The sequence below is a fragment of the Roseateles sp. P1_C1_2 genome (assembly GCF_056406535.1).
Window position 1 is genome coordinate 57,104 of record NZ_JBFUAB010000015.1, and the last position, 56,357, is coordinate 113,460.

Below are 56,357 nucleotides of genomic sequence, written 5' to 3' on the forward strand. Positions count from 1 at the left end.
CCGAGCTCGGCACGATCAGCGCCGCCACGCCGCCGCTGGTCATCCTCACGAGCAACCGCAGCCGCGAGATCCACGACGCCGTCAAACGCCGCTGCCTCTACCACTGGGTGGACTTCCCCGACGCCGCGCGCGAGCTGGCCATCGTCAACGCGCGCCTGCCGCAGATCGAGCGGCGGCTCGCGGCGCAGGTCGTCGCCTTCGTGCAGGGTCTGCGCCAGCTCGACCTCTACAAGCTGCCCGGCCTGGCCGAGACGCTGGACTGGTCGCGCGCCCTCATCGAGTTGAATGCCGTCAGCCTCGACCCTGCCACCGTGCAGTCGACGCTGGGCGTGCTGCTCAAATACCAGGACGACATCGCCCGCGTGCAGGGCAGCGAGGCGGCGCGGTTGTTGGCGGAAATGCGAGCCACCGCACAGGCCTGAGCCGTGGACCACCTGGCGGAGAACCTGCTGCACTTCGGCCGTGTGCTGCGCACCGCCGGCCTGCCCGTCGGCACGGACCGGCTGCTGCTGGCAGCCCAGGCCCTCGAGGCCGGCGGCCTGGCCTCGCGCGCCGACTTCAAGGCCACGCTGGCCACCTGTCTCGTCGACCGGCCCGAGCACCGCCCGCTGTTCGACCAGGCTTTTCATGTCTTCTGGCGTGACCCCGACCTGCTCGGCCGCATCATGAGCCTGCTGCTGCCGCAGGCCGAGGGCCGCATGTCCACGCCACCGCCGCCGGAGAACCGGCGCCTGGCCGACGCGCTGTTCCCTGCCCCGCTCACCACGGCGCCGCGCACCGAGCAGGTCGACATCGAGGCGCGCCTGGACGCCGGCAACCGCGAGCTGCTGCAGCGGCGCGATTTCGACACCATGACGGCCACCGAATGGGACGCCGCGCGCCGGGCCCTCGCCGCGCTGCAGCCGCGCCTCGCGCAGCAGCTGACGCGGCGCCACACCGCCTCGCGACAGGGCCGCGTCGCCTGGCGCGTGACGCTGCGTGCCGAAGCGCGTCGCGACATCGCGCTGCCATCGCGTGAACAGGCCCGCCGCCGCTCGACGCCCCTGGTGCTGCTGGCCGACATCTCGGGCTCGATGGGGCGCTACTCGCGCGTGCTGCTGCACCTGGCCCAGGGCCTGCTCAACCCCGGCCCCGGCCTGCATCAGCGCCCCGTCGTCGAGGCCTTTGTCTTCGGCACCCGGCTGACGCGCATCACCCGCCAGCTCCAGGCCCGCGACCCCGATGCCGCGCTGGCCGCCGTGTCCGCCGCCGTGCCGGACTGGGCCGGCGGCACGCACATCAGCCAGAGCCTGCATGCCTTCAATCGCGACTGGGCGCGGCGCGTGCTGGCCGGTGGTGCGGCCACGGTGCTGCTCGTCACGGACGGGCTGGAGCGCGACGCGCAGGACGGCTCCCGGCTGAGTACCGAGGCCGAGCGGCTGCGCCTGTGCTGCCGCGAGCTGATCTGGCTGAACCCGCTGCTGCGCTTCGATGGCTTCGAGCCGCGTGCGGCCGGCGTGCGAGCGCTGTTGCCACAGGTCAGCCGGCATCTGCCGATCCACAACCTCGACAGCATCAACCAGCTGCTGGATGCCTTGCTGCGCTAGCCACCGTCCTACAGGAAGGCAGCGCGCCGTCTGCCCCGCCGTGACCGGCCCGGTGCTTAGATTTCGGTTTCAGCGGTGCGCATCGGGTGTTGCCGCTTCCGATGAAAGGAACCCCAGCCATGAAGATTTCCAAACTCGCTTCCCTCGTTGTCGTTGGCGCCCTCGTGGTGCCGCTGGCCAGCTTTGCGGACGACAAGCCCGCCGGCACGGCCAAGACCTGGGTCAAGGACTCGGTCGTGACCACCAAGATCAAGGCCCAGCTCGCCACCAGCAAGATCTCGTCGCTCGCCAAGGTGCACGTCGAGACCGATGCCAACGGCTGGGTCGAACTGACCGGCAAGGTCTCCACGCAGGCCGAGAAGGACCGCGCCGAGAGCATTGCCAAGGCGGTGGACGGCGTGAAGTCGGTTGACAACCAGCTGACCGTCACCGGCAAGTAAGCAGCCGCCCCCCCCCGGCCTCCCACGCACGGCCCGCCGACACCCCTCGGCGGGCCGTGTCTTTTTGCGCTCCGGGCGCCAGAATCGGCGCATGAACCTCGCCGGCCAGCAGCACCTGCCCGTCTCCCAGGCCCAGGCCTGGGCCGCGCTGAACGACACCACCCTGCTGCAGGCGGCCCTGCCCGGTTGCGAAGCCCTCACGCCAATGGGCGACAACGCCTTCGACTTGGCTGTGGCCGTGTCCGTCGGGCCGCTCAAGGCCAGGTTCAAGGGCAAGCTGCAGATGTCCGAGCTGGCCCCGCCGCAGAGCTACCGCCTCAGCTTCGAGGGCTCGGGCGGCGTGGCCGGCCACGGCAAGGGGCAGGCTCTCGTGCAGTTGCAGGCCCTCGCACCGCAAGAGACGCTGCTGAGCTATGACGTGACGGCCAGCGTGGGCGGCAAGCTCGCCCAGATCGGCTCGCGTCTTGTCGACGCCGCGTCCCAGAAACTGGCCGAGGATTTCTTCGCCCGCTTCCAGGCGGCGCTGGTCGAGCGGCACCCGCCCGCCGCGGCGGCAGCGGCACCCGCCGCCCCGCCATCGGGCCGCCTGCGACGGCTGCGCGCCTGGCTGCGCCGTGTCTTCGGCTGACGTGCAGTTGCAAATAACAAGGGCCGACTCGTGACGACCTGAAACGCCACCGGGATTTCCCCAGGAAGCTCCCGGTACAATTTCACATGTCCGAAACAACGGGCCTGCCACCGCGCAGGCCCGTTCTTTTTGCGCTCCATGTCCACGACTTCCCGCCGCCTGCCGCATATCGACGTCCTGAAGGCCCTCGCCGCTCAGGTCATCGTGCTGCATCACCTCGTCAGCTACGGTCCCATCGCCCGTGCCGCTCACGAGGCTTTGCCGTGGCTGGCCGGCGCCATGCACCAGTACGGCCGCATGGCGGTGCAGATCTTCCTCGTCGTCGGCGGCTACCTCAGCGCGCGCGGCCTGTCGCCGCAGGGCAAGGCCCTGCAGGCCGCCGTGCCCGAACTGCTGTGGCGGCGCTATCTGCGCCTGGTGCTGCCCTTTCTCGCGGCGCTGGCGCTGACGCTGGGCGCCTGCGGCCTGATCGCCTCGTCCTGGCCCGAACTGGTGCCGACCGACATCAGCCTGGGCCAGCTCTTCGCCCACGCGCTGCTGCTGCATGACGTGCTCGGCTACGAGGCCCTGACGGTGGGCGCCTGGTATGTGGCCATCGACCTGCAGCTGTTCGCGCTGCTCGTCGGCCTGCTGTGGCTGGCGCGGCGCGGCTGGCGGCACCCGAGCCGCCTCGTCGTCGGCCCGCTGCTGGTCGCCGGCGTCGCGCTGGCCTCGGCCTTTGTCTTCAACCGCCAACCCGTGCTGGACGCCTGGGCGCCGTATTTCTTCGCGGCCTATGGCCTGGGCGCGCTGGTGCACTGGCTGGGCCTGTGGCGCCACCGCCGCGCCGGCCTGATGCTGCTGGCCGTGGCCATGGCCGCCGCGCTGATGCTGGACTGGCGCGACCGCCTGGCGCTGGCCCTGCTGACGGCGCTGTGGCTGGCCTGGGCCGAGGCGCGCCACGCCGCAGGCCGGTCACTGCTGCCCGCCGCCTGCACCGCCGCGCTGGCGCGCGGCTCGACACAGTCCTATGCCCTGTTCCTGCTGCACTTCCCGGTGCTGCTGCTGACCAACGCGCTGATGGCCCATCTCAGCGATGCAACGCCGGCCATGGGCCTGCTGCTGTTGGCGGCCACCTGGCTGCTGGCCAACAGCCTGGCCGTGCCCTTCCACCGCTGGGTGGAAGCACCGGCCGCGCGCTTCGACCCGCTGGCCTGGCTTCAAACAGCCCCTCGCCCAGCCATGCCACGCTGAACGCGGGCAGGCCTGGTCGGTCCCCCGAGGGGACGACGATGCTTGCGGCATCGAGCCGCAAGCACATCGCCGACGCGGGCCGGCTAGGGAGCGGCCCGGCGCTCGGCCCGCACGCCGCGTGCTAATGTCGCGCGCGGCCAGCCCGAGCCAGCTCTTAGGACGCGCTTTTCATGACGACTCCCACCCAGGCCGCGGCGCCGAGTCGCGAGCAACTGCTGCATTGCCTCTACGAGGCCGCCGAGTTGGAGCACAACCTGATGTGCACCTATCTCTATGCGGCCTTCAGCCTCAAGCAGGGCGAGGCCGAGGGGCTGGGCGCCGCCGAAGCCGAGGCGGTCGAGCGCTGGCGGCGCGAGATCACCGCCGTCGCCGTCGAGGAGATGGGCCATCTCGTCGCGGTCTGGAACATCACGGCGGCCCTGGGCGGTGCGCCGCGCATCGGCCGCGGCAACTTCCCGCTGGACCCGGGCAATCTGCCGGCCCGCGTCGTCGTCAAGCTGGCGCCCTTCAACGACGCGACGTTGCAGCATTTCATCTTTCTGGAGCGCCCCGAGGGCAGTGCCGAGGAAGACGGCGAGGGCTTTGCCGCCGAGCGCCTGTTCGTCCGCGGCTCGACAGTGCCGCGCGTCACGCCCATGGCCTGCGACTACGAGACCGTAGGCCACTTCTACCTGCAGCTCAGCCAGGACCTGGCGGCTTTCGTCGCCCTGCACGGCGAGGGCAAGGCCTTCTGCGGCGACCGCTGGCTGCAGCTCGGCCCCAACGAGCTCAACCTCGGCGGCGCCCGCCATGTGCTGTGCAGCAAGACGGCGCTGGCGGCGTTTGACGCCATCGTGCGCCAGGGCGAGGGCGCGCCCAGCGACAGCGACACCTCCCACTACCACCGCTTCGCCGCCATCCGCGAGGAGTTGGCCGCACTGCGCAAGGCCAACCCGGGCTTCGAACCCGCCTGGCCGGCCGCCACCAACCCGGTGCTGCGCCGCCCGCCGCGGCCCGAGGGCCGGGTGTGGCTGGAGAACCCGGCCGCCGCCACCACGGTGGACATCGCCAACGCCAGCTACGGCCTGATGCTGCGCCTGCTGGCCCAGGCCTATCTGCTGCCCGGCCCCTCGGCCGAGAAGAGCCTGTGCATCGACCTCGGCCTGGGCCTGATGCGTGCCTTCACGCCGCTGGCCGAGCATGCCGCCCGCCTGCCTGCCGGCCCCAGCAACCCGGGCTGCCATGCCGGCGCCAGCTTCACGGCCCTGCGCGACGCCGCCGCACTGCCGCCGGGGCCCTCGGCGCGGCGTTTCTTCATCGAGCGCCTGGCCCAGTTGGCCGACGCCGGCGCCGCCCTGCACGCCGAGCTCGGCGCCGAGCGCACCGGCCGCGCCGCGCGACAGTTGCAAACCCTGCGCGAGCGCGCCGAGCGCGGCATGGACTTGAACGCCCCGGCACCAGCGCCGACCGCGCAAGCCGTGGCCGCACCGCCGCCACCGACGCCACCGGCGCCGCCCACCGAGGTCGTCGACGGCATCGAGGTCGTGCAGGGCGAGAAGCTGGAGCTGCGCTTCGAGGCCGGGCGCTGCATCCACGCGCGCTTCTGCGTGACCGGCGCGCCCAAGGTCTTTCTCGCCAATGTGCAGGGGCCCTGGCTGCACCCCGACGCGATGCCGGTCGAGCGCCTCGTCGACATCGCCCATGCCTGCCCGTCGGGCGCCATCCAGTACCGCCGCAAGGACGGCGAGAGCGACGAGGCCGCGCCGCCGGTCAACCTGCTGTCGGTGCGCGAGTCCGGGCCCTATGCCATCCGCGGCGCGCTGTCGCTGCGCGGCCAGTCCATCGGCACGCGCGCCACGCTGTGCCGCTGCGGCGCGAGCAAGAACAAGCCCTTCTGCGACGGCAGCCATCACGACATCCACTTCGCCGCCACCGGCGAGCCGGAGACCGGCATGCTGGGCCTGTCCACCGACATGCCGGCCGTGCGCGACGGCGCCATCACCATCGAGCCCGAGCCCAACGGCCCGCTGCAGCTGCGCGGCAACCTCGAGGTGCTGGCCGGCACCGGCCGCATGGTCTGCCGCGTGACGCAGGCGCGGCTGTGCCGCTGCGGCGGCAGCCAGACCAAGCCTTTCTGCGACGGCACGCACGCACGCAATGGTTTCAGTGCCGACTGACTCCCACGACACCCGCACCGCGCTGCAGCAGATGGCGGCGCGCACGCTGATCTGGATCGTCGGCGTCGTCGGCGGCGTGGCTGCGCTGATCGGCATCAGCGAGACCGCCCTCGGCCTGCGGGCGCTGTGGGGCAGCCAGCGCCTCGTCGTCGGCCTCGCCCTGCTGAGCGTCAGCGCCATCGGCTGGCTGCTGTGCCGCGCCGGCCGCGCCAAGCTGGCAACAACCATCGTCCTCGGCGGCACGCTGCTCGCGCTGGTGGCCCACGCGGCCCATATCGGCCTGGGCGTGCACACCGTCATCCTGGCCGCCGGCGCCCTCGTCATCGCGCTGGGCGGTGGCGTGGCCGGCAATGCGGCCGCGGCGGTGCTGGCCGTGCTCTACCTCGCCGCCATCGGCGTGCTCGCCACGATGGAAGCCCAGGGCCTGCTGATGGGCATGAGCTCACCCAGGCAGCCGCAGCTGGTGGACCGCCTCGTTGCGCACTTCCTCATTGCCATCAGCGGCCTGGCCTCGGCCCTGCTGCTCAACCGCATCCTCGGCGCCGCGCTGGCGCGCGCCATCAGCGAGGAGGCCCGCCTGGCCCGCCTCGTGCAGGCCGCGCACAACTGGGCCTGGGAAGCCGATGCCAATTTCCGCGTGACCATGCTCTCCGACGAGTTCGAAACGCTGTCAGGCCACCAGCGCGAGGCCTTCCTGCGCATGGGCGAACCCGGCGGCGTCGTGCTGGTGCGCGACGCCGACTACCCCGGCCTGCTCGAGGACATTCGCGCCAAGCGCGCCTACCGCGACCGCATCAACGCCTTTCGCACGCCCGACGGCCGCATCCTGTGGGCGCTGACCTCGGGCGAACCGGTCTTCGACGCCGACGGCGAGCACATCGGCTGGCGCGGCGTCAGCCACAACATCACCGGCGAGCGCCTGGCGCTGCAGCAGCACCAGCGCACGGCCAATATGCTGGATCGCGTGCTGCGCGCCAGCCCCGACGCCATCTGCGTGGCCCATATGGAGGACGGCCGCATCCGCTTCGCCAACTCGGGCTTCTGCGCGCTGGTGGGCCTCAGCCGCGACCAGCTGATGGGCCACTCGGGCCGCGAGCTCGGCCTGTGGCCCGACAGCAGCGAACCCAAGCGCCTCGCCGCCGAGCTGGCCGCCTCGGGCATGGTGCGGGACTTCCGCTCGGCCCTGCTCGTGCACGGCGAATGGCGCGACGTGCTCGTGTCGGCCGCGACGCTGGACTGGGAGGGCGAGCCGGCGACCATGCTGATCGCCCGCGACATCACCGAGCGCGAGCGCGCCCGCATCGAGGCCGACGCCATCCTCGACCATGCCAGCGTCGGCATCGCGCTGACCCGCGGCGAAAGCTTCGCGCGCGTCAATCGCCACTGGCAGGAAATCTTCGGCGGCGCGCAGCCGCAGCTGGCGGCCGGGACGCCCAGCCTGCCCGCGGCCCACGAGATCGCCAGCTCGGCGCTGGCCTTCGAGCGCGACTGCCTGCGCCCCGATGGCCGCCGCATCACCGTGCAGTTCAACGCCCGCGGCCTGCCGGCGACGCTGGCCGGGCGCGCCGACAACCGCGCCGGGCAGGCGACCCTGTGGGTGGCCGAGGACGTGACGACCCGCCGCCAGCAGGAGGGTGAGCTGCGCGCCGCCAAGCAGCAGGCCGAAGCCGCCAGCCATGCCAAGAGCGCCTTCCTCGCGACGATGAGCCACGAGATCCGCACGCCGCTGAACGGCGTGCTGGGCCTGGCGCGCCTGCTGCAGCAGGGCACGCCCGACGACGCCCACCGCGACAAATACCTGGCCCACCTCGTCGGCGCCGCCGAGGCACTCAACGAGATCGTCTCCAACGTGCTGGACCTGTCCAAGATCGAGGCGGGTCATCTCGAGCTGGAGAAGATCGAGTTCGACCTGCACGCCCTGGCCCAGGCCAGCTTCGAGGGCTGCGCATCCCTGGGCCGGGAGCGCGGCCTGGACATGCAGATCGAGCTCGCGCCCGGCCTGCCCCGCCTGGTCATGGGCGACCCGCTGCGGGTGCGCCAGATCATGGCCAACTTCCTCGTCAACGCGCTGAAGTTCACCGAACGCGGCCACATCCGCCTGAAGCTGTCGGCCGCCGGGCAGGACCGCGTGCGCATCGTCGTCGCGGACAGCGGCATCGGCGTGCCGGCCGACCTGCAGGGCCGCCTCTTCCGCCCCTTCGCCCAGGCCGACGATTCGACGACGCGGCGCTTTGGCGGCACCGGCCTGGGCCTGTCCATCTGCCGCGAGCTGGCCACGCGCATGGAAGGCCGCGTCGGCGTGCAGAGCGACGGCGCCACCGGCTCCAACTTCTGGGCCGAGCTGGCGCTGCCCACGGCCCTGACCATCGACGACACGGCGGCCCGCAAGCGCATCCCGCTGCCGCCACGCTACCCGCTGGCCGGCCAGCGCCTGCTCGTCGCCGAGGACAACCCGRTCAACCGCCTCATCATCGCGGCCCTGCTGCAGCGCCTGGGTGCCGAGGTCGTCGAGGCCGAGGACGGCGAAGAGGCGGTGCGCATCGCGCGCGAGCAGGCCGAGCGCCTGGACGGCGTGCTGATGGACCTGCACATGCCCAAGGTCGACGGCCTGAAGGCGACCGAACTGCTGCGCGCCGACCCCGCCACGGCCCACCTGCCCATCCACGCCTTCACGGCCGCCGTGCTGGACCAGGAGCGCGAGAAGGCCCTGGCCGCCGGCATGAACGGCTTCATCACCAAGCCGGTCGCCGAAGACGAGGTCATCCGCGTTCTGGGCAGAAAATGAGGCCCCTCGTCCAAGGCGTACCTTGGCCGGCCTTGCAGGCCGCGCAGCCGACAGAGCGGCTGCTCTTCGGCAGGCACGGCAAGTCCACAGGACTTGCCGTGTCCGGCCTCAGCCCCCGCGGGGACGGCGACGCTCGCCGGATCGACCGGCGAGCACATCGCCCAAGGCGGGCCGGCTAGGGAGCGGCCCGGCGCTCGGCCCGCAAAACCCCGACTGAGGAGATTGCCATGCCCATCCGCATCGTCAGGCTCGGCAGCCCGCGCGCTGAAGGCGAGGGCACGCGCATCGGCACCGTGCGCCGCCCGCCGCGCGGCGTGCCCAAGGCCGAGTTCGCCTCGCGCGACTTCTACGACGTCTGGTTTCCCAATCTCGCGCCCAGCGTCGAGACGATGAAACTGGGCCAGGCCGTGGAGAGCGCGGCCGACTGGACCGCCTTCACGAAGAAGTACCGCGCCGAGATGGCCGAGCCCGAGGCCCAGCATGCGCTGAGCCTGCTGGCCACGCTGTCGGCGCAGACGAACTTCTCGGTCGGTTGCTATTGCGAGGATGAGGCGCGCTGCCATCGCTCTGTTCTGCGTCAGTTGCTGGCCGACAAGGGGGCGACGGTGAAAGATTGAAGAAGGGGTGGGCTGGAGCGCTGACACAGAATGCGCCCCGTTCGGATCTCAGAGGGAGGACAACAACATGGCAAACACCATTTGCCCCAAGTGCCAGCATGTGCGGCCTGCGGATGCCGCCGTACCCGCCTGGCAATGCCCGGCCTGCGGCGTCGCGTACGCCAAGGCCAATGCCGCAGCCATGCCGAGCGCCACGCCAGCCCTGCGCGGCGCCGGCCGCCCAAGCCAGGACCGCCAAGGCCTGCCCTGGCGCGTCATCCTTACGGTGCTGGCCATCGTCGTCGGCATCTATGCCGGCCATCAGGCCCACCTGGACAAATCGTGGGGCTCATCGAACGCCGAATCCGGCATGGACGAGACCGCCGTGCGCCGTCTGGCCGCGTCGGTGCGTGCCGAACAAGTCGTCATGTACTCGACGACTGAATGCGGCTATTGCACACAGGCCAGGTCCTGGCTCAACGGCTACGGCTTCGCGTTCACCGAGTGCAATATGAGCTTGGACAGCCGCTGCGTCGACGAATTCCACGCCTTGAAGGGTGAAGGCACGCCCTACCTCGTCGTGCGCGGTCCGCGCGGCGAGCACCACATGAAGGAAGGCTTCGACAGCGACGAGTTCCTGTCGGCCTTGCGCAGTTGACCGGCTGACCGGCCCTCACGCCCCACCGCTCTCCTGCGCCTCGCGCTTGCGGTTCATGTCGGCCAGCGTCTTGCCGGGCTCGTCGCGGAAGGTGTCGAGCGCCTCCAGCGTCTCGACACGGTCGACGCGGAAGCTGCGGAAGTCGTTGCGCAGTTCGCACCAGGCGGACAGCGTCCACACCGGGCCCCAGAACAAACAGGCCAGCGGCCGCACGATGCGCTCGCTTTTGACGCCACCCAGGTCGAGGTAACCGACCTTGAGCTTGCGCCTTGACTCGGTGGCTTCGCGCATGGCCGTCAGATGAGCGCTGGTCTGCGGGTCCAGCGCAGGCAGTGGCGCGTAGAGCGCCAGGCTCTCGGCAGCGGCGCGGGCATCCAGCGGCAGCACGGCAAGGATCTTGGAGAGCGCGTTCTCGGCCTGGCGAGCTAACGCCGCATCCAGGCGTGACTCGGCCATGCGCACCGTCGCGACCAGGGCCTGGGCTTCCTGCTTGCTGAACATCAGCGGCGGCAGGTCAAAACCCGCCCGCATGCGGTAGCCGACACCGGCCTCGCCCTCGATGGGCACGCCCTGCTGGCCCAGGGCCGCGATGTCGCGGTAGACGGTGCGCATCGACACCTCGAGGCGACTCGCGAGGTAGTCGGCCGTCGTGAGACGGCGGCCGCGGATGAGCTGGACGATCTGGAAAAGGCGGTCGGCGCGGCGCATAACCGGTCATTGTGCGGGACCGGGCATGCCCCTTGCAGAAGACACGTGTCACCGACAACGACGTCGAACCTCATCATGGCCATCTTTATTGCCTCCTTCCAGGCGCGTGCCACCCACGCAGCCGAACTGGCCACGCTGGGCGCCATCAGTGCCCCGCTGGCCTCACTGGCCCAGGACCAGCTCTTCACGGCGCGCGCCGCGCCGGGGCGCAGCCGCCCCGTCAAGGGGAAGAATCAACCCATGGCCGTGCAGAGTTCGACCAGCGTGCCGTCCGGGCAGCGCACATAGGCCACCGTCTGGCCCCAGGGCTTGGTGACAGGCGCGGCCAGGGCGCGCGCGCCGGCAGCCACCGCCTTGTCGTAGGCGGCCTGCACATCGGTCACCGTGAAGCCGATCTCCATGCCCAGCGGCTGTGGGCTGGCGTCGGCAGCCACATAGTCATGCTGCACGCTGTCGCGGGCGGTCGCATGGTCGACAAAGGCCAGCTTGGCGCCGGCCGCGCCGGTCTCCACCTCGCCGTAGGCGCCGCTCTCATGCAGAAAGCGCTTTTTCAGGCCGAAGGCCTTGTCGAAGAAGGCCAGGGAGGCGGCGACGTCCGGCACGTAGACGAGGGTGTAGGCGAAGTTCATGAAGGTCTCCTGAAGTGCAATGCCCGCATGCTGCGCCGGGTTGGCTGTCAGCGCATGTCAGGAGCGCCGGAGAAAATCCCTCCCGATGCAAGCCTTCCTCATCGCCACCGGCCTGGTGGCCCTCGCCGAGATCGGCGACAAGACCCAGCTCCTCGCCTTCATGCTCGCGGCGCGCTTCCGCCGGCCGTGGCCCATCGTGCTGGGCATCTTTGTCGCGACCGTCTTCAACCACGCCGCCGCCGGTGCGCTGGGCAGCTGGCTGACCGGCCTCATCAGCCCGTTGGCATTGCGCTGGATCCTCGGCCTGTCCTTCCTCGCCATGGCGGGCTGGATGCTGATCCCCGACAAGCTCGACGAAGACGACGCCCCCAAGCCCGGCCACGGTGTCTTCGTGACGACCGTCATCGCCTTCTTTCTCGCCGAGATGGGCGACAAGACGCAGATCGCCACCGTGGCGCTGGCGGCGCGCTTTCCGGCCGACTTCATCGGCGTGGTGGCCGGCACGACGGCGGGCATGATGGTCGCGAACGTGCCCGCCGTGCTGGTCGGCGGCAAGCTGGCGCAGAAGCTGCCGGTCAAGCTGGTGCACACCGTGGCCGCCGTCATCTTTGCGCTGCTGGGCCTCGCGACGCTGGCCGGCCTGGGCGAGAGCCTGGGTTTCTGAGGGTGGGGGAAGGCCAGCCGGTGCCCTAGCATGCCGGCGACTCAACACCACCTCGGGGAGAGGCCGTCATGACCTTCCAGGATTCGATCAAAGTCTGCTTCAACAAATACGTCGACTTCTCGGGCCGCGCCAGCCGCTCGGAGTACTGGTGGTTCGTGCTGTTCGTCTTCCTCGGCAACGTGGTGCTGAGCATCGTCAGCCACTGGCTGGCCATCATCTTCGTGCTCGGCACCCTGCTGCCCCAACTGGCCGCCGCCTCGCGCCGCCTGCACGACACCGGCCGCAGCGGCTGGTGGCAGCTGATCGGCCTCATCCCCCTCATCGGCTGGATCGTGCTGATCGTCTTCCTGGCCCAGGAAAGCGGCGAAGCGAGCGAATCAACCGCCGCCTGAGCGGGCAGCATCGATGAAGGCGCGCAGCTTGGGCGCCAGCGCCGCGCGCCGCGGGAAATAGAGGAAGAGGCCGGGCTCCTCGAAGGCCGACTCGGGCAGCAGCTGCACCAACCGGCCGCCGCGCAATTCCTCGCGCACCAGCGGCTCGAAGATGTAGGCGATGCCGACACCGGCCAGGGCCAGGTCGCGCGCGAAGCTGGCATCGGTGACGACGGCACTGCCCGTCGTGCGCACGGCCACCGTGTCGCCGGCCTCGCGCAGCTCCCAGTCGTAGAGGCTGCCGGCGGCCAGCAGCCGGAAACCGATGCAGTTGTGCGCCGCCAGCTCGGCCACACGGGCCGGCGCGCCGCGGCGAGCGAGGTAGTCCGGCGAGGCCACGAGGATGGCCTTGAACGGCGGCGTCAGGCGCACGCTGACCATGTCCTGCTGCACCTGCTCGCCCAGGCGGATGCCGGCGTCAAAGCCCAGGGCGACGATGTCGACGAGGGCGTCGTTGTCATGCACCTCCACGGTCAGCCGCGGGTGCTCAACAGCCAGCCGCGCCAGCAGGGCCGGCAGCACCATCTGTGAGGCCACACGCGAGGAATTGAGCTTCAGCACGCCGCCCACTTCGCCGCGCGCCGCGCTCAACCCTTCAACGGCGGCGCCGATGTCCTCCAGCGCCGGCCCGACGCTGGCAAGAAAGCGCTGGCCCGCTTCGGTCAGAGAGACGCTGCGCGTCGTGCGCGCGAACAGCGGCTCACCCAGGCTGTCCTCCACCACCCGCACCGCGTGGCTGACGGCTGAGGCGCTCAGGCCCAGCGCCTGGGCGGCCGCCGCAAAGCCGCGCTTCTCGGCCACGGCAACGACGATGGGCAGATGGGCCAGCAGTTCGCGGTTCATTCATGAACCATATCGCATGACCCATGCGATTCGAACGCCTTTATCCGATCACATCGTTTCAAGACACTGGACTCCGTCGCAACCCACCACCCCACGGAGCCCRCCATGACCGCAGCCACCAACACCCGCCCCACCTGGTTCATCACCGGCGCCTCGTCCGGCTTCGGCCTGTCCTTCGCCAAATACGCATTGGCCCAGGGCTACAACGTCGTCGCCACGGCCCGCCAGCCGGCCCGCCTCGCCGCCCTGGCCGACAGCGCGCCGGACCGCGTCCTCGTGCTGCCGCTGGACGTGACCGCCGCCGGCGACGCCGAGCGCGCCACGGCCGCCGCCCTGGCCCATTTCGGCCGCATCGACGTGCTGATCAACAACGCCGGTTACGGCATCGTCGGCGCCTTCGAGGAGACGCCCGACGCCGAGCTGCGTGCGCAGATGGAAACCAACTTCTTCGGCGCCGTCGCCGTGACCCGCGCCGTGCTGCCGGCCATGCGCGAACAGCGCAGCGGCGCCATCGTCAACCTGTCCAGCATGGGCGGCCAGATGTCCTTCGGCGGCTTCGGCGCCTACTCGGCCTCCAAGTTCGCGCTGGAAGGCCTGTCCGAAGCTCTGGCCCAGGAAGTCGCGCCCTTCGGCATCAAGGTCCTCATCGTCGAGCCCGGCGCCTTCCGCACCGGCTTTGCCGGCGCCGACGTGCTGCGCCAGATGCCGGTGCTCGCGGCCTACGACGAGATCGTTGGCGGCACGCGCAGCTTTGCCAAGGGCATGGATGGGACGCAGGCGGGAGACCCGGACAAGGCGGCAGCAGCCATCGATGCGGCGCTGAAGGCCGAGGTCACGCCGCTGCGATTGCAGCTGGGTGCGGATGCGATTGACGCGGTGCGGGCGCACAGCGAGCAGTTGCTGAAGGATCTGAAGGCTTGGGAGGAGGTGGGGCAGGCGACGGCGGTGGATGCTTGAGCGTCATTGAGCCTCAGTGATGAGCACACGGCGGGCCAGCACGCTCACCGTCACATCGTGCCCTCGAACTAGGAAATGCCGGATATCGGAGACGGCGGGAAGCAGTTTGGTTCCAAACTGCTGAACGTAGTCATCGAGAGCCTCTTCTCTCCAGCGGCTCGGATGGATCAGGCAGACCGGCTGGCTCTGAGCAGCGCGGCCGTCATTCGGATCACCGATCCGAATGGATGCGACGCCGGTGAACTCAATCTTGAGTCGCACTGTTTTCCTGACAAAGCCTACGTCACCGTGCAAAAGCACGGTGAATCCGCCACTTTCTGAGCCCCGGTACTCAATGTTCGAGCCCGAAGCGCAGAACGCGACTTGATCGAGGCCGAATGTCTTTCTCATAACGTCGTATTCGGTTGTGGTTCGCAGCAAATCGACCAGGCAAGAATCATCCTGCCAACACCTGCCTCACCGCCCTGTCCCACTCCGCCAGCCTTGCACCCGCCTCATCACGCGACATGCGCGGCTCAAAGGCGCGGTCCAGTTGCCAGATGGCGCCGATCTGTTCCGTGGACTCGTAGACACCCGTCCCCAGCCCGGCCAACAGCGCCGCACCGAGTGCCGTCGTCTCGATGACCTTGGGGCGCAGTACCGGAATGCCGAGCAAATCAGCCTGGAACTGCATCAACAAGTCGTTGGCACTCGCGCCGCCGTCGACGCGCAACTCAGTCAGCCGATCCGCGGCATCCACGTCGGCATTCATCGCCGTCAGCACCGCCGCGCTCTGGAAGGCAATGCTCTCCAGCGCCGCGCGAGCGATATGCGCCTGCGTCGTGCCGCGAGTCAGGCCCAGCAGCGCACCACGCGCATCCGGCCGCCAGTAGGGTGCGCCCAGTCCCGCAAAGGCGGGCACGAACATGACGCCACCGGCATCCGCCACGCTGCTGGCCAGCGCCTGCACCTCGCCGCTGCCGCCGATGGCCTTCAAGCCGTCGCGCAACCACTGCACGACGGCGCCGCCGACAAAGACGCTGCCTTCGAGCGCGTACTGCGCGGCGGCGTCCACCTGGGCGGCGCGCGTCGTGATGAGGCCTTGCGTGGACGTGCGCGCCTGGGTGCCGGTGTGCATCAGCAGGAAGCAGCCGGTGCCATAGGTGTTCTTGGCCTGGCCGGGCTGCAGCGCCGCCTGGCCAAACAGGGCCGCCTGCTGATCGCCCGCAATGCCGGCGATGGGGACACCGAACTCGACGGCCTGGCCGAACACGCCGGCCGAGGGCCTCACCTCGGGCAGCAGGCTGCGCGGGATGTCGAAGGCCGCCAATAACTCGTCGCTCCAGTCGCCGCGGTGGATGTCGTAGATCAGCGTGCGCGAGGCATTGCTGGCGTCGGTGGCGTGGACCTTGCCGTCGGTCAATTTCCACAGCAGCCAGCTGTCGATGGTGCCGAAGGCCAGCTCGCCACGGACCGCGCGTTCGCGTGCGCCGGGTACGTTGTCGAGCAGCCAGCGCAGCTTGGTGGCCGAGAAATACGGGTCCAGCACCAGGCCGGTCAGCTCGCGCACGCGCGGCTCCAGGCCCTGGCCCTTCAACTGCTCGCAGAAGGCCGCCGTGCGCCGATCCTGCCAGACCAGGGCCTTGTGCAGGGGCACACCCGTCTTGCGGTCCCACAGCACGACGGTCTCGCGCTGGTTGGTGATGCCGATGGCCGCGACCTTCACAGCGGCCTTGGCCACAGCCTCGCGAGCGCATTCGACCTGGTGGGTCCAGATCTCCTCGGCGTCGTGCTCCACCCAGCCGGGCTGGGGGAAATGCTGGGGCAGTTCGCGCTGGGCCGAAGCCAGCAGGCGGCCGTCACGGCCGAAAACTAGAGCGCGCGAACTAGAGGTTCCCTGGTCCAAAGCCAGCAAGGCATACATGGCTGTCATTTAGAGTGTCCGTATGGGCGATTTTGACGTCGTGGTGGTGGGGGGCGGCATCAACGGCACGGGCCTGGCCCGCKACTTGGCCGGGCGCGGCTGGCGCGTGCTGCTGGCGGAGCGTGACGATCTGGCCTCGCACACCTCGTCGGCCTCGACCAAGCTTGTGCATGGCGGCCTGCGCTACCTGGAGACCTATGAGTTCTCGCTGGTGCGCAAGGCCCTGCAGGAACGCGAAGTGCTGCTGAAGAGCGCGCCTCATCTGATCCAGCCACTGCGCTTTGTTTTGCCGCATGCGCCGCATCTGCGTCCGGCCTGGATGATCCGCATCGGCCTCTTCCTCTACGACCACCTGGCGCGCCGCGAGCTGCTGCCGGGCTCGCACGGGCTGCGCCTGGCGGGCAGCGTCTACGGCGCAGCGCTCAAGCCCGAATTCACACGCGGCTTTGTCTACTCCGACGGCTGGGTGGACGACGCCCGCCTCGTCGTGCTGAACGCGCAGGACGCCCAAGCCCGCGGCGCCGAGGTGCTGACGCGCTGCGCCGTGACCCGGGCGGTGCGCGGCAAGGACGGCTGGCAAGTCACGCTGCAAAACGGCCGCCAGCTGCGTGCGCGGGCCCTCGTCAACGCGGCCGGCCCCTGGGCCGAGCGCTTCCTGCGCGACCACACGCAAGGCGCCAGCGGCCAGCCGCTGCCGGCGCGCGGCCTGCGCCTGGTCAAGGGCAGCCACATCGTCGTCAATCAGCGCTTCACGCACGACCACGCCTACATCTTCCAGAACGCGGATGGCCGCATCATCTTCTCCATCCCCTACCAGGACCGCTTCACGCTGATCGGCACGACCGACGTCGAGCTGCCCGAGCACGAGGACCCGCCCTCACGCGCGACCATCGCCGAGGATGAAGTGGCCTACCTCTGCGAGCAGGCCAGCCGCTACCTGGCCCAGCCGGTGCAGCCGGCCGATGTGCTGTGGACCTATGCCGGCGTGCGACCGCTGCTGGACGAAGGCGGCTCGGCGTCGGCCGTCACGCGCGACTATCTGCTGGAGGCCGACGCAGACGGCGGCGCGCCGCTGCTGAACGTGTGGGGCGGCAAGCTGACGACCTATCGCAAGCTGGCCGAGGACGGTGCGACCCAGCTCGGTGAGTTGCTCGGCGATGCACGCAAGCCCTGGACGGCGGGCACGACCCTGCCCGGTGGCGACCTCGGCGCGCATGGCGTCGACATCGAGGCCTTTGCCGCCGAGCTGCAGGCCGCGCATCCGAGCCGAGCGGGCGTGCGACGCATCGCCCGCGCCTACGGCCAGCAGGCCCGTGAGCTGCTGGCGGCCTCGACCGGCGCCGAGATCGCGCCGGGCCTGTTCGAGTCCGAACTGCGCTATCTGGTGGAACACGAATGGGCGACCAGCGCCGAGGACGTGCTGTGGCGGCGCAGCAAGCTGGGCCTGCACTACACGCCCGAGCAGCGCGAGGCCGTGGCGGACTGGTTCAGAACGCGAGCTTGAAGCCGGCTGTCTTCAGCCGCGCGCGCGGACCACTGAACTGGCGGCCATAGGACGCATCGACAAAGACACGATCGGGCAGCAGGGCCACACGCAGCGCCGCATTGGCCCAGGGCCGACCGCGGTCGTCGCCAAAAACCTCGGCCATCGGTTGCCAGCGCCCGCCCTCGCCAAAGCCGCCATGCTCGACGGCCAGGGCCCAGGTCGTGCTGCGCCGGCCCTGCATCTCGTCGCGTTGGTGGCCGAGGTTGGCGTGCAGGGTCAGGTCGCGCGTCAGCGGCAGGCTGCCGACGAGGATGACCCCGGCGCTGCTGCGCCGCCACACGGTCTCGACGTGACGGTGCGACAGGCTCCACGCCAGCGTGAGCTGGGCGTCGCCGTCGGGCCAGGCGGTGCTGGCCAGCATCGTCTTGCCATTCAGCGCCAGCTCGCGCGGGCGGATGACGTTCAGCGCGACCTCGGTGCCCCAGCCGATGCCGCAGCCGAACTGCAGGCCGGTCTGGCGCTGGCCGGCGCCGTCCAGGCGCCAGTCGCCATGGGCGCCTTCGAGTTCGCAGGCCCGCGGGTCCATGACGGCGGCGTCCTCGGCCTGCAGCGGCCGGCCGGCCTGGGCCGTGCAGGCGACGAGGGCGAGGCTGAAGACGAAGGCGGGACGCATGGGGAAAGAGCCTAGCGCCCTGCCGTGACGAAGGCATGGGTGATGATGCCGGCCATGCTGTTTGGTTTGTTGTTCGCCCTCGCTGCCGGGCTGATGTGGGGGCTGGTGTTTGTCGCGCCCGTGATGTTGCCGGGCTATGCGCCCGCCTTGCTGACGGTGGGCCGTTACCTGGCCTTCGGCCTGATCGCCCTGCCGCTGGCCCTGGCCCTGGACCGGCGCGCGCTGCGCGAACTGCTGCCGGGCGATTGGTGGGAGGCCGCCAAGCTCAGCCTGATCGGCAACTTCCTGTACTACCTCTGCCTGTCGGCCGCCATCCAACGGGCCGGCGCACCGCTGCCGACCATGATCATCGGCACGTTGCCGGTCGTCATCGCCATCTGCGCCAACCACCGCAACCGCGTGCGTGATGGCCATCTGCCATGGGCCAAGCTGGCACCTTCGCTCCTGCTGATCGCCGCGGGCCTGGCCTGCGTGAACCGCGACGAGCTGGCCGTGCTGCAGGCCGAGGCCGGCGACCCGCGCCGGTATGCCGAAGGCGCCTTGCTGGCCATCGCCGCGGTGGCCTGCTGGACCTGGTATCCGATTCGCAATGCCGACTGGCTGCGCGCGCACAGCGACCGCAGTCCTCGGGCCTGGGCGACGGCCCAGGGCCTGGTCACGCTGCCGATGGCCGCCATCGGCGTGCTGCTGCTCGCGCTCGTGCACCTGATGGCGCCGGACACGCTGATCCCGGCCGGCTATGTCTTCCCATTCGGTGACAGGCCTCTGGCCTTCATCGGCCTGATGGCAGCCATCGGCCTGTGCTCGTCATGGCTGGGCACGCTGTGCTGGAACGAAGCCAGCCAGCGGCTGCCGACCTCGTTGTCGGGCCAACTCATCGTCTTCGAGACGCTGGCGGCGCTGGCCTATGCCTTCGCGTGGAACCAGCGCATGCCGCCGCCGGCGACCTTGGCGGGCGTGCTGCTGTTGATCGCCGGCGTGGTCTGGGCCCTGCGCATCAAGCCGACCCACAGCTCTCCCAACGCCTGCTGAGCCCGCACCGTTTTTTGAGCTCCATATCCCGTTATTGGCGACTCGTCAGCACCTATCTGCCTCAAAACATTATTCGATACATTGGCGGCCCTTGCTTTAGGGGTAACAATGAAAAAGGGTTTTTCGCTGTTTTTACTTGTGCTTGCGCTGATTCCGCATATCGCACGGCTCAGACCATGCCGTGCGTAGAAATCGTTGAGGGAATACTGGCCACCCTGATGCAAACAACGTAGCCGTCTTGGCTCGAAATTTGGCGTTCGCTGCAATTAGCGGGCTGGGCGACAATCCGGATGATCCCCCAATTATTTCCGCTGGCCATCGCGCAGCAGTCACGTGCCAAACGAAACCACCCACGACTCCTCCCAAGAGTTCAAACGGAAGCGGCGGAAGTGTCAATGTCGGCCCGGTAATCAAGATCAAGTGATGAAAAGTCGCGCAGTCATAAAAAGCAAGCCATTTCTTGCCATCGGGCTTGCAACTTTTTCATGCTTACTTTTCCAATGGGCAGACCTCCACGGCGGCGTGCTGTTCACTCCAGCAGTCCATAGTTTGCTCAGGGGCGCGGTCTTGTGCGTTCTTGCGATTGTTCTTTGGACGCTTTTTAACCGACTGGACCTCTTTCCGCCCTGGTTCAAGCCGCTCAGGCTCGCCGCGGTGATTTTCTTGTTCATTGGCGTTTTCCTCTACGCCGCCCTATTGCTTTTTCAGCGTGGCCTGTCCGAGCAGACTCATTCAACCGGAAATGAAACCGCGGAGTTCGTGGCCATTGAAAGAGGAAGCTTCGGAAGCACCTGGACCGATATCGTGGAGCGGCGGCGTATTGCCCTTGTCTTCGTGAAGGAGCGCCCATTAGTTCAATACAACCAGGAAAAGGTGCTGGGATTGGACGCCACGGCACCCAAGGTCTTGCGAGTCCGCTTGGTGGCCGCCGGAGGTGGTGAGCGTGTCGAGGAATTGCGGCTGGACTGAAGGCCGTGCCTTGCCGGCGCAAGCTGGGGCATGGCGCCCGTGAAGGCGCCATGCCTGCAAAGTCGGCTGGAGCTCAGAACCCGCTGTTGCCGGTTCCGCGGTTCAGCACAAAGCCGCCCGTGTTGCTCAACCCACCCTGGGCCGCACCGCTGACCGTCACGTTCTGGAAGCTCGCATTGCCCCCCGACTTGATGTGGATGCCGTAGGTGCCCGCGCCCGAGATCGTCACGCCGTCGAACACGGCGTTCTGCAGCTGGTTGGGCCCACTGATGTAGATGCCCGAGTAGGTGCTGTCCTGGATGATGAGGTCCTTGATGACGACCGGCGACGTGATGCTCGACGTGTCGGCGAACAGGAAGAGCGCGCCGAACTGGTCGTTCCAGTTGGGCTCGAAGCCACCCGTTCGCACCAGCGTGTTGCCGGTGATGCGCGTGGTGCCGCTGAAGGGCACCGGGCTGAAGCGCGAGCTGACCGTGATGCCGGACGAGCCGACCACCGTATCGGTGATGACGTTGTACTCGGCCCGGTTGCCATTGCCGCCGTAGATGCCGATGCCATTGGCCAGCACCGGCGACTGCACCGTGTTGCGCACGAAGGCGCTGTTGGTCACCGCCGCACCTTCCGAGAACATCGCCAGCGCGTCGTCACCGGTGTTGCGCACGACGCTCTGATCCATCACCACGTTCTGCACATTGGCGTGGATGTTGACGCCGTCCGCAAACACATTGCGGATGCGCAGGCCGCTGGCATAGAGGCCGTTGGTGCCCGAGTCGATCCACATGCCGACCTTGGTGTGCTCGAACCACAGGTTCTGGAACTGCGAGCCAGTGCCGAAGTTGCCCTCCAGCGGCGCGTCCGTCATCACCTGGCCGTCGGGGTCGCGCAGCGTGACCTTGCCCAGCATCAGGAAGTCCGCCAGCTTGACGTTGCTGCCGGTGCCGTAGAGGCCGCCGTGGCCATCGTTGCCCAGCTCCACCGTCGAGTACCAGGGCCCGGCGCCGCGCATCGTGACGCCAGAAATGTTGATGCGCGAGCTGAGCTTGAAGCTACCGGCCGGAATCCACACGACGCCGCCCGAGGGCTGCGCCGCGGCGATGGCCTGCTGGAAGGCCGAGGTCGCGTCCGCGCCACCGGACACCGCGCCATAGCTGGTGATGGAGAAGGCACCGGCCGGCATGGCATAGGCGGCCGGGACGACCTCGGTCTCGATGAAGTCGATGTCGTAGTACGCCGCGGTGTTGCCGCTGTCCTTCTGCAGCTTGAACACGGTGCCGGCCGGGTAGCTGGCCAGCGGCACATGGATCTCGTCRTAGAAGTGGCGCGGCGTGCCATCCGACGGCACGCCGCGGAAGGGGTAGCCACCGTAGACCCAGGCATAGGTCGAGGTCAGGTTGAGGTCCTGCACCTTGGTCCCGTTGGCGTAGAGCGCCAGCGTGGCCGACTGGCCGCCGCCGCCCGAGGCATCGGGGATGGAATAGCGCAGCACCAGGGAGTTGGTCGGCTGGGCCGTCGTGAAGCTGACCTGGTGGCCGGTGTTGGCCAGGCGCACCAGACTGCGGCCGCTGGACTCGGACTGCACCGTGAAGGGCGTGCGGCTGGCGGTCAGCACGGTGGCGTTGGTGGAGGCCGTCTCGGCTTCGTACAGCGTCGTGCGCACGGTGGCGCCGCGCGTGGCCGCGGTCAACTCGCCGGGCACGCTCAGGCTGTCGATACCCACATCCGCGCCGGCCGATGCGGCCGCCAAGCCGACGGTGTTGTGGCCGGTGCGCAGCGTCAGCGCCAGGTTCATCGTGGCCCAGCCGCTGCCGGCCGGGATGCTGACGGTGCCGACCTTGGCCGCGTTGACGATGACGTCCAGCACGCGCGCGGCACCGCTGGTGTTGCGATAGCGCAGGCTGGCGGTGGCGCTGCCGTCGCCACTCATGAAGACGGTGCGGATGGCCCGCGCACCATTGCTGGAGAAGCCCGCGACATAGCCGCTGCCGTTGTAGCCGGAGGCTGAGGTCGACACCGCGGCGCCGCCGGACATGAACCAGGTCTCGGCCTCGGCCGGCGTCACCGCCGGATTGCCCGTGCCGCCACCGGTCACGGCCGTGACGGTGAGCGCGTCGAGATTGACGTTGCCGCTGTCGGCCGATCCGAACTTGTAGGCCACCGTGTGCGCGCCGGCGCTGAGCGTGACGGTGGAAGTCTGCGTGGCCCAGGAATCCCAGTTGGTCGTGGCGGGCAGCGTCATCTGGCCGGCGGAGGCGCCGTCGACGAACAGCGTCAGCGTCCTGGCCGCGCTGGTGCCGTTGGCGTAGCGCAGCGCCAGCTCGTGGCTGCTGGCGGTGGCCGCCGTCACGCTGAAGGCCACCTGGGCATTGCCCTTGTTGCCATCGGTGAAGCCGCCGACAAAGCCGCTGCCCTGATAGCCGGTGTGGTCGGTCGCGACGGTGGCGCCGCCACTCAGGGTGGCGTCCTCGGCCTGCGGGCCACCGGTGCCGGTGACGACGGCATCGACGTCCAGCTTGTCCAGGTTGACGTTGCCGCTGTCGGCGCTGGTGAACTTGTAGGCGATGGCGTGGTTGCCGGCGGTCAGCGCGACGGTGGTCGTCTGCACCAGCCAGTCGTCCCAATTGGCGGTGGCGCCCAGGCTGACCTGGCCCTTGGACACGCCGTCGACATAGAGCGTCAGGCTCCTGGCCGAGCCGGTGCCGTTGGCATAGCGCAGCTTGAGCGTGTAGTTGCCGGTGGCCGCCGCGTTGACGGTGAAGCTCGTCTGCGCGTTGCCCTTGTTGCCGTCGACGTAGCCGCCGACAAAGCCGCTGCCGGTGTAGCCCGTGTGGTCGGTGGCTGTGCTTGTGCCCCCGCTCAGCGAGGCGCTTTCGGCCTGGAAGGTGGCCGCGTGGAGGGTGGTTGCCATGGCCAGGAAAGGCAGGCAGGAAATCAGTCGGCGAAGCGCCGGGGTCGTGTGCATTGGTTTGTCTCCGTAGTAGTCGTCACGAGACCCGTCTGGTGCGGGCCGAAAACGACTCTAGGGACGACGGCAGCGCCAATCACGATGCCCCGGCAGGGCGCAAGGACTGAAGCTTCAAAACCTTGGGAAGGCTTCAGGCTGGCTTCAGATTCGCCATAGACCCGACGGGCACCACCGGGGCCGACCCGCGGCGGCGGGACGTTTGGTAACGCGACCCGGGGACATTCACCGATGCGGCCACAGCGGGCCGCGATGCAAACCTCGGCCCACCAAGAGAAACGGCGGGTAGGACAACCAGCGACGCCGCCGGATGTCGGCAATGCAGCGGGGAGCGGTCGCTACGCGATAGCATCGCGTCCAGACGCGCACCCAGGCGCCTTCGTTTATCTATATCACTGGCTCTTGTGTCCTCGAAGAAGAGATTTTGGTCATTGCTTGCGGCCTTGATATTCATTGGGTGCGCTTGTGTGGGGTACTGGCCCGCGACGCCAGCTTTCGTGGCAGTCCTGATCGCGCTCCTATTGCTGCTGCCCCTGACGCTCGTGGTTGCCCTCGATGTCGTGAGGTCTCATAAGTCAGAACCGGCGACGTTCGGCGCGAGCTTTTTGCGCGTAGTGCTATCGCTGCCGCTCACGCTCCTGGCGTTGCTTGCGCTCGCGGTTGGTATCGCCTTTGCTGCCTTCCTCATTGCAAGCTGGCCTCTCGAATCGCCACGCGCAGTTATTGGCGGCCTCATTGCTGGGGCGCTGTTCCTGGGCTTTGGCATCAAGCTGTTGCGAGTGCTTTGGTCACGAAAGCATCAGTAGAGACTGCCGTAGCGGTTCAGTGGGTGCAATGGCACGGTGTTGACCGCTTCCAGCCTGAAGCAGCAGTTGGGTTAGGCCGACTGCCCCTGCTCTCCGCACCCGGCTAGCGCGCTGAGAACTCAACTACTCAGCCCGTTGAACCTCAAGCTTGGAAGACCTCGAACACCCTTTGCCCATCGAAGCCATCGGCCTCGCCGCGCTTGCTGTGACCACGAGCGTTGCTGATGACGCGCGTCTCGCCCACACGGTAGTTGTGCCGGCAGTGCAGATGGCCGTGGATCCACAGGTTGGCGCCCGGCAGCAGGTCTTCGTCGTCGTTGCAGAAGCTGGCCGTGCCGGGCTGGCGGCCATAGCGCGGGTCGGCGCTCTTCAGGCTCGGGGCGAAGTGGGTGATGGCGACGGTGGCGTCCCAGTCGCCGCTGCGCTGCAGCTCGTCGGCCAACCAGGCGCGCTGCTCCAGCGCCAGCACGCGAACGGCGTCGACACCGAAGGGCTCGCCATGGCGAGTGGACTGCATGACGTTCTGGAAGTAGCCGCCCGCCCGCATCGCGCGATCACGGCCCGAGGGGCCGAAGGCATCGAAGTCGCACCAGCGCGTGCAGCCGACAAAGCGCACGCGCCGGCCTTGGGCATCGGTCATGACGACGGACTCGTCGTCGAGCATGCGCAGTCCCACGCTCTTCACATGGGCGCGCAGCGCCTCGCGCGCCTCGTCCACGTCACGGCGGTCGTACTCGTGATTGCCGGGCACGAAGAGCACCGGCACCGGCCAGCCGCGAAACAGCTCGAAGCTGCGCCAGGTCGTGTCGATATCGCCGGCGAGGATCAGCAGCTCGGCGCCCGGCGCGGGCACCGGCTGGTAGGACTCCGTTTCGAGATGCAGGTCCGACAGGAGCTGCAAGCGCATCAATTGCTACCGTGACAGACCTTGTACTTGCGGCCCGACCCGCACGGGCAAGGGTCATTGCGCCCCACCTTGGGCGTGTCGCGCTTGATGGTCTCGACGCGGTAGCGCTCGGTCTCGGTCAGGTCGGCCAGATCGGCCACCGTGACGACGAGTTCCTCGATCGCGTCGTCGAGATCCTTCAGCGGATGCTCGCGGTTCAGCGTCGCGACGACTTCCTTTTCCTCGGCCGTCTCGGCCGGCAGATGGCGGTACAGGCGTGCCATCGCCGCGCTGACGTCTTCGTTGGGCATGTCGGCCAGCTCGGGGAAGCACAGGGCCGCATGCTGGAAGCCGGCGACCCAGGGCATCAGCGCGCGCGAGATCGGGCCCAGCTCGTCATAGCTGGCGCGGGCCGAGCGCTCTTCCTCGGTGGCGTCCTCGGGCAGCGGGTCGGGCTCCTGGTCCTCTTCGACCTCGAGGATGACGGGATCGAACCAGCCGTCCTCGACGAGGCCGCGGTTCAGCGCGGCGTGGCGGCGCTCGACGAGCTGGGTCAGCTTGTCCAGCCAGCCGGCATCGACCGTCTCGGGCAGCAGGCCGCCGTCGTAGTCAAAGATATTGGGCAGCCATTCGTCGGCCTCGATCAGGCGGGGCTGCACGATGACGCCGCAGAGGTAGCCATCCAGCATGGAGGCGTCCAGCGGCTGCAGCGGCTCGGGGGTGGCGGCGAGGAGTTCGTCGAGTTCGGCGAACTCGGCGTCGGTGAGGTCTTGGGTGCTCATGGGCGCGGATTGTCGGGGTTTGCCCCCTTCGGGCAAGCCGTTGCGCCGAAAACGTTCAACCCCCTAGAACCGCAATCGATGTCATCGATGTCAACGATCGGCCACATTGGTAAAAACCCAAATGACATCGATAACATTTGCCCTCAAAGTCCGGTCCATCGAAAGTGGCGACGGCCGCGCCGGCTTTCGGGATTGATAACAAACAACCATCGGAGACCACAGATGTCCAAGCCCCATGCCGCGCCGCGCGCCGGCGTCCGCTCCTTCCGTCCCCAACTGATCGCCCTGGCCGCCGCCGCGCTGTGCGGCAGCGCTTTCGCCCAGGAAGCGGCCAAGCCCGCCGACAAGTCCCCTGAAGTCAAGGAACTCGAAGCCGTCGTCGTCACCGGCACGGCGCGCCGTGAAGGCGTGCGCAAGCTGGAGGCCGGCTTCTCGATCACGACCGCCACCGAGGAACAGATCAAGGCCGCGGCGCCCACCAGCACGGCCGACATCCTGAAGACCGTGCCCGGCATCTTCGTGGAAACCTCGGGCGGCCAGGCCGGCGCCAACATCCGCGTGCGCGGTTTCCCGACACCGGGCGACGGTCCCTATTCGACCTTCCAGCTCAATGGCGCGCCGCTCTATCACCTGCCCACGCTGAGCTTCTTCGAGCACTCGCAGCTGTTCCGCCTGGACGACACCATCGACCGCATGGAAGTGCTGCGCGGCGGCCCCAGCCCCATCTTCGGCAGCGGCCAGCCCGGCGTGACGGTCAACTTCATCCAGAAGGACGGCCGCAACCCCGAGGCCGGCCTGCGCGTGACGACGGGCACCGGCAGCCTGAAGCGCGTCGACGGCGTCTACGCTGGCAAGCTCAGCGACCAGTGGAACATCATGGTCGGTGGCTTCTGGCGCGAGAGCGACGGCGTGCGCGACACGCAGTTCCCCGCCGACAGCGGCGGCCAGGCCAGCCTCATGCTGAGCCGCAAGCTCGACAACGGCAGCCTGCAGCTCTATGCCCGCGCGCTGCGCGACCGCAACGCCTTCTTCACGGCAATTCCCGTCGTGGGCTCGGCCGACGGCAAGAGCGCATCCAGCTATCCCGGCTTCAATGCGTCAAAGGACTATTTCTACGGCAACGAGCTGCGCAACATCGTGCTCGAGACCGGCCGCGCCTCGGGCCGCACCCTGCCCAATGGCAAGCCCGAGATCCTGCGCAGCACCGTCACCAAGGACCTGGCCGACGGCCGCGGTGCCGATGTGCAGACCTATGGCGCCAACCTCGACACCAAGCTGGGTGACTGGACGCTGACCAACAAGCTCAGCCACACCATCGGCGACACGCCGACCTATGCGCTGTTCTCGGGCGCCAACCCGCAGACGCTGTCGAGCTACATCACCTCGCAGGTCACCGCAGCCAACGGCGATGCGGCCGTCGTCGCAGCGGCCGGCCGCGCCGCCACCACCGGCACCGCCACCTTCACCAATGGCGGCGGCACCGTCACCGGCAGCACGCCCGTCATCGTCAACGGCATGTGGGCCGTGGACAAGGCCCTGCGCTCGACCAGCAACGAGACCCGCCTGTCGCGCGAGATCGCGCCGGGCAACAACCTGACCGTCGGCCTCTACCTGGCCGGCTACAGCTCGCATGACGTGTGGACGCTGGGCCAGGCCCAGCTGATGACGGTGCAGCCCCACGCCCGCCTCATCGACGTGGCCCTGGACAACGGCGTCAAGGCCTCGCGCAACGGCTATGTCTCGCCGCCCTTCTCCTTCGACCTCGACGCGAGCTATAGCGGCAACACTCGCGCCTTCTTCATCGCCGACGAGTGGCAGCTGAACAAGGAACTGCGCATCGACCTCGGCGCGCGCCGCGAGACCCAGCGCATCACCGGCACGATTGCCAACGTCAGCAATGGCGACCTCGATGCCGACCCGACAACGATCTACAACAACAACCTCTCGTACTTCAACGGCACGAACACGCTGATCGACAGCAAGCTCAGCCGCAGCTCCTTCACCGGCGGTGCCAACTACGCCTTCACGCGCGACTTCAGCGCCTTCGTGCGCGTCAACAAGGGCCACCGGCTGCCCGACTTCGACGTGCTGCGCGGCCGTGGCGCCAACGAGAGCAAGGATTCGGTCGAGGACATCACCCAGTTCGAGATCGGCCTGAAGACCGCCACCAAGCTCTACAGCGCCTTCCTGACGGCCTACCAGAACAAGCTGACCAACTCTCAGACCCAGCAGTTCACCAATGCCGGCAATGTCGTGCTGCGCCCCAACAGCAAGGCCACCGGCCTGGAGTTCGAGCTGGCCCTGCGCCCGGGCTATGGTTTCGAGATCGCGGCGACCGGCAACTTCCAGGACGCCAAGTACAAGGACTTCCAGCAGTTCAGCGGCAACCGCGTCGAGCGCGCGCCGAAGTTCCAGGCCCGCCTGACGCCGAGCTGGCAGACCCAGACCGGCTTCGGCCAGCTGCGCACCTTCGCGACCTTCAGCCATGTCGGCGAGCGCTTCGCCGACCAGACCAACACGCTGAAGCTGCCGGCCTACCGCACCATCGACGCGGGCGCCGTGTTCTCGATGGACAACGGCCTGGAAGTGCGCCTGACCGGCACCAACCTGACCAACAAGATCGGCCTGACGGAGGGCAACTTCCGCGTGCCGGGCCAGGCCGCGGGCCAGGACGGTGTGTTCCTGGCGCGGCCGCTGTTCGGCCGCGCCTATGAGCTCAGCGTCGGCTTCCAGTTCTGAGACGCGCCAAGATGGCGACGCCTGAACTCCAAGCCCCACTCGACATGACCACCACTTCCATCTCCCTGTCGAGCGGCGGCTTGCGCATCAGGCTCGCCATCATCCTGACCTACATGCTGTTCGGCGCACTGCTGAACAGCGTCGGTGCGGTCAATCTGCTGGTCGTGCAGACCCTGGGCGTGCCGCGCGCCGAGGCCGCGCTGCTGGACGCGTGGAAGGACCTGCCCATCGCGCTGACGTCCTTCCTCGTCGCCTCGCTGCTGCCGCGCCTCGGCCTCAAGCGGGCCATGCTGCTGGCCCTCGCGGCCGTCGGCGCGGCCTGCCTGGCCATGCCGGTGCTGTCGGCGTTCTGGGCCATCAAGCTGCTGTTCTGCACGCTGGGCGCGGGCTTCGCGCTGGTCAAGGTGTCGGCCTATTCCATGATCGGCCTGGTCACCCAGGACCGCGCCGGCCATGCGCGCTTCACCAACCTGCTCGAAGGCCTGTTCATGGTCGGCGTACTGGGCGGCTTCCTGCTGTTCAGCCAGGCAGCCCATGCTGAGGGCAAGGGCTGGCTGCAGGTCTATCCGCTGCTGGCGGGGCTGGCGGCTGGCGCCTTTGTACTGCTGCTGATCAGCCCGCTGGACGAAGGCCCGATCCAGTCGACCGACACCTCGCTGCGCGAAGACCTCGTCGCGATGGCACCGTTGCTGAAGAGGGCCCTGGTCGTCGTCTTCCTGCTGTCGGCCTTTCTGTACGTGCTGATCGAGCAGGGCATCTCGACCTGGCTGCCGAGCTTCAACAACGAGGTGCTGCATCTGCCCACCGCGATGAGCGTGGGGCTGGCAGTCATCATGCCGGCGACCACCGCGCTGGGCCGACTGACCAGTGCCGCCGTCATCGGCCGCCTGGGCTGGTTCGCCGTCGTCATCGCCTGCCTGGTCGGCATCGCCGCGCTCATCCTCGTCGCGCTGCCACTGGCTCGCGGTGCCCAGCCGCTGACCGGTGACGTCGGCTGGCTGAACGCCCCGCCCGCGGCCTATCTGCTGCCGTTGACCGGCCTGCTGCTCGCCCCCATCTACCCGGCCATCAACTCCGCCATGCTGAGCGCGCTGCCGCAGCGCCAGCACGCGGCCATGACCGGCCTCATCGTCGTCTTCTCCGCTCTCGGCGGCACGCTGGGCAGCTTCATCACCGGCCGCCTCTTCGTCGCCTTCGACGGCACCACCGCCTTCGGCCTGCTGGTGGCGCCCGTCGTGGCCCTGGCCGTCTCGCTCACCCGGCTGCGCCGGCATCTCGCATCGTCATGACCTCCCGTTCCCAGCGCCCCGGCGACCTGCTCGCCACCGCGCCCATCCATGCGGTCGCCCCCGCCCACGCGGCGGCTGCGACGCCCCATGAGCTCTATGGCGAACTCTTCGTCGCCGTGCAGATGACGCGCGTCTTCGGTGACGGCAAGAGCTTTGTCGACGCCCGCCCCAAGACCGCGCCGTCGCTGATCCGCGCCCGCTTCGAGGCCGAGCGCCGCCTGCCCGGCTTCTCGCTGCCGGACTTCGTGCACGCCCATTTCGTGCTGCCCGGCCATGACGCCGCCGTCGGTCCGCGCCTGGGCATCCGCGAGCACATCCGCGCGCTGTGGCCGCTGCTGGTGCGCGAGCATGCCCAGGCCCTGGAAGGCGAGAGCCTGCTGGCGCTGCCACGCCCCTACGTCGTGCCCGGCGGGCGCTTCCGCGAGCTCTATTACTGGGACAGCTATTTCACGATGCTGGGCCTGGTGGCCGACGGCCGGCGCGACCTGGCCGAGCACATGCTCGCCAACTTCGCCCACCTGATCGCGACCCACGGCTTTATCCCCAACAGCAGCCGCAGCTACATGCTGAGCCGCTCCCAGCCGCCCTTCTTCTTCCGCATGGTCGAGCTGCTGCACGCCGACGACCCTGCTGCGGGCTTCGCCACCCACCTGGTCTCGCTGAAGGCCGAGCACGCCTTCTGGATGGCCGGCGAAGCCACGCTCGGCGCCGGCCAGGCCCACCGCCGCGTGCTGCGCACGGCCGATGGAGCGCTGCTGAACCGCTACTGGGACGACCGCTGCACGCCACGCGAGGAAAGCTGGCGCGAGGACGTGCTGACGGCCGAGGAAGCCAAGGGCCGCACGCCCACCGACGTCTGGCGCGACCTGCGCGCCGGCGCCGAAAGCGGCTGGGACTTCTCCGGCCGCTGGTGCGCCGACCCCGCCGACATCGCGACGATCGAGACGACAGCGCTGGCACCCGTGGACCTGAATGCGCTGCTGGCCGGGCTTGAAAGCGCGATCGCGCTGGGCGCCACGCGCAGCGGCGACGCCGCCACGGCGCGCACCTTCGAGGCCCGCGCCGCCGCCCGCCGCCAGCTGCTGCAGACGCGCTTCTGGCGCGCCGACGCCGGCCACTTCGCCGACCTGAACTGGCGCCAGGCCGCCGACCCGCGCCCGCTGACGGCCGCCGCCCTCGTGCCCCTGTACCTCGGCATGGCATCGCCCGCCCAGGCCGACGCCATGGCGGCCCAGGTGCAGCGCCATCTGCTCGGCGCCAACGGTCTGCTGACGACCGCCCTCGTGACCGGCCAGCAATGGGACGCGCCGAATGGCTGGGCGCCGCTGCAATGGATGGCGGCCCTCGGCCTGGCCCGCTACGGCCACGCCGCCCTCGCCCGTGACATCGCCGCGCGCTGGTGCGCCAGCGTGCACCGCGTCTACCTCGCCACCGGCCGGCTGCTGGAGAAGTACGACGTGGCCGAGGACAAGCCCGGCGGCGGCGGCGAGTACGAGACCCAGGACGGCTTCGGCTGGACCAATGGCGTCTTCGCGGCCTTCAAGGACGGGCTGCTGAAGTCTTAGTTCCCGCGCCCACCCCTGAGGCTTGGGGGGCAGGGGCAGCGCGAATCGTCGCGACGCCGGGCTAAGCTGGCGCCCGACATGCCTGCCGACACGCCCGCGTTCAGCCCCGCCGCCCTCGCCCGCTGCATCCCCTTCTTCGTCTTCATGGGCTTTCTGGCCCTGCGGGGTTATCTGCCCGCCGACGTTGGCCTGGATGCGCGCTGGATCTATGGCGCCCAGACCGTCATCGTCGCCGGCCTGCTGGCCTACTACTGGCGCGGCTACGGCGAGCTGGTACGCCAGAACCTGCCCGATGCCCGCGAGACCGGCTGGGCCGTCGTCGTCGGCATCGCCGTCTTCGCGATCTGGGTGCAGCTGGACGCGCCCTGGATGCAGCTCGGTTCGGCCACCGCCAGCTTCGTGCCGCTGGACGCCGACGGCCAACCGATCTGGACGCTGATCATGCTGCGCCTCATGGGCGCCGCCCTGGTCGTGCCCGTCATGGAGGAGCTGTTCTGGCGCAGCTTCTTGATGCGCTGGGTGCAGCACCCGGGCTTCGAGCGCGTCGACCCGCAGGCGGTGGGCGCGCGCGCCATCGTGCTGTCCACCTTCGTCTTCACACTGGCCCACACGCTGTGGCTGGCCGCCGTTGTCGCGGGCCTCGCCTACGCGCTGCTCTACCGCAGGAACGGCAAGCTGTGGAGCGCCGTCATCGCCCACGCGGTGACCAACGGGCTGCTGGGCATCTGGGTCATCAAGACCGGGCGCTGGGAGTTCTGGTGACCCCTGGCATCCCCCCTGGATCATGGGGCCTGCGGTTCTAGGGAGAACCCTGAAATCCCCCTGAGGCGCTTTCTACACTGCGCCCGCCCTGCGTCAACGCGGGCCGTCAGGCGCGAAACAGCGCCGGTGCAGTCCAGACCAGGGAGTCCCATGTCTTTCAGTTCCCAGCGCCTGCGTGGCGCTTTCGCCAGCCTTTGCCTGGCCGCCTTGTTGAGCGGCTGTGGCGGCGGTGGCGGCGACAGCCCCGCAACGCCCACCCCACCCACCACGCCAGCCGCCACCGGCCAGATCAGCGGCCAGGTGCTCAACGCCGCCGATGCCAGCCCGGTGCCGGGCGCTCGCATCAGCGCCGCCGGCACCAGCACGGTCAGCGATGCCCAGGGCCGCTTCACGCTCGGCACGCTCGCGCCCGCCAACGCCGTCGTGCTGCGCATCCAGGCCGACGGCCATCTCGACGCCGTGCTGCCGCTGCCCGTCACGGCCAACCAGGCCACCACCATCACCCAGCGCCTGGTGGCCGCCGGCAAGGCGCAGACCTTCAGCGCCGACGCCCCCGGCACCTTGCGCGCCGCCAACTCGCTGGCCAGCGTGGACCTGCCGGCCAACGGCTTCGTCATCGACGGCGGCAGCACCGCGGCCACCGGCACCCTCAGCGCCAGGCTCAGCGTCATCGACCCCGCCCGCGACCCCGCCGCCATGCCCGGCCGCTACGTCGCCAGCACGGGCCGCGCGATCGAGAGCTTCGGCGCCATCAACGTGGACCTGCGCGACGCCGCCGGCAACAAGCTCAACCTCAAGGCCGGCGCCACCGCCACCGTGCGCATCCCGCTGGCCAGCCGCTCGGCCACGCCGCCGGCCAGCGTGCCGCTGTTCCACCTCGACGAGGCCACCGGCCAGTGGGTGCAGGACGGTCAGGCCACGCTGAAGACCACCGCCGACGGCAGCTACTACGAAGGCACGGTCAGCCACTTCAGCAGCTGGAATGCCGACATGGAGATGGACACCATCTTCGTCAACGGCTGCGTCAACGACAGCGCCGGCAAGCCGGCCGCCTGGACGTATGTGCAGGCCACCGGCCTGGACTACTCCGGCATGGACGCCGCCGTGACCGACACTGCAGGCAAATTCCGCGTCGCCATCCGCAAGAACTCGCTGGCCGAGCTGCTCGCCACCACCTTCGAGCGCAGCAGCCCGGCACTGGCCGTCGGCCCCTCGGCCACCGACATCACGCTGCCCAGCTGCCTCGTGCTCGCCGACGCCGCCGCGCCCCAGCTGCTCGGCACGCTGGCGGACCGCACCGTGGTGGCCGGCCAGCAGGCTTACTTCCGCGTGAAAGCCAGCGGCAGCGCGCTGCGCTACCAGTGGCAACGCAATGGCGCCGACCTGCCCGGCGAGACCTTTGACACGCTGAGCGTCACCGCCCGCCTGGCGGACGACGGCGCCCGCTACAGCTGCGTGGTGCGCAACGGCCTGGGGCAGGTCAGCAGCGCAGCGGCCACCCTGAACGTCAAGCCCGCCACGCTGCCGGTCATCACCGAAGCGCCGCAAAGCGCCAGCGCCCTCGTGGGTGCCACCGCCAGCTTCACCGCCACGGTCGCCGGCAGCGCGCCGCTCAGCTATCAGTGGCAACGCAACGGCGTGGACATCGCCGGCGCGACGGCTTTGACCTACACCACGCCCGCACTGGCGCTCGCCGATCACGGCGCCCGCTACCGCCTGGTCGTGCGCAACGCCTACGGCAGCGCCAGCAGCGCCGAGGCCACGCTGAGCGTCACCGCCACGGTGCTGGCCGCGCCGGGCATCACCAGCCAGCCCGCCGCGGTCACCACGGCGCCCGGCCAGACGGCGAGCTTCGTCGTCCTCGCCAGCGGCAACCCCGCGCCCAGCTATCAGTGGCTGAAGAACGGCAGCGCCATCAACGGCGCCACCTCGGCCGCCTACACCACGCCCGCGTTGACACTGGCCGACAGCGGGGCCCTCTACAGCGTGCGACTCAGCAATTCACAAGGCGAGGTGCTCAGCGCCAGCGCACTGCTGACCGTGCAGGCCGCCAGCAGCAGCGAGACCGACCAGGCCAACCTGATGCGCCTGCTGGGTGCCAGCGGCATCTGGCTGCAGGCCGTCAGCGCACCGCTGCAAGTGAGCGACGACCTGGGGCGTGTGCGCAGCAGCGCCGCCGTCTGCCAGAGCGGCAGCGTCAGCACGACGCTGGGCGGCGTGACGCCCGCGGTGGGCCCGGCCCTGCCGGCCAGCGGCGTGCTGGCCACCCGCTTCACCGACTGTGTGGACGACGGCACCCGCTACAACGGCAGCGCCAGCGCCGACTACAGCCTGACCAGCCTGGGCTCGCCGATCAATGGCTCCGCCACCATCACCTTGAGCGACCTGCGCATGGCCGATGCCAGCGCCGGCAGCGACTACACGGTGACCGGCAGCGCCGGCGTCAAGCTGGCCGGCCTGCTGAACGGCGGCAGCGTCGTGCAGACGGCCATCCTCACGCCGTCCGCCGGCACCCGCATCAGCAACAACCTGCTGGCGCTGAGTGCAACGCTGACGGGCGGCAGTTTCTCGGTCACCACCACGGTGCGCAGCAGCGACGACAGGCTCACGGAGACGCATTTCAGCTACGTCAATTTCGCCTTTGACGTCGCCGGCACGCCTCACGTGGCGGCGGGCAGCCTGGCCCTGGTCTTCAACGGTCCCAACGGCGCGCTGAGCAATGGCAATGGCGAGATCACGCTGTTCAGCAATGGCGCCAAGTTGGGACGCCTGTACTTCGCCAACGGCAGCCTGCAGATCGAGGTCAACGGGCGCGTGCAGCCGTTCGCGGCGGCGCGGGTGCGCGTGATGCGCTGAGTTCGGGGCGGAATGGGGCAGGGCGGCGGTGTCGCCCGGCGCTACTGCGTGGCGCTTGTCACGCGCCTTGGCACTATTCCCGAGGCTCGCGCGCCCGGCTTCACGCAAGATCGCGGCCCACAACCACCACCGCAAGGAAATCCTCTCATGGCCACCCGCTTCGTCATGCAACGCGACACCAGTTCCTGGCGCCTCCAGGTCTGGACGTCGTTCGTCCTGGCACTGCTGGCCTGCGCCTGGGGCGTGTTCGGCGCGCCGGGCCAGGATCTGGACCGCGCCTTCCTCGCCATCGGCCTGTTCTTCTCGGTGTTCGCCTGCTTTGCCGTCGCCAAGACCCAGCGCGACAACCGCGACGGCCAGGTCGACACCCAGGGCTGGGTCATGATGGTCTGGATCGCGCTCGTCGCGGCACTGGCCCTGACCGCCTGGGGCCTGTGGCGCATGCAGATGGACGACTGGATCAAGCGCTACCTCGCCGTGTCCTGGCTCTTCCTCGTCTCCAGCACCTTCACGCTGGCCAAGACGCTGCGCGACCGCCACGAGGCCGACCTGCTCGAGCAGACCAACGCGCGCGGCTCCTCCGAACCGAACAACTGACGTGGATGGCGCCCGCTACTCGCGGGCCTTGACGTCCAGGAAGCGCTGCTGGCGCAGCAGCGCCTCGCCTGCCTCGTCGTGCAGCGGCTGCAGGCGGCGCTGCAGTCCCTCCAACAGGGTCGCCAGCTGCTGGACCAGGGCCTCGTCGGCGCTGGGCTGGCCATCCGACAGCGGCTGCCTGCGGCGCTCCGCCGGCACGCGCAGATAGGCCTCCAGGCTGTCGGGCAGATAGCGCGCCACGCTTTGCTGCACGAAGGCGGCGTCCTGCATGCCCAGGCGCGCCGGCGCGCCTGGCTGCTGGACCAGTTCCAACACCTGCTTGATGGTCTTCACAGCCTCCGTCGCAGGCGGCGGCAACGCCGGCGCGGCGCGGGCCAGCAGGGCATCCAGCGCGTCCAGGGCCTGCGGTGACAGCAAGGCCTGCGGCCCCACCTCGCCCATGCCACGACGCTGGTGCCATACCCCGCGCACGGCCCAGCCCAGGCCCGCCGTGCCGATGACGACGAGCACACCCACCAGCACCGGCTGGCTGACGAACAAGGCGCCCGACAACGAAGCCACGCCCAGGCCTGCCTGCACCCTGGCAGCCACTGGCAGCGGCGCCGCCGCCACTGGCCGAGGCCCGGCCGCCAGCGGGCGGCCCAGCTCATGGCGGGCTCGCAGTTGTTGCTGGCGCTGCTGGACCACCTCGGGTCGCTCGCTGCTGTCCGACGGCTGCACGCGCCGCGTGCGCCGGTTGACGGGCTGGGAGCCGACGGCGAGGCGGGATGACGGATCAGGATCGGGAGCGGCCATGCGGCATCCTAGGGTTTGTTCGCGCTGCGACGCTGGCCCAGGCCCGACCTTTCCAGGTCCCTGAAGGCCTCGAAGATCCACGACCGCAGCCCGATGACGACGCTGTAGGGCCGCTTCTCGGAGGACGGCAGTTTCTGGTCCAGCAGATGCTGGCGCGCGAAATCGTCGGCCGTGCGCTGCAGCCGCTCGGCCAGCTCGCGCGCATGGCCGGCACCGAACTCGCCGTGCACCAGCGTCAGCAACTCGCCCTCGCCGTCGAAACCGCCGGCAAAGAAGTCGGCCATCACGCGCTCGCGGAAGAACTGCATCACCGGCCCCTGTGGCCGCCAGCGCAGCGTCTTGGCCACCTTGAGCTTGTAGCGGTTGTGCGGGCGCAGCTCGATGACGCCCAGGCGGTCGAGCTGGGCCAGCGCGGCGACGGCATCCACCTCGCTGATGCGGTAGCGCGACAGCATGTCCTCCACCGCCCAATGGCTCAGGCAGCAGATGGCGACGAGCAGCAATTTGGGGTCGGCGACGACGGCGCGCTCCTGCTCCAGGCTCAGCTCGCGCAGCGCCGGCGACTGGCTGACGAGGCGCCCGGCCAGCTCGGCGAACTCCAGCTTCAGCACGCGGCAGATCTCGTCCACACGCGACAGCGGCATCTCGCCGCCCGGCGCCAGCATGCGCTTCACGCTGGACTCCGACAGGTCCAGGGCCTGGGCCAGCTCGGCATAGCTCAGCCCTTGCGTCTTCAGCTCGGCCTTGATGAGGGCCACCAGCGATTGCGTGCTCGACATGGGGATGAACGGTAGCGCATGACGCCCCCATCGGGCGCAGCCGCCGCGCCACCGGGACAAAAACGGCGGCAGCAACGCACGGCCTCGCGATGCTCGCGCCCCTCAGCACTTCTCGCCTTCCAGACGGAGCATTCCATGAAGCCCTTGCCTGCCTTGATCCTCGCCATGAGCCTTGCCACGACGGCGGGCGCCAAGGAGCCCACGGCGTCCGACTACGTGGCCGTCTCGCTGCCCACCGCGGTGCTGTCGACGGCACTGCTCGATGCCAGCGGCGTGCCCACGCGAACGACGCCTCAGGCGCTGCTCAGCACCGGCGTGGCTCTCAGCGTGTTCGCGGTCTACGAGGAGGGCGATGGCTTCAGCTGGCTGCTGGAAAGGCCGTCCGACGGCGCTCGCTTCAGCGTGCACGTCAGCGGTCGCCTGCTCGACGGCGTGATGCTGGCACCCGGCAATGTGGTCACGATCACGGAGCTGTCCGCCGGCGCCCTGCTGTCCACCGCCGGCCGGGTGCTCGCCCTCATTCCCAACGAGTCCGGCAAGGCGCTGCTGCATCACGAGCGCGTCAGCGACTGACGCCTGCCCCTCTCACCCACCATGCTTACACGACGTCATCTGCTGTGCTGCGGCGCAGCCGCCGGCCTGTTCACCTCCCTGGCCGGCCCGGCCCGCGCCGGCCTGCTCAACACCTGCCGCAGCGGCATTCCCGACACGCTGCGGCCGCTGGTCCAACGCTGCTTCGAGGGCCTCGACCCGGCCCAGCTCTGGGACGTGCACGCCCATCTGCTCGGCACCGGCGACTCCGGCTCGGGCTGCTCGGTCAACGCCCAGCTGAGCCAGTGGTGGCACCCGGTCGAGATGCTGCGCAAGCGCTTCATCCTCAATGCGGCCTGCGTGCCGGCCGATGCGCCCAGCGTGGACCGCGCCTATGTCGAGCGGCTGCGCGCGCTGGCCGACGACTTCCCGGCCGGTGCGCGCTGGATGCTGTTCGCCTTCGACCAGGCCTGCGACGCCGCCGGCCGGCCCCAGGCCGCGCACACGACCTTCCATGTGCCCAATGCCTATGCCGCCAGCGTCGCCGCCGCGCATGCGCAGCGCTTCGCCTGGGTGGCCTCCATCCACCCCTACCGACCCGACGCGCTGGCCCGTCTGGACGAGGCCCTGGCCCGGGGCGCCGTCGCGCTGAAGTGGCTGCCGTCCAGCATGAACATCGACCTGCGCGACCCGCGGCTGCGGCCCTTCTACGCCCGCCTGGCCGCCACCCGCCTGCCCCTCATCGTGCACTGCGGCGAGGAGCGCGCCGTGCCGGGCGCCGGCCGCGACGAGCTGGGCAACCCGCTGCTGGTGCGTGCAGCGCTGGAGCAGGGCGTGCGTGTCGTCGTCGCCCATTGCGCATCTCTGGGCACCGCGCCGGACCTGGATCGCGCGCGTCCTCGTGAAGTGCCGGCCTTCTCGCTGTTCGCAAGGCTGATGGACGAGGACTGGGGCGGCCGGCTGCTGGGCGACATCTCGGTCGTACTGCAGACCAACCGCCATCCCGACGTCRCCCGCACGCTGATGATGCGCGAGGACTGGCACGCGCGCCTGCTGCACGGTTCCGACTACCCGCTGCCCGGCATCCCCGCCGCCATTCGCCTGCCGGCCCTCGTCAGTGCCGGCCTGCTGGAGGCGGTGGACCTGCCGCAACTGGAGGCCCTGCGCGAGCAAAACCCGCTGCTGTTCGACCTCGCGCTCAAGCGCGTGGCGCGCTGGCGCGGCGCCCGCCTGTCACCCACGGTGTTCGCCACGCGGGCGCATTTCGAGCGCGCGGCGGTGTCATGAAGCGCTACTTTGCGGCGCTTGCCACGCGCCTCGGCACTATTCCCGGGATGGCCACGCTGGCTTCACGCAAGATCGCGGCCGTCTGGCCCAGCCGGACCTCGTCACTCCCGGAGTCCTCTCATGAAGCGCCTGCTTGCCGTCTCCAGCCTGTCCCTTGTCCTGAGCGCCTTCGCCCTGCCGGCGCAGGCCCAGCGCGGTGCCTCCGAGCTGAGCCTGGCCGTGTCGGCCGCCCCCCTCGTGCTGTCGGTCGGCGCGGTCAGCGCCACCGGTGTCGCGCTGAGCGCCATCCCCGCCGGCCTGCTGTCGGCGGGCGCGTCGCTGGTGGTGGTCAGCGTCGAGGTCATCGGCGGCGCCACCGTCTGGGTGCTGGAGCGCGTCTCGGACGGTGTGCGCATCAGCCTGCGCACGGCGGGCAAGCTGGTCGAGKGCGTCGTCGTGTCCGCGGGCACAGCGGTCGCGGTATCGGTCATCGGCGCTGGCACGGTGCTGTCGGCCGCGGGCGAAGTCATCGCCTTCATCCCCAGCGAGATCGGCAAGGCCCTGCTCTACAACGAACAGGTGACGCGTTGAAGCGCCGTCATCTGCTGGCCCTCGCGCCGCTCGCACTCGCCACCGCCGCGCACGCCGGCCGGAGCTGCGACGAGAAGCCGCCCACGACACGCCAGGTCGAGCAGGGGCTCAACCTCGCCGCGGCCACCGCCAGGCAGCTCGACGCCAGCGGCGCCCAGGTCGTCATGCTGGCCCGCGCGGGGCAGGACCTGTCCAAATACGGCCTGACCTGGTCGCATGTCGGCTTCGTCTACAAGGATGGCGGCGGCGCCTGGCGCGTCATGCACAAGCTCAACCACTGCGGTACCGACCACGCTGCGCTGTACCGCCAGGGCCTGGGCGAGTTCTTCCTCGACAACCCCGCCCGCTACGAGGCGGCCTTCGCCGTGCTCAAGCCCGAACTGCAGCAGGCCCTGTTGCCCATCCTGACGGACAACGCCCGCGTGGCGCGCTTCAACGAGCGCCGCTACAGCATGGTGGCCTATGCCTTCGGCACCCAATACCAGCAGAGCAACCAGTGGGCGCTGGAGACGCTGGCCGGTGCCGCAGCACCCAACGTCAGCAGCCGTCGCACCGCCCAGGACTGGCTGCGGACCCAGGGCTACCAGCCCACCGACCTGCATCTCTCCACGTTGACCCGGTTGGGCGGCCGCCTCACGCGTGCCAACATCGCTTTCGACGATCATCCGAGCGCGCGTCGTTTCAGCAGCCATATCGACACGGTCACCGTGGATTCGATGTTCGCGTGGATGCAGCGCGCCGGCCTGTCCCAATCACCCCAAACCGTCCAGCAATGAGCCAAGAACATCCGAACCAGTTCGCGCTGTTGAAGCAACGCCGCTTTGCGCCCTTCTTCTGGACGCAGTTCCTCGGCGCCGCGAACGACAACGTCTTCAAGTTCGCGTTCACGCTGATGATCACCTACCAGCTGCAGCTGGACTGGCTGCCGTCCAAGATGGCCGGCCTGGTCATCGGGGCGCTGTTCATCCTGCCCTATGTGCTGTTCTCGGCCACCAGCGGCCAGCTCGCCGACAAGCACGACAAGGCGCGGCTGATGCAGCTCGTCAAGAGCCTGGAGATCGCCATCATGGTGATCGCGGCCTGGGGCTTCTACGCCGCCAATGTGCCGGCCCTGCTGGGTTGCGTCTTCCTGATGGGCCTGCACTCGACGCTGTTCGGCCCGGTCAAATACGCCTATATGCCGCAGCAGCTCAGCGAGCGCGAGCTGACCGGCGGCAACGGCATGGTGGAGATGGGCACCTTCGTCGCCATCCTGCTGGGCCAGCTGGTCGGCGGCATCCTCGTCGACACGCCCGTCGTCGGCCCGCAGCACGTCGCCTGGGCCTGCCTGGCGCTGGCCATCGCCGGCCGCGCAACGGCCCAGGGCATCCCGGCCAGCCCGTCGACCGATCCCGACCTCGTCATCAACTGGAACCCCTTCACCGAAACCTGGCGCAACCTGAAGATCGCCCACGAAGGCCTGGCCGTGTTCCGCTCGCTGCTCGGCATCTCGTGGATGTGGTTCTTCGGCGCCGTCTTCCTGAGCAACTTCCCGGCCTTCGCGAAGGAAGTGCTGCATGGCAGCCCGCAGGTCGCGTCGCTGCTGCTGGCGGTGTTCTCCATCGGCATCGGCATCGGCTCGCTGATGTGCGAGATGCTGTCCAAGCGCCATGTCGAGATCGGCCTGGTGCCGCTGGGCGCCATCGGCATGAGCGTGTTCGCCATCGACCTCTACTTCGCCGCCACCGGCCTGCCCGCCAGCGAGCCCTACAGCGTCAGCGCCTTCCTGAGCGTGACGGCGCACTGGCGCGTGCTGGCCGACCTGACGCTGCTCGCGCTGTTCGCGGGCCTGTACAGCGTGCCCATGTATGCGCTGATCCAGCTGCGCGCCCAGCCCAGCCACCGCGCCCGCATCATTGCGGCCAACAACATCCTGAACGCTGTCTTCATGATCGCCAGCTCGGTCATCGCCGGCGCGATGCTGGGTGCCGGCCTGACGATCCCGCAGATCTTCCTGGCGGTGGGCATCGCCAACGCGGTCGTGGCCTTCTACATCTTCCTCATCGTGCCGGAGTACCTGCTGCGCTTCGCCGCCTTCGTGCTGACGCGCCTGGTCTATCGCTTTCGCGTCATCCACGACGAACGCATCCCGACCGCCGGCCCGGCCGTGCTGGTCTGCAACCACGTCAGCTTCGTCGACGCCGTGCTGCTGATGGCCGCCAGCCCGCGGCCCATCCGCTTCCTGATGGACCACCAGATCTTCAAGATTCCCGTGCTGGGCTGGATGTTCAAGCTCGCCAAGGCCATCCCGATCGCGCCCGCCAAGGCCGATCCGGCCACCTACGAAGCCGCCTTCGCGGCAGCGCGCGCAGTGCTGGCCGATGGCGAGATGGTCTGCATCTTCCCCGAGGGCGGCCTGACCCGCGACGGCGAGCTGCAGCCCTTCAAGGGCGGTGTCATGAAGCTCATCGAGGGCATGCCCGAGGTGCCCGTCATCCCGATGGCGCTGGGCAATCTGTGGGGCAGCTTCTTCTCGCGCGTCGAGGACGGCAAGGCCATGGTCAAACCGATGCGGCGCGGCGTGTGGAGCCCGGTCAGCCTGACGGTGGATCAGCCGATGCCACCGGCCGGCGTCAGTCCCGAGGCGCTTCGTTCGCGCGTGGCCGGCCTGCTCGGAACACCCGCTTCACCCGCAGCTTGATCGCCCGCGCCGTGCGCCAGGCCGCGCTGGCGCGCACCCAGGCCAGCAGCTCGGCTTTCCAGGCCGTCCAGCGCGTGTAGAGGCGGGCGAACCAGGGCAGTTGCATCAGCGCCGGCTGGATGAGCTGGAACAGCCAGGCCAGCAAGGCCGTGCCGATCAGCTTGGCGCCGACGACGAGGGCCACGCCCATCGCGTAGCGGCCTTCGGCCACCAGCCACACGGCCAGCAGCTTGATCGGCAGGATCAGCAGGCTGGGCAGCAGCAGCACGACGAAAGCCCAGCGCGGCGGCAGGCGCTTGAGCAGGGCCTCGAACTGGCGGATGACCGGCAGCCTGGCCAGCAGCGCGAAGACGCGCCGTAGCGGCTCCCAACCCCATTCCTCGAACAGGATGAGGATGGCGAAGACGACCCGGAAGATCCAGCGCAGCGCAGCGAACAGGGCTTTCAGCATGCCGCTATCTTGAGGCCGATGAAACCGGATACTTCGGGCCGAGCGCTGGGCCGCTCCCGAGCCGGCCCGCTTGGGCGATGTGCTCGCGGCTCCATGCCGCGAGCATCGCCGTCCCCTCGGGGGACCGACCAGGCTCGCCCGCGTTCAGCGGTGCGAGATTGGACGAGGGGCCGCTTCACACCCCGCGCGCCCGGTCGGCGTGGAACTGCGCCCGCCAGGCCTCGAAGCGGCCGGCATCCAGCGCGTCGCGCATCTCCTGCATCAGGGCCAGGTAGTAGTGCAGGTTGTGCACGCTGGTCAGCATGGGGCCCAGCATCTCGCCGCAGCGGTCCAGGTGGTGCAGATAGGCGCGGCTGAAGCCCTTGCAGCATTCGCAGGTGCAGGTCTCGTCAACCGGCTTCTCGTCGGACTTGTAGCGCGCATTGCGCAGGCGCAGGTCGCCGAAGCGCGTGAACAGATGGCCGTTGCGCGCATTGCGGGTGGGCATGACGCAGTCGAACATGTCGATGCCCTGGCTGACGCCTTCCACCAGGTCCTCCGGCGTGCCCACGCCCATCAGGTAGCGCGGCTTGTTGGCGGGCAACTGGTGGCCGGTGTGCTCGAGGATGCGCTGCATCTCAGCCTTGGGCTCGCCTACCGACAGGCCACCGATGGCATAGCCCGGCAGGTCCAGCTCGGCCAGGCCGGCCAGCGAGGCGTCGCGCAGATGGGTGAACATGCCGCCCTGCACGATGCCGAACAGCGCGTTCGGGTTCTCCAGCCGGTCGAATTCGGTAATGCAGCGCTTGGCCCAGCGCAGGCTCAGCTCCATCGACTGCTTGGCCTCGCGCTCCGTCGTCAGCACGCCCTTGCTCTCGTAGGGCGTGCACTCGTCGAACTGCATGACGATGTCGGAGTTGAGGATGGTCTGGATCTGCATGCTGACCTCGGGGGTCAGGAAGAGCTTGTCGCCATTGACGGGCGAGGCGAACTTGACGCCTTCCTCGCTGATCTTGCGCATGGCGCCCAGGCTCCAGACCTGGAAGCCGCCGGAGTCGGTCAGGATGGGCTTGTTCCAGCTCTCGAAGCGGTGCAGGCCGCCGAACTGGGTGACGACGTCCAGGCCCGGCCGCATCCACAGATGGAAGGTGTTGCCGAGGATGATCTGGGCGCCCATCTCCTCCAGCGATCGCGGCGTGACGCCCTTGACCGTGCCATAGGTGCCCACCGGCATGAAGATGGGCGTCTGCACGACGCCGTGGTTGAGCGTGAGCGTGCCGCGGCGGGCGCGGCCTTCGGTCTTGAGGAGGTCGAACTTCAGCATGGGACAGGGATTGTCGCAGCGGGGAGGGGCGCGCCTACACTGAACTGCGATGAGGATCCCCGCCACGGTCACATCCCGGCTGCGCCGTCTGCTGCTGGCCTGCGCCATGCTGCCCACGGCAGCCCTGGCCTGCGGCCCCTACCGCGTGGCCTTCTACGAGTACGGCGTCCTCTACCACCGCGACGCGGATGGCCAGTACCGCGGCATCGACAAGGACGTCATCGAGGAGCTGGCGCGGCGCACGGGCTGCCGCTTCGAGACCCGGCTGGAGTCGCGGGCGCGCACCTGGGCCCTGCTGACCTCGGGCGGCGTGGACATCACGGTCTCCGCGGTGATGAACCCCGAGCGCGGGCGCATCGTCGAGCTGGTCCCCTATGTCCAGTCGCGCCGCGTCGTGCTGTTGCAGGACCGCAGCGTGCCGAGCACGCCGGAAGCCTTTCTGCAGGATGAGCAGCGCCGGCTGCTGAAGGTGAGGGCCGCCCGCGACGGCCCGCGGATGGAGGCCGTGCTGGCCCGGCTGCAGCAGCGCGGGCGCATCGTCGAGGCCCCCGATCAACCCACTGCCGTGCGCGCCTTCAAGGCCGGTCGCGCCGACGCCCTGCTGATCGGGGTCGCCAGCCTGGCATGGCTGCGCCAGCTGGATGCCGACCTCAATGCCTACGAAGCCGTCGTCTGGGCCCCCGCGGAGCGTGTTGTCGGTGCCCTGGCCATGTCGCGGGAGCGGGTCGGCGAGGCCGACCGGGCGCAGCTGCGCGAGGCACTGCTGGCCATGCGGCGTGATGGCAGCCTGGACACCATCCTGCGCCGCCATGCCGGCGACAAGCTGGCACTCGCCCTGCGCCTGCCCGACGGCGACAGCGGCCCCTGAGCGCACCCGAGTACACCCCAGATGCTGCGTCGTCGCCCCCTGCTGACCCTCGCTGCGGCCCTGCCGCTGCCCGCCGCCGCCGCGCGCACCCCGCTGCCGGCCTTCTGCCACGCGCTGCCGCCCTTGAGCTTCGAGCAGGACGGCCAGGTGACGGGACTGGCCGTCGACCTGCTGCGCCGCATGGCCGAAACGGCCGGTCTGGAACTGAACCTGGCCCTGCAACCCCGGTTGCGGGCCGAGAAGTCCTTTCTCGACACCCCGGGCAGTCTGCTCCTCCCTTTGGCTCGCCTGCCCGAGCGCGAGAACCGTTACCGCTGGGTCGGGCCCATCCTGCCGCGCCGCGTGGGCATCTACAGCCTGCGCCAACGCACCGACATCCACTTCCGTGGCCTGCACCAGCTGGACGGCCTGCGCGTGGGTGCCACCGCCGGCACGGCCACGCTGGAGCAATTGCTGGCCGAAGGCCTGAAGCCGGACAAGGAGCTGGAGGTGTCGCCCAGCTACGAGGCGAGCGTGCGCAAGCTGATGGCCGGACGCATGGACCTGCTGGTGATCGGCGACCTCAACATCTACTGGCAACTGCACCAGATGCGCGAAGCTGCGGACCGGATCCGCGAAGTGGCCGTGCTCGATGCCAGCGCCGACTACTGCTTCGGCCTGCGGGTGGACGGCGATCCCGCGCTGGCCGAAGCGCTGCAACGCGCCCTCGATCAACTGCGCCGCAGCGGGGCCGTGGAGAAGCTCAAGCAGGCCTACGGCCTGCCGGCCAGCGCCACCTAGCGACCACCTCCCGGGCATTGCCGGGCTGGACGCCAATCCGCCGAACCGCCACTATCGGCACATGCTGCGCACCCTGCTTGTGGGCTTGCTGCTCGCCTGGATGGGGCAGGCCGCCCAGGCCTGCGGCCCCTACACGGCCGCCCTCTACCCCTATGCCCGCTTCTACTACGAGGACCCGCAGACGGGCCCCGCCGGCATCGACAAGGACATGTTCGACGAGCTGGCGCGCCGCTCCGGCTGCCAGCTGCGCATGGTGGTGGAGTCGCGCGTGCGCATCTGGGACCAGATGCGCCGCGGCGTCGTGCAGCTGACGCTGTCCGCGCTGATAAGCCCGGAACGCCGCGAGATCGCCGAGCTGGTGCCCTACGCCCAGGGGCGCTACCAGGTGCTGATGCGGCGCGAGCTGGCGGCACGCGCGCCGACCATCGCCGCCTTCGAGGCCGATACCCGGCTGCGGCTGCTGGATGTGCGGGGCTATGCCCATGGCCCGACCATCGACGCCTGGGTGCAGCGCATGCGCAGCCAGGGCCGTCTCGTCGAGACCGGCGACTTCGCCAGCGCCACCCGCATGCTGAAGGCCGGCCGCGCCGATGCCTTGCTGGCCCTGCCCAGCGGCTGGGGCATCGCCATGGCCGCCTTCGACGATCCGGACGAACTGGTGCCGGTGGACGTGACGCCCAACGAACGCAACGCGGTCGCTCTGGCCATGGTGCGCAGCATGCCGGAGGCCGACCGCCTGCGCCTGCGTCGCGCGCTGCAGGCCATGCTGGCGGATGGCAAGGTCCACGAGATCCTGAAGCGCCATCTGGGCGACAAGGGTGCCAAGACGGCGGCCTACACGGGAGACTGAACCGGGCGCGAGACGGCGGGACAATCCCGCGCCATGCCCCTGACCCTGGCCGCGCCGGCCGAATACGAACTCGTCATCAAGAAAAGCCGCTTCCTCGGCCGCGTCGAGCCCTGCGCCGACCGCCAGGCCGCCCTGGCCCGCGTGGCCGAGTTGCGCGCGGCGCATCCCGGCGCGGCCCATGTCTGCTGGGCCCTGCTGGCCGGCGGTCACTCGGCCGCCAACGATGACGGCGAACCCGGCGGCACCGCCGGCCGGCCCATGCTGGACGTGTTGCGCCACCAGGGCCTGGACGGCGTGCTGGCGACCGCCGTGCGCTATTGGGGCGGCGTGAAGCTGGGTGCCGGCGGCCTGGTGCGCGCCTATACCGACTGCATTGCCCAGGCCCTGCTGACGGCCGACAAGGTCGAGCGTGTCGCCCTGGTCGAACTGGGCTGCGAACTGCCCTATGAGCTGGAAGGCCGGCTGCGCCGGCTGGCCGAGCAGCATGGCGCGCAGCTCGTCGATGTGGGCCATGCGGCGCGCGTTCGCATGCGCTTCAGCCTGCCGGTCACGGCGAGGGCCGCGTTCACGGCCGCCGTCGACGATGCGGCTCAGGGCCGCGTGGTGTGGGCGCGCGAAAGCAGCATCGCGTCGCCATAGCTGAAGAAGCGGTAGCGCTGCGCGATCGCATGCGCATAGACCGCCCGGATGTGCTCATAGCCCGCCAGCGCGCTGACCAGCATCATCAAGGTGCTCTTGGGCAGATGGAAGTTGGTGACGAGGCGGTCGACGACGCGGAACTCGAAGCCCGGCGTGATGAAGATGTCGGTCTCGCGGGCGCCGGCTTCGAGCTGGCCACCACGCGCGGCCGACTCCAGCGCGCGCAGCGTCGTCGTGCCGACGGCCACGACGCGGCCGCCGCGCGCGCGGCAGGCGGCCACCGCGTCCACCGTGGCCTGCGGCACCTCGAACCATTCGCTGTGCATCTTGTGCTCTTCCAGCCTGTCGACACGCACCGGCTGGAAGGTGCCGGCGCCGACATGCAGGGTCACATGGGCCTGCTCGACACCGCGCTCCGCCAGGCGGGCCAGCAGCGCTTCGTCGAAGTGCAGAGCCGCCGTCGGCGCGGCGACGGCACCGGGCTCCTTGGCGAACACGGTCTGGTAGCGGCGCACATCGTCTTCGCCGTCGGCATGGGCGATATAGGGCGGCAGCGGCACATGGCCATGCACCTCCAGCAGCGCAAACGGGTCGCCGTCGAAGCGCAGATGGAAGAGGCCGTTGTCGGGCCCGCAACGGCCCAGCACCTCGGCATCGAAGGCATCGGCAAAGCGCACACTGCTGCCCGGCTTGGGGCTCTTGCTGGCGCGCAGATGCATCCAGACTTCCTGCGTGCCGGGCAGCACGCGCTCGACCAGCGCTTCGACGGAGCCGCCGGTCGCCTTGATACCGAAGAGGCGCGCCTTGATGACGCGGGTGTTGTTGAAGACCAGCAGGTCACCCGCGCCCAGCAGGTCCGGCAGTTCGCGGAAGACGCGGTCCACCAGCGTGGCGCCGGTCGCGTCCAGCAGCCGCGAGCTGCTGCGCTCCGCGGCCGGGTGCTGGGCAATCAGCTCGGGGGGAAGGTCGAAATCGAAATCGGCGACGCTGTACGAGCGGGACATGAGGCGCTGGGCGGCATCGCCCATTCAGTCGGGCCAGGATTGTTCCACGCGGCCGGGCCGCCGCCGCTACTGGCCGCCGGTACCGGTCGCCAGCAGCGCGTAGCCGCCACTCACCCAACCCGTGCGGGAGTCCACGAAGAACACATCGGACAGGGCGGCGCGCGTGCCGGCGTCCTGGGTCTTCCACGTCTTGCCGCCATCCTGCGTCGACAGGATGGTGCCATTCCTGCCCACCGCCCACCCCTGCCGGGTGTCGAGGAAACGGATCTTCAGCAGCGATGCCGTCGTCACGGTCAGCGGCGTCCAGGTCGCTCCGCCATCGCTCGAGTTCAATACCGTGCCCGAGTCCCCCACGACCCACAGCCCCGTCTCCCCTCTCGCCACGCTGTTCAGCGCGGCGCTCGTGCCGCTGAAGCGGTTGACCCAGGTCCTGCCGCCATCCGACGTGGTCATGATGCGCCCCCCCGAGCCCACCAGGATGCCTTGCTGCTGGTTGCTGAAGTGGATGTCAGCGATGTCTTCCGCAAGCGTGGCAAGCGCGGTCCAGGTCTGACCACCGTCGGCCGAGGTCAGGAAGCGTCGCTCATTCGGATAGGCCACCTCGCGTCCCGTTGCAAAGCCGTTCCGGGCGTCCAGGAAATGGACCCGGCTGAACTCGTAGGTCAGCGTCGCTGGAGTTGCATTCCAGCGCCCACCGCTGTCCGTCGTCATGAAAAGATCGCCGAGGTCCGTCACCAACCAGCCATGCGTCGCGTCAACGAAATGCATGCGCGAAGCGGTCCAGAACCCCGCGGGCACGCCGATGCGCCGGGCCGTCCAGTCGAGGCCGCCGTTGCTGGTCTCCAGCAGCTCACCGAGCTGCGACAGGGCCAGACCTCGCTTGGCGTCAAAGAACCATGGCGATTGGAAGGCCGTGGCCTGCTGCGCGAGCGCCGATCCGCGAACCACGCTCCAGCTCGCCATGCCGTCGACACTTTGGCGAAGCTCGCCTTCCGAAAGCGCCACCCACGCGGGACCGTCCAGCCGCTGCAACCGCTGCAGCTGGAAGTCGTCGTAGAAGCTGTCGGTACGGCCCGGGGTGCTGATGGTTCGCCAGGTGGCGCCGGCATCCTCGCTGAGCTGATGCACCCGCTTGTTGCTGCTGTCGAAGTAGCCGCGATAGCGCACACCGGGCGCCATCACGCGATGCTCAAGGCCGTAGGCGCCCGCGGGCACCGCCGTTTGGGTCCAGCTGACGCCGCCGTCCGTCGTCCGGTAGAGCGCCGTGTTCACCTCCACGGCGCCCACATTGGCATCGTTGAAGGCGATGGCGGACATGGAGGCGGCATTGCCGGGCAGGGTCTCGGGCGTCAGCGTGCCCCAGGTGGCGCCGCCGTCCGTACTGCGCTGGATCGTGACCCGGTAGACCGCCCTTTCCAGCAGGGGGTCATAGGCGAGCGCGCGCGCCGCGATCCACAGCGACTGCCCCTGCATCACCAGGACAGGCCCGTACGGGAAGGACGAGAAGTTGCGCAGCACCGTCCAGGTCCTGCCCAAGTCCGCGGACTTGCGCAGCACCGAGGAGCCGAGGTCCCAGATCACGCCGTCCGCGGTGATCGTCGGCGAAACGGTGTCCAGGATGGGGCGCGTCCAGCTGTTGCCGCCATCGGCCGTTGCCGCCAGCACGTTGCTGCCGGCAAGGATCATGGCGGTCGCAGCGTTCACGACGACCAATCGGGTGGAGGCGCCCTGCGGCAGGTCGGCACTCTGCATCGTCCAGCGGGCGCCGCCATCCACCGTGCGCAGCAGAGCGCCATAGGCCCCGAGAGCCCAGCCGTTGTTGGCATCGGCAAAGCGCACGCTCGTCAACTGCGTCGATACGCCTGCGAACTGGCGTGCCCAGGTCTTGCCGCCATCGACGGTCTTGAGGATCTCGCCGCTGTCACCCACGGTCCAGCCCACCGAGCTGCTCACGAAATGCGCGTCATTCACGGCGTTGCCGCTCGGCCGTGGCGTCTGCCAGCACCAGCCTCCCTGGTTTGCGCCACTGCAACTCAGCCCGCTGGTGATCGCGCGGTTGTTGACGGCCAGCTTGGCCTTGACTTCCTTGCTCGTGCCGGCCGAATTGCTGACCTTGAGGCTGACCTCGAAGTCGCCCGGCTGGGTGTACTGGTGCTGGGGGCTGGCCTCGGTGCTGCTCGCGCCATCGCCAAAGCTCCACGCAAAGCTCAGGCCGCTGAGGCTGGCGGCCGAACTGGTGAATGCCGCAGCCGCCGACATCTCGGCGACGGCCGGTGCCGTGATCGCCAGGTTGTCCGGGATGGCCGCGGGTGGAGCAGGCGGCGGAGCGCCATAGCCACCCCCGCCGCCGCCGCCGCCGCAGGCGCTAACGAGGGCAGCCAATGCCAACGCCGCGACTGCACGAATGCCCGCCATCTGAAAAGTCTTCAACTCCGCCCTCCCGAGCACCTCTTTTGGGCAGGAGTTTGTCACGCAGAACCCGACAGGACAGCGAGCCGCGCCTTATTCCACACCGTCGGCCGCTCGGTCATACGGGCGTCAGCGTTGTCATCCTAGACTCGCGGCCCCGTGAAGCGCCGTACCTGTCTCGCCCTGCCCGCTGTCTTCGGCCTGCCCGCCGCGGCGGTCGCGGCGCCGGCCGAGCGCACGCTGGTGGGCTTCACCGAAAACCTGGCGCCGCTGAACTACCAGGACGGCGGCGAGGTGCGCGGCTTCAGCGTCGAGCTGCTGCGCAAGATGGCGGCCGCGGCCGGACTGCCGCTGGAGTTGCAGGTGCTGCCCTGGCAGCGTGCCGTGCAGATGGCCGAGGCCCAGCCGGCCAGCGTGCTGTTCTCGCTGACGCGCACACCGGAGCGCGAGGCCCAGTTCCAGTGGGTCGGGCCGATCGCGCCACGGCGCGTGCTGATCTACCGGCTGGCCAAGCGCAGCGACCTCAGCCTGCCCCAGCTCAGCGAGCTGGGCGAGCGCCGCATCGGCGTCGTGCGTGACTCGGCGGCCGACCGCCTGCTGCAGGCGGTCGGGCTGAAGCCGGGCATCGAGCTCGAGCATGGCCTCGACGACGCCACCAATGTGCGCAAGCTGCTGGCCAGCCGCATGGAGTTCGTCGTGCTGCTGGACTGGGCCGCCGCCTGGGCCATGCGCCAGCACAAGCTGGACTACGCCGCGCTGCAGCCCGTCATGGAGCTGGATGTCACGCGCGCCTATTGGTATGGGCTGCGCCCCGAGACCGACCCGGCCCTGGCGAGGCGACTGCAGGCGGCGCTGGATGCGATGAAGCGCGACGGGCGCTATGAGCAGCTGCGGCAGCGCTATTTCCGCTGAGTGCGGCCGGCACAATGCCGACCATGCCCGAGGAACGCGCCAAATCTGCACCGCAAAAAGCGATGGAGAAGCTCGGCCTCGTGCGCGACATCGACCTGGCCCTGCACCTGCCGATGCGCTACGAGGACGAGACCCGGCTCATCCCCATCGCCGCGCTACGCGAGAACGAGCCGGCCCAGGTGGAAGGCGTCGTCGTCGACTGCCAGGTGGAGTTGCGCAGCCGCCGCCAGCTGCTGGTGCGCGTGAAGGACGACTCCGGCACGCTGCTGCTGCGCTTTCTGCACTTCTACCCCTCGCAGCAGAAGCAGATGTCGGCCGCGACCCGGCTGCGCATCCGCGGCGAGGCGCGTGTCGGCTTCTTCGGCCGTGAGATGGTGCACCCCGTCGTCAAGGTCGTCGACGACGACACGCCGCTGGCTAAAGAGYTGACGCCGGTCTACCCGTCTTCGGCGCAGCTGCCCCAGGCCTATCTGCGCAAGGCCGTGGCCTCGGGCCTGGCGCGCGCCGACCTGCGCGAGCTGCTGCCGGCCGGCGTCGTGCCGCCCGACCTGCCTTCGCTGAAGGAGGCGCTCAACTACCTGCACCACCCGCCGCCCAGCGCCTCCCAGGACGCGCTGCACGAGCACCACCACCCGGCCTGGCACCGCCTCAAGTTCGAGGAGCTGCTGGCCCAGCAGCTGTCGCAGTTGCAGGCCCAGCGCGAGCGGGCCTTGCTCGTCGCGCCCGCGCTGCGCGCCAAGCCCGGTGGCCTGCACGAGAAGCTGCTGGCGGCCCTGCCCTTCCAGCTCACGGCCGCGCAGCAACGCGTGTCAGAGGAGATCGCCCAGGACCTGGCCCGGCCACAGCCCACGCACCGGCTGCTGCAGGGCGACGTCGGCTCCGGCAAGACCGTGGTCGCGGCGCTGGCCGCGGCCGTGGCCATCGATGCCGGCTGGCAATGTGCGCTGATGGCGCCCACCGAGATCCTGGCCGAGCAGCATTTCCGCAAGCTCATCGACTGGCTGGAGCCGCTGGGGCTCAAGGTCGCGTGGATCACCGGCAGCGTGAAGGGCAAGGCGCGGCAGAAGATGCTGGACGCGGCGGCCTCGGGCGAAGCCCAGCTCATCGTCGGCACGCATGCCGTCATCGAGGACAAGGTGAAGTTCGCCAGGCTCGGCCTGGCCGTCATCGACGAGCAGCATCGCTTCGGTGTCGCGCAGCGGCTGGCCCTGCGCAACAAGCTCAAGGCCATGGACCTCGAGCCGCACATGCTGATGATGAGCGCCACGCCGATCCCGCGCACGCTGGCGATGACCTATTTCGCCGACCTGGACGTGTCCACCATCGACGAGCTGCCGCCCGGCCGCAGCCCCATCGTCACCAAGGTGTTCACCGAGTCCAAGCGCCACGATGTGGTCGACAAGATCCGCATGGCGGTGGCCGACGGCGCCCAGGTCTACTGGGTCTGCCCACTGGTGGAGGAAAGCGAAGCGGTGGACCTGCGCAATGCGACCGAGACGCACGCGGAGTTGAGCGCCACGCTGGCGGGCACCAGCGTCGGCTTGCTGCACGGCCGCATGTCGCCCGGCGACAAGGCCGCCGTCATGGCGCAGTTCTCCAACGGGGCCATGAGCGTGCTGGTGGCCACGACGGTCATCGAAGTGGGCGTGGACGTGCCCAATGCCAGCCTGATGGTCATCGAGCATGCCGAGCGCTTCGGCCTGGCGCAACTGCACCAGCTGCGCGGCCGCGTCGGGCGCGGCGCGAAGGCCAGCGTCTGCGTGCTGATCTACAGCCCACCGCTGTCCGACACCGGCAAGTCCCGGCTCAAGGCCATGGCCGAGACGACCGACGGCTTCGAGATCGCAAGGCGCGACCTCGACATCCGCGGCCCGGGCGAGTTCATGGGCTCACGCCAGAGCGGCGCCGAGCTGCTGCGCTTCGCCGACCTGCAGGAGGACGCGCCGTTGCTCGTCGCCGCACGCGCGCTGGCGCCGCGACTGCTGGACGAGCATCCCGAGGCTGCGCGGCGTCAGGTGGCGCGCTGGCTTGGGACCAAGGCGGAGTTCCTGAAAGCTTGAGCACGCGATGTCTCGCATCGCCTGCGCGGCCTGCAAGGCTGATTATTTGCAGGTGAAGCTCTTCGCATTCACCTCCTTCACATTGCCTACGCCGCAGGTGGCCAGGGCCTGTTCGCTCATCTTGCTGACGGCCTGCGTGTCGGCCGGCGTGTGGATGGGCGGTGCGAAGACGCAGGCGCCGAGCAGGCTGGAGGCGGCCAGGACGGTCAGCGGGGCAAGGACGGTGGCGAAGCGCTTCATTCGAGTTGTCGGGGACAGGTGTTGAGGAGGACGCATCCTCCCCAACCGAGGCCAGCCGGTCACGCAGCGAGCGACGGACTGCAGATCGCCCAGGACAGGCTGCACGCCGATCTCACAACTCCAGCTTCTCGCGCAGCAGCTTGGCCTGTCGCCTCGACACCTCGACCTGGTGGCCGTCGCGCAGCAGCACGCGGTAGCCGTCGTTGCTCCACGGCTGGATGTCCTGGATCCAGCGCAGGTTGATCAGGTGGCTGCGGCTGGCGCGGAAGAAGAGCTGCGGGTCCAGCCTTTCCTCCAGGCTGGTGAGGGTGCGGGCCAGCAGCGGGCGCTGGCCGTCGAACCAGGCCTGGGCGTAGTTGCCGCAGGCCTCGAAGCCGGCCACGTCGCCCAGGCGCACGAACCAGCAGCGCTCGCCGTCGCGCAGGAAAACCATGTCGTCGGCGCCCTTGAAGGCGCCGGCCGCCAGCGCAGCAACCGGTGCGGGCCGCAGGCGCTCGCGGGCCTTGGCCAGCGCGGCCTCCAGCCGCCCGGCGTCGATGGGCTTGAGCAGATAGTCCAGCGCGTTGCGCTCGAAGGCCGCGAGGGCGTGCTGGTCGTAGGCGGTCGTGAAGACGACGAGGGGCAGATGCTCGAGCTGGTCCAGCAGGTCGAAACCGGTGGCGCCGGGCAGCTCGACATCCAGCAGCAGCAGCTCGGGTTGCAGGGTCTCGATGGCCTCGCGGGCCGGCGCCAGCTCGGCCGCCTCGCCGATGATGTCGGCATCGGGAATGGCGGCGAGCAGCGTGCGCAGCTCCTGGCGCGCCAGGCGCGAGTCCTCGACGATGTAGATCTTCACTGGTGCACCCTTCGCGCTACGCGCTTGCCTGGCCGAGCCGGCCAGGCGTTCACCAGGCTGGAGATGCCCACTGGGCATCTCCAGTCCGGGTTCACTCCCGCCAAGCGGGAGCGAGCTTGCTTGGGACGGCCCGGCGCAGCGCTCATGCGGCCAGCCCCACAGTCACATTGACGCGCCCGTCGGACGCGGCGATGCGGCAGTCCGCCCCGGCGCCGCCGGCTCGCGCCAGACGCTCGCGCAGATGCACCAGGCCCAGTCCGGTGCTGGTGGGCGCCGTGGGCTGCGGCTGCCACTGGCCCGGGTTGTCGACGGCGATCTGCAGCCTCTCGCCGTCGCGCGCGATGCGGATGTCGACGACACCACCGCCCGGCGTGCGCGCAATGCCGTGCTTGATGGCGTTCTCCACCAGCAGCTGCAGCAGCATGGGCGGCACGCTGGCGCCGGCCGTGGCGGGATCGACCTGCCAGTCCACGCGCAGCCTCTCCTCGTGATGCAGCTGCTCCAGCGCCACGTAGTCGCGCACGACGGCCAGCTCATCGGCCAGCGGCACGCGCTCCTTGGCGCTGTGCTGCAGCGTGTGGCGCAGCGTGTTGGACAGGCGGCTCAGCATCTCGCGGGCGCGGGCGGGGTCCTCGTTGATGAGGGCGCGCAGATTGTTCAGCGCGTTGAACAGGAAATGCGGGTTGATCTGGGCGCGCAGCACCTGCAGCTCCAGCTCGCGCGCGGCGGTCTCGGCCTTCCATTTGGCGATCTCGCCGGAGCGCCAACGCTCGATCATGTGCAGGCCCACCCAGACGGCCATCCACAGCCACAGCAGGATGCTGGTGTTGAAGGTGTAGACCAACAGCACCAGCCAGTTCCTCGGCATGCCGGGCGGGAACTCCAGCAGGCCCAGTGCCACACCGGCCTTGTTGACGAAAAAGATCAGAATCTGCAGGGCGACGGCGAACAGCGGCGGCACCAGCAGCAGGCGCAGCAGCAGGCCCTGCGGGGTTTGATCCAGCCAGGCCCGGCGCAGTGCCAGAGCGCGCAGCGCCTCGCTGACCACCCACAGCCCCGCAGCGACCGACACCATGACGAAGACCATGGAGCCGCTCAACGGCCCGAAGTTGGCAATCATCACGAGCGAGATGCCGACGTAGCCGCTCCACAGCAGCCCCTGGACGACTGCCCGCCTGCGTGTGTTCATGCGCTGCGCTTCCCTGGTTTATCTGGCGGCGGCCAGGAAGCCCTTGACCTCGCCGACCAGCCAGTCGGCATCGTCCCACATGAGGAAGTGATAGCCGCGCTGGCTCATGGACACCTTGACGCCGTTCAGGCCGGCGTACTGGGTCTCGAAGATCTTCTTCGTGCTGTCCAGCGTCGAGCCCATCGGCTCGTAGGCCGCCCAGGCGCCGAGCACCAGGGTGGGCGCGGTGATGCGGGGCAACAGCGGGCGCAGGTCCTCGCCCCAGAGTTCGGACATGGCCTGAGCCGACGTCGCGCGGTCGGTCGCCATGCTCCAGGCGAAGACGCGCTCGTTGTTGGCCGGCGTGCGGCTCATGCCCATGGAACCCTGGCGGGCACCGGCCTCCCACTGCGCCGGCGTGGAGTTCAGCATGCCCTGGCGCATGGCCACTGCGGCGCCCTTCGCGGCCTCGGGCGTCATGCCGCGCAGGCCGGCCAGGAAGGGCAGGGAGTCGACGATGACGAGGCGTTCGATGCGGCCGGGCTTCTCGGCCGCCATCTGCAGGGCCAGCACGCCGC

The 56,357-nt window shown here is 69.4% G+C and carries 53 protein-coding genes (2 of these 53 running past the window's edge); 34 read left to right on the forward strand and 19 right to left on the reverse strand.

All coding sequences use genetic code 11. The features are described 5' to 3' along the window. From AC1D2H_RS16015 to AC1D2H_RS16055, 9 genes are all read left to right on the forward strand, one after another. Positions 1-422 carry the 3' end of an AAA family ATPase gene (locus AC1D2H_RS16015; protein ID WP_477931145.1) on the forward strand. 472 nt of this gene lie to the left of the window's left edge, so only the last 422 of its 894 coding nucleotides appear in the window; its start codon lies off the left edge, out of view; the stop codon is at positions 420-422. 3 nt (positions 423-425) lie between these two features. Then, positions 426-1,586, forward strand: a complete 1,161-nt coding sequence (locus AC1D2H_RS16020; RefSeq protein ID WP_477931147.1) for a vWA domain-containing protein — start codon at positions 426-428, stop codon at positions 1,584-1,586. A 119-nt stretch (positions 1,587-1,705) separates the two neighbouring features. Next, entirely contained in the window at positions 1,706-2,026 is a 321-nt protein-coding gene (locus AC1D2H_RS16025; RefSeq protein WP_477931149.1) for a BON domain-containing protein, read from the forward strand. Between the two features lie 91 nt (positions 2,027-2,117). Continuing rightward, positions 2,118-2,654, forward strand: coding sequence for a CoxG family protein (locus AC1D2H_RS16030; protein ID WP_478011649.1), 537 nt, complete (start codon positions 2,118-2,120; stop codon positions 2,652-2,654). Positions 2,655-2,792: 138 nt separating this feature from the next. Beyond that, a complete protein-coding gene (locus AC1D2H_RS16035; protein ID WP_478011650.1) occupies positions 2,793-3,887 on the forward strand; it encodes an acyltransferase family protein in 1,095 nt (364 codons plus the stop codon). A 170-nt stretch (positions 3,888-4,057) separates the two neighbouring features. After that, on the forward strand, positions 4,058-6,043 hold the full coding sequence (locus AC1D2H_RS16040; RefSeq protein ID WP_478011651.1) for a ferritin-like domain-containing protein: 1,986 nt from the start codon (positions 4,058-4,060) through the stop codon (positions 6,041-6,043). Then, entirely contained in the window at positions 6,033-8,828 is a 2,796-nt protein-coding gene (locus AC1D2H_RS16045) for a PAS domain S-box protein (RefSeq protein WP_478011652.1), read from the forward strand. Before AC1D2H_RS16040 ends, AC1D2H_RS16045 begins: the two co-directional genes overlap by 11 nt. Positions 8,829-9,055: 227 nt before the next feature. Next, positions 9,056-9,445, forward strand: coding sequence for a DUF488 domain-containing protein (locus tag AC1D2H_RS16050; protein WP_478011653.1), 390 nt, complete (start codon positions 9,056-9,058; stop codon positions 9,443-9,445). A gap of 67 nt (positions 9,446-9,512) precedes the next feature. After that, on the forward strand, positions 9,513-10,082 hold the full coding sequence (locus AC1D2H_RS16055) for a glutaredoxin family protein (RefSeq protein ID WP_478011654.1): 570 nt from the start codon (positions 9,513-9,515) through the stop codon (positions 10,080-10,082). 15 nt (positions 10,083-10,097) lie between these two features. On the opposite strand, the gene AC1D2H_RS16060 is transcribed toward AC1D2H_RS16055, so the two are convergent. Further along, complete coding sequence (locus AC1D2H_RS16060; RefSeq protein ID WP_477931159.1) at positions 10,098-10,790, reverse strand: helix-turn-helix transcriptional regulator; 693 nt, start codon at positions 10,788-10,790, stop codon at positions 10,098-10,100. 75 nt (positions 10,791-10,865) lie between these two features. Between AC1D2H_RS16060 and AC1D2H_RS16065 the strand changes: the two genes are divergently transcribed. Further along, entirely contained in the window at positions 10,866-11,078 is a 213-nt protein-coding gene (locus tag AC1D2H_RS16065) for a hypothetical protein (protein WP_477931161.1), read from the forward strand. Here AC1D2H_RS16065 and AC1D2H_RS16070 read toward each other — a convergent pair. Continuing rightward, positions 11,024-11,419 carry a VOC family protein gene (locus AC1D2H_RS16070; protein WP_477931163.1) on the reverse strand — a complete coding sequence of 132 codons (396 nt, stop codon included), beginning with the start codon at positions 11,417-11,419 and terminating at the stop codon, positions 11,024-11,026. The two genes, AC1D2H_RS16065 and AC1D2H_RS16070, sit on opposite strands and share 55 nt — an antisense overlap. A gap of 85 nt (positions 11,420-11,504) precedes the next feature. Between AC1D2H_RS16070 and AC1D2H_RS16075 the strand changes: the two genes are divergently transcribed. Both AC1D2H_RS16075 and AC1D2H_RS16080 read left to right on the forward strand, forming a co-directional pair. Further along, positions 11,505-12,083 carry a TMEM165/GDT1 family protein gene (locus tag AC1D2H_RS16075; RefSeq protein ID WP_477931165.1) on the forward strand — a complete coding sequence of 193 codons (579 nt, stop codon included), beginning with the start codon at positions 11,505-11,507 and terminating at the stop codon, positions 12,081-12,083. A 68-nt stretch (positions 12,084-12,151) separates the two neighbouring features. After that, on the forward strand, positions 12,152-12,475 hold the full coding sequence (locus tag AC1D2H_RS16080; protein WP_477931167.1) for a DUF805 domain-containing protein: 324 nt from the start codon (positions 12,152-12,154) through the stop codon (positions 12,473-12,475). Here the strand turns inward: AC1D2H_RS16080 and AC1D2H_RS16085 are convergent. Beyond that, positions 12,461-13,357: a LysR family transcriptional regulator gene (locus AC1D2H_RS16085; RefSeq protein WP_478011655.1), complete on the reverse strand. Its 897-nt coding sequence runs from the start codon at positions 13,355-13,357 to the stop codon at positions 12,461-12,463. The genes AC1D2H_RS16080 and AC1D2H_RS16085 overlap by 15 nt on opposite strands. Before the next feature lie 105 nt (positions 13,358-13,462). On the opposite strand from AC1D2H_RS16085, the gene AC1D2H_RS16090 reads away from it, so the two are divergent. After that, complete coding sequence (locus tag AC1D2H_RS16090; RefSeq protein WP_478011656.1) at positions 13,463-14,314, forward strand: oxidoreductase; 852 nt, start codon at positions 13,463-13,465, stop codon at positions 14,312-14,314. A 3-nt stretch (positions 14,315-14,317) separates the two neighbouring features. Here the strand turns inward: AC1D2H_RS16090 and AC1D2H_RS16095 are convergent, their stop codons facing one another. Both AC1D2H_RS16095 and glpK read right to left on the reverse strand, forming a co-directional pair. Continuing rightward, the gene (locus AC1D2H_RS16095; RefSeq protein ID WP_478011657.1) at positions 14,318-14,704 is read right to left on the reverse strand and encodes a hypothetical protein; all 387 of its coding nucleotides are present in this window, start codon (positions 14,702-14,704) and stop codon (positions 14,318-14,320) included. A gap of 46 nt (positions 14,705-14,750) precedes the next feature. Then, on the reverse strand, positions 14,751-16,217 hold the full coding sequence (gene glpK, locus AC1D2H_RS16100; protein ID WP_478011658.1) for a glycerol kinase GlpK: 1,467 nt from the start codon (positions 16,215-16,217) through the stop codon (positions 14,751-14,753). Positions 16,218-16,239: 22 nt separating this feature from the next. Here glpK and glpD point away from each other — a divergent pair, with 22 nt between their 5' ends. Beyond that, the gene (gene glpD / locus AC1D2H_RS16105; protein WP_478011659.1) at positions 16,240-17,721 is read left to right on the forward strand and encodes a glycerol-3-phosphate dehydrogenase; all 1,482 of its coding nucleotides are present in this window, start codon (positions 16,240-16,242) and stop codon (positions 17,719-17,721) included. On the opposite strand, the gene AC1D2H_RS16110 is transcribed toward glpD, so the two are convergent. After that, positions 17,705-18,376, reverse strand: coding sequence for a hypothetical protein (locus AC1D2H_RS16110; protein ID WP_477931179.1), 672 nt, complete (start codon positions 18,374-18,376; stop codon positions 17,705-17,707). The two genes, glpD and AC1D2H_RS16110, sit on opposite strands and share 17 nt — an antisense overlap. A gap of 54 nt (positions 18,377-18,430) precedes the next feature. Here AC1D2H_RS16110 and AC1D2H_RS16115 point away from each other — a divergent pair, with 54 nt between their 5' ends. Beyond that, positions 18,431-19,408: a DMT family transporter gene (locus AC1D2H_RS16115; protein ID WP_478011738.1), complete on the forward strand. Its 978-nt coding sequence runs from the start codon at positions 18,431-18,433 to the stop codon at positions 19,406-19,408. Positions 19,409-19,831: 423 nt separating this feature from the next. After that, on the forward strand, positions 19,832-20,377 hold the full coding sequence (locus AC1D2H_RS16120) for a hypothetical protein (protein ID WP_478011660.1): 546 nt from the start codon (positions 19,832-19,834) through the stop codon (positions 20,375-20,377). A gap of 73 nt (positions 20,378-20,450) precedes the next feature. Here AC1D2H_RS16120 and AC1D2H_RS16125 read toward each other — a convergent pair whose 3' ends face one another. Then, a complete protein-coding gene (locus tag AC1D2H_RS16125) occupies positions 20,451-23,282 on the reverse strand; it encodes a carbohydrate-binding protein (RefSeq protein WP_478011661.1) in 2,832 nt (943 codons plus the stop codon). Positions 23,283-23,833: 551 nt separating this feature from the next. On the opposite strand from AC1D2H_RS16125, the gene AC1D2H_RS16130 reads away from it, so the two are divergent. Then, positions 23,834-24,142 carry a hypothetical protein gene (locus AC1D2H_RS16130; RefSeq protein ID WP_478011662.1) on the forward strand — a complete coding sequence of 103 codons (309 nt, stop codon included), beginning with the start codon at positions 23,834-23,836 and terminating at the stop codon, positions 24,140-24,142. A gap of 142 nt (positions 24,143-24,284) precedes the next feature. On the opposite strand, the gene AC1D2H_RS16135 is transcribed toward AC1D2H_RS16130, so the two are convergent. Continuing rightward, positions 24,285-25,049, reverse strand: a complete 765-nt coding sequence (locus AC1D2H_RS16135; RefSeq protein WP_478011663.1) for a metallophosphoesterase — start codon at positions 25,047-25,049, stop codon at positions 24,285-24,287. Then, positions 25,049-25,810 carry a UPF0149 family protein gene (locus tag AC1D2H_RS16140; RefSeq protein WP_477931191.1) on the reverse strand — a complete coding sequence of 254 codons (762 nt, stop codon included), beginning with the start codon at positions 25,808-25,810 and terminating at the stop codon, positions 25,049-25,051. The genes AC1D2H_RS16135 and AC1D2H_RS16140 overlap by 1 nt, the downstream gene beginning before the upstream one ends. A gap of 222 nt (positions 25,811-26,032) precedes the next feature. Here AC1D2H_RS16140 and AC1D2H_RS16145 point away from each other — a divergent pair, with 222 nt between their 5' ends. The 6 genes from AC1D2H_RS16145 to AC1D2H_RS16170 all read left to right on the forward strand — a co-directional run bounded on the left by AC1D2H_RS16145 (position 26,033) and on the right by AC1D2H_RS16170 (position 35,618). After that, positions 26,033-28,549: a TonB-dependent receptor gene (locus AC1D2H_RS16145; protein ID WP_478011664.1), complete on the forward strand. Its 2,517-nt coding sequence runs from the start codon at positions 26,033-26,035 to the stop codon at positions 28,547-28,549. Positions 28,550-28,593: 44 nt separating this feature from the next. After that, entirely contained in the window at positions 28,594-29,838 is a 1,245-nt protein-coding gene (locus tag AC1D2H_RS16150; RefSeq protein ID WP_478011665.1) for an MFS transporter, read from the forward strand. Further along, on the forward strand, positions 29,835-31,403 hold the full coding sequence (treF, locus tag AC1D2H_RS16155) for an alpha,alpha-trehalase TreF (protein ID WP_478011666.1): 1,569 nt from the start codon (positions 29,835-29,837) through the stop codon (positions 31,401-31,403). Before AC1D2H_RS16150 ends, treF begins: the two co-directional genes overlap by 4 nt. Positions 31,404-31,481: 78 nt before the next feature. Next, positions 31,482-32,165 carry a CAAX prenyl protease-related protein gene (locus tag AC1D2H_RS16160; RefSeq protein ID WP_478011667.1) on the forward strand — a complete coding sequence of 228 codons (684 nt, stop codon included), beginning with the start codon at positions 31,482-31,484 and terminating at the stop codon, positions 32,163-32,165. Positions 32,166-32,315: 150 nt separating this feature from the next. Beyond that, on the forward strand, positions 32,316-35,021 hold the full coding sequence (locus AC1D2H_RS16165; protein WP_478011668.1) for an immunoglobulin domain-containing protein: 2,706 nt from the start codon (positions 32,316-32,318) through the stop codon (positions 35,019-35,021). Between the two features lie 147 nt (positions 35,022-35,168). After that, positions 35,169-35,618, forward strand: a complete 450-nt coding sequence (locus AC1D2H_RS16170) for a YiaA/YiaB family inner membrane protein (protein ID WP_477931202.1) — start codon at positions 35,169-35,171, stop codon at positions 35,616-35,618. A gap of 15 nt (positions 35,619-35,633) precedes the next feature. On the opposite strand, the gene AC1D2H_RS16175 is transcribed toward AC1D2H_RS16170, so the two are convergent. Further along, positions 35,634-36,413, reverse strand: coding sequence for a hypothetical protein (locus AC1D2H_RS16175; protein ID WP_478011669.1), 780 nt, complete (start codon positions 36,411-36,413; stop codon positions 35,634-35,636). Positions 36,414-36,421: 8 nt separating this feature from the next. Further along, positions 36,422-37,192 carry a helix-turn-helix domain-containing protein gene (locus AC1D2H_RS16180; protein WP_477931206.1) on the reverse strand — a complete coding sequence of 257 codons (771 nt, stop codon included), beginning with the start codon at positions 37,190-37,192 and terminating at the stop codon, positions 36,422-36,424. A 135-nt stretch (positions 37,193-37,327) separates the two neighbouring features. Between AC1D2H_RS16180 and AC1D2H_RS16185 the strand changes: the two genes are divergently transcribed. The 5 genes from AC1D2H_RS16185 (at position 37,328) to AC1D2H_RS16205 (ending at position 42,260) form a co-directional block, all read left to right on the forward strand. Beyond that, a complete protein-coding gene (locus tag AC1D2H_RS16185) occupies positions 37,328-37,765 on the forward strand; it encodes a hypothetical protein (protein WP_478011670.1) in 438 nt (145 codons plus the stop codon). A 21-nt stretch (positions 37,766-37,786) separates the two neighbouring features. Next, positions 37,787-39,010 carry an amidohydrolase family protein gene (locus AC1D2H_RS16190; RefSeq protein ID WP_478011671.1) on the forward strand — a complete coding sequence of 408 codons (1,224 nt, stop codon included), beginning with the start codon at positions 37,787-37,789 and terminating at the stop codon, positions 39,008-39,010. A 120-nt stretch (positions 39,011-39,130) separates the two neighbouring features. Continuing rightward, a complete protein-coding gene (locus tag AC1D2H_RS16195) occupies positions 39,131-39,580 on the forward strand; it encodes a hypothetical protein (protein WP_478011672.1) in 450 nt (149 codons plus the stop codon). Beyond that, a complete protein-coding gene (locus AC1D2H_RS16200) occupies positions 39,577-40,356 on the forward strand; it encodes a DUF2145 domain-containing protein (RefSeq protein ID WP_478011673.1) in 780 nt (259 codons plus the stop codon). The genes AC1D2H_RS16195 and AC1D2H_RS16200 overlap by 4 nt, the downstream gene beginning before the upstream one ends. Then, the gene (locus AC1D2H_RS16205; protein WP_478011674.1) at positions 40,353-42,260 is read left to right on the forward strand and encodes an MFS transporter; all 1,908 of its coding nucleotides are present in this window, start codon (positions 40,353-40,355) and stop codon (positions 42,258-42,260) included. The genes AC1D2H_RS16200 and AC1D2H_RS16205 overlap by 4 nt, the downstream gene beginning before the upstream one ends. Here the strand turns inward: AC1D2H_RS16205 and AC1D2H_RS16210 are convergent. Both AC1D2H_RS16210 and tgt read right to left on the reverse strand, forming a co-directional pair. Further along, positions 42,193-42,711 carry a hypothetical protein gene (locus AC1D2H_RS16210; protein ID WP_477931217.1) on the reverse strand — a complete coding sequence of 173 codons (519 nt, stop codon included), beginning with the start codon at positions 42,709-42,711 and terminating at the stop codon, positions 42,193-42,195. The genes AC1D2H_RS16205 and AC1D2H_RS16210 overlap by 68 nt on opposite strands. A 175-nt stretch (positions 42,712-42,886) precedes the next feature. Then, positions 42,887-44,014 (reverse strand): tRNA guanosine(34) transglycosylase Tgt, encoded by a 1,128-nt coding sequence (gene tgt / locus AC1D2H_RS16215; protein WP_477931219.1) that lies wholly within the window; start codon positions 44,012-44,014, stop codon positions 42,887-42,889. A gap of 49 nt (positions 44,015-44,063) precedes the next feature. On the opposite strand from tgt, the gene AC1D2H_RS16220 reads away from it, so the two are divergent. From AC1D2H_RS16220 to AC1D2H_RS16235, 4 genes are all read left to right on the forward strand, one after another. After that, positions 44,064-44,882 carry a substrate-binding periplasmic protein gene (locus tag AC1D2H_RS16220; RefSeq protein ID WP_478011675.1) on the forward strand — a complete coding sequence of 273 codons (819 nt, stop codon included), beginning with the start codon at positions 44,064-44,066 and terminating at the stop codon, positions 44,880-44,882. A gap of 21 nt (positions 44,883-44,903) precedes the next feature. Then, positions 44,904-45,662 carry a substrate-binding periplasmic protein gene (locus AC1D2H_RS16225; protein ID WP_477931223.1) on the forward strand — a complete coding sequence of 253 codons (759 nt, stop codon included), beginning with the start codon at positions 44,904-44,906 and terminating at the stop codon, positions 45,660-45,662. Positions 45,663-45,723: 61 nt separating this feature from the next. Next, positions 45,724-46,512: a substrate-binding periplasmic protein gene (locus AC1D2H_RS16230; RefSeq protein WP_478011676.1), complete on the forward strand. Its 789-nt coding sequence runs from the start codon at positions 45,724-45,726 to the stop codon at positions 46,510-46,512. Positions 46,513-46,545: 33 nt separating this feature from the next. Then, on the forward strand, positions 46,546-47,151 hold the full coding sequence (locus AC1D2H_RS16235; protein WP_478011677.1) for an IMPACT family protein: 606 nt from the start codon (positions 46,546-46,548) through the stop codon (positions 47,149-47,151). Here AC1D2H_RS16235 and queA read toward each other — a convergent pair. Then, a complete protein-coding gene (queA, locus tag AC1D2H_RS16240) occupies positions 47,103-48,155 on the reverse strand; it encodes a tRNA preQ1(34) S-adenosylmethionine ribosyltransferase-isomerase QueA (RefSeq protein WP_478011678.1) in 1,053 nt (350 codons plus the stop codon). The two genes, AC1D2H_RS16235 and queA, sit on opposite strands and share 49 nt — an antisense overlap. Positions 48,156-48,221: 66 nt before the next feature. After that, complete coding sequence (locus tag AC1D2H_RS16245; protein ID WP_478011679.1) at positions 48,222-50,537, reverse strand: YCF48-related protein; 2,316 nt, start codon at positions 50,535-50,537, stop codon at positions 48,222-48,224. A gap of 186 nt (positions 50,538-50,723) precedes the next feature. On the opposite strand from AC1D2H_RS16245, the gene AC1D2H_RS16250 reads away from it, so the two are divergent. Continuing rightward, positions 50,724-51,476 (forward strand): substrate-binding periplasmic protein, encoded by a 753-nt coding sequence (locus tag AC1D2H_RS16250; RefSeq protein WP_478011680.1) that lies wholly within the window; start codon positions 50,724-50,726, stop codon positions 51,474-51,476. Between the two features lie 23 nt (positions 51,477-51,499). Then, positions 51,500-53,536 (forward strand): ATP-dependent DNA helicase RecG, encoded by a 2,037-nt coding sequence (gene recG, locus AC1D2H_RS16255; protein ID WP_478011681.1) that lies wholly within the window; start codon positions 51,500-51,502, stop codon positions 53,534-53,536. Positions 53,537-53,578: 42 nt separating this feature from the next. On the opposite strand, the gene AC1D2H_RS16260 is transcribed toward recG, so the two are convergent. From AC1D2H_RS16260 to AC1D2H_RS16275, 4 genes are all read right to left on the reverse strand, one after another. Then, entirely contained in the window at positions 53,579-53,776 is a 198-nt protein-coding gene (locus AC1D2H_RS16260; RefSeq protein WP_478011682.1) for a hypothetical protein, read from the reverse strand. Positions 53,777-53,888: 112 nt separating this feature from the next. Further along, the gene (locus AC1D2H_RS16265) at positions 53,889-54,611 is read right to left on the reverse strand and encodes a LytR/AlgR family response regulator transcription factor (protein WP_477931237.1); all 723 of its coding nucleotides are present in this window, start codon (positions 54,609-54,611) and stop codon (positions 53,889-53,891) included. A 142-nt stretch (positions 54,612-54,753) separates the two neighbouring features. After that, entirely contained in the window at positions 54,754-55,800 is a 1,047-nt protein-coding gene (locus tag AC1D2H_RS16270) for a sensor histidine kinase (RefSeq protein ID WP_478011683.1), read from the reverse strand. 18 nt (positions 55,801-55,818) lie between these two features. Then, positions 55,819-56,357, reverse strand: partial view of an alpha/beta fold hydrolase gene (locus AC1D2H_RS16275; protein WP_478011684.1) — the 3' portion only. The gene runs 355 nt beyond the window's last position; the window shows 539 of its 894 coding nt (coding positions 356-894); its start codon lies beyond the right edge, outside the window; the stop codon is at positions 55,819-55,821.

Coding starts and splice junctions, on each gene's coding strand:
- AC1D2H_RS16025 (WP_477931149.1), top strand. CDS start 1,706: ATGAAGATTTCCAAACTCGCTTCCCTCGTTGTCGTTGGCGCCCTCGTG.
- AC1D2H_RS16030 (WP_478011649.1), top strand. CDS start 2,118: ATGAACCTCGCCGGCCAGCAGCACCTGCCCGTCTCCCAGGCCCAGGCC.
- AC1D2H_RS16035 (WP_478011650.1), top strand. CDS start 2,793: ATGTCCACGACTTCCCGCCGCCTGCCGCATATCGACGTCCTGAAGGCC.
- AC1D2H_RS16040 (WP_478011651.1), top strand. CDS start 4,058: ATGACGACTCCCACCCAGGCCGCGGCGCCGAGTCGCGAGCAACTGCTG.
- AC1D2H_RS16050 (WP_478011653.1), top strand. CDS start 9,056: ATGCCCATCCGCATCGTCAGGCTCGGCAGCCCGCGCGCTGAAGGCGAG.
- AC1D2H_RS16055 (WP_478011654.1), top strand. CDS start 9,513: ATGGCAAACACCATTTGCCCCAAGTGCCAGCATGTGCGGCCTGCGGAT.
- AC1D2H_RS16060 (WP_477931159.1), bottom strand. CDS start 10,790: ATGCGCCGCGCCGACCGCCTTTTCCAGATCGTCCAGCTCATCCGCGGC.
- AC1D2H_RS16065 (WP_477931161.1), top strand. CDS start 10,866: ATGGCCATCTTTATTGCCTCCTTCCAGGCGCGTGCCACCCACGCAGCC.
- AC1D2H_RS16070 (WP_477931163.1), bottom strand. CDS start 11,419: ATGAACTTCGCCTACACCCTCGTCTACGTGCCGGACGTCGCCGCCTCC.
- AC1D2H_RS16075 (WP_477931165.1), top strand. CDS start 11,505: ATGCAAGCCTTCCTCATCGCCACCGGCCTGGTGGCCCTCGCCGAGATC.
- AC1D2H_RS16080 (WP_477931167.1), top strand. CDS start 12,152: ATGACCTTCCAGGATTCGATCAAAGTCTGCTTCAACAAATACGTCGAC.
- AC1D2H_RS16085 (WP_478011655.1), bottom strand. CDS start 13,357: ATGAACCGCGAACTGCTGGCCCATCTGCCCATCGTCGTTGCCGTGGCC.
- AC1D2H_RS16090 (WP_478011656.1), top strand. CDS start 13,463: ATGACCGCAGCCACCAACACCCGCCCCACCTGGTTCATCACCGGCGCC.
- AC1D2H_RS16095 (WP_478011657.1), bottom strand. CDS start 14,704: ATGAGAAAGACATTCGGCCTCGATCAAGTCGCGTTCTGCGCTTCGGGC.
- glpK (WP_478011658.1), bottom strand. CDS start 16,217: ATGTATGCCTTGCTGGCTTTGGACCAGGGAACCTCTAGTTCGCGCGCT.
- AC1D2H_RS16110 (WP_477931179.1), bottom strand. CDS start 18,376: ATGCGTCCCGCCTTCGTCTTCAGCCTCGCCCTCGTCGCCTGCACGGCC.
- AC1D2H_RS16115 (WP_478011738.1), top strand. CDS start 18,431: ATGCTGTTTGGTTTGTTGTTCGCCCTCGCTGCCGGGCTGATGTGGGGG.
- AC1D2H_RS16120 (WP_478011660.1), top strand. CDS start 19,832: ATGAAAAGTCGCGCAGTCATAAAAAGCAAGCCATTTCTTGCCATCGGG.
- AC1D2H_RS16135 (WP_478011663.1), bottom strand. CDS start 25,049: ATGCGCTTGCAGCTCCTGTCGGACCTGCATCTCGAAACGGAGTCCTAC.
- AC1D2H_RS16140 (WP_477931191.1), bottom strand. CDS start 25,810: ATGAGCACCCAAGACCTCACCGACGCCGAGTTCGCCGAACTCGACGAA.
- AC1D2H_RS16145 (WP_478011664.1), top strand. CDS start 26,033: ATGTCCAAGCCCCATGCCGCGCCGCGCGCCGGCGTCCGCTCCTTCCGT.
- AC1D2H_RS16150 (WP_478011665.1), top strand. CDS start 28,594: ATGACCACCACTTCCATCTCCCTGTCGAGCGGCGGCTTGCGCATCAGG.
- treF (WP_478011666.1), top strand. CDS start 29,835: ATGACCTCCCGTTCCCAGCGCCCCGGCGACCTGCTCGCCACCGCGCCC.
- AC1D2H_RS16160 (WP_478011667.1), top strand. CDS start 31,482: ATGCCTGCCGACACGCCCGCGTTCAGCCCCGCCGCCCTCGCCCGCTGC.
- AC1D2H_RS16165 (WP_478011668.1), top strand. CDS start 32,316: ATGTCTTTCAGTTCCCAGCGCCTGCGTGGCGCTTTCGCCAGCCTTTGC.
- AC1D2H_RS16170 (WP_477931202.1), top strand. CDS start 35,169: ATGGCCACCCGCTTCGTCATGCAACGCGACACCAGTTCCTGGCGCCTC.
- AC1D2H_RS16175 (WP_478011669.1), bottom strand. CDS start 36,413: ATGGCCGCTCCCGATCCTGATCCGTCATCCCGCCTCGCCGTCGGCTCC.
- AC1D2H_RS16180 (WP_477931206.1), bottom strand. CDS start 37,192: ATGTCGAGCACGCAATCGCTGGTGGCCCTCATCAAGGCCGAGCTGAAG.
- AC1D2H_RS16185 (WP_478011670.1), top strand. CDS start 37,328: ATGAAGCCCTTGCCTGCCTTGATCCTCGCCATGAGCCTTGCCACGACG.
- AC1D2H_RS16205 (WP_478011674.1), top strand. CDS start 40,353: ATGAGCCAAGAACATCCGAACCAGTTCGCGCTGTTGAAGCAACGCCGC.
- AC1D2H_RS16210 (WP_477931217.1), bottom strand. CDS start 42,711: ATGCTGAAAGCCCTGTTCGCTGCGCTGCGCTGGATCTTCCGGGTCGTC.
- tgt (WP_477931219.1), bottom strand. CDS start 44,014: ATGCTGAAGTTCGACCTCCTCAAGACCGAAGGCCGCGCCCGCCGCGGC.
- AC1D2H_RS16220 (WP_478011675.1), top strand. CDS start 44,064: ATGAGGATCCCCGCCACGGTCACATCCCGGCTGCGCCGTCTGCTGCTG.
- AC1D2H_RS16225 (WP_477931223.1), top strand. CDS start 44,904: ATGCTGCGTCGTCGCCCCCTGCTGACCCTCGCTGCGGCCCTGCCGCTG.
- AC1D2H_RS16230 (WP_478011676.1), top strand. CDS start 45,724: ATGCTGCGCACCCTGCTTGTGGGCTTGCTGCTCGCCTGGATGGGGCAG.
- AC1D2H_RS16235 (WP_478011677.1), top strand. CDS start 46,546: ATGCCCCTGACCCTGGCCGCGCCGGCCGAATACGAACTCGTCATCAAG.
- queA (WP_478011678.1), bottom strand. CDS start 48,155: ATGTCCCGCTCGTACAGCGTCGCCGATTTCGATTTCGACCTTCCCCCC.
- AC1D2H_RS16260 (WP_478011682.1), bottom strand. CDS start 53,776: ATGAAGCGCTTCGCCACCGTCCTTGCCCCGCTGACCGTCCTGGCCGCC.
- AC1D2H_RS16270 (WP_478011683.1), bottom strand. CDS start 55,800: ATGAACACACGCAGGCGGGCAGTCGTCCAGGGGCTGCTGTGGAGCGGC.